At 44.4% G+C, this 57,671-nt stretch carries 36 protein-coding genes and 2 pseudogenes; 10 read left to right on the top strand and 28 right to left on the bottom strand.

The window, feature by feature from the left end; translation table 11 throughout:
• The first annotated feature begins 255 nt into the window (after window positions 1-255).
• Both ACN9MT_RS15885 and ACN9MT_RS15880 read left to right on the top strand, forming a co-directional pair.
• The gene (locus tag ACN9MT_RS15885) at window positions 256-693 is read left to right on the top strand and encodes a Fic family protein (protein ID WP_426273755.1); all 438 of its coding nucleotides are present in this window, start codon (window positions 256-258) and stop codon (window positions 691-693) included.
• A gap of 9 nt (window positions 694-702) precedes the next feature.
• On the top strand, window positions 703-855 hold the full coding sequence (locus tag ACN9MT_RS15880) for a hypothetical protein (protein WP_426273753.1): 153 nt from the start codon (window positions 703-705) through the stop codon (window positions 853-855).
• Between the two features lie 1,130 nt (window positions 856-1,985).
• Here the strand turns inward: ACN9MT_RS15880 and ACN9MT_RS15875 are convergent.
• Window positions 1,986-2,423, bottom strand: coding sequence for a DUF4304 domain-containing protein (locus tag ACN9MT_RS15875; protein WP_426273751.1), 438 nt, complete (start codon window positions 2,421-2,423; stop codon window positions 1,986-1,988).
• A gap of 32 nt (window positions 2,424-2,455) precedes the next feature.
• On the bottom strand, window positions 2,456-9,547 hold the full coding sequence (locus tag ACN9MT_RS15870; protein ID WP_426273749.1) for a DNRLRE domain-containing protein: 7,092 nt from the start codon (window positions 9,545-9,547) through the stop codon (window positions 2,456-2,458).
• 782 nt (window positions 9,548-10,329) lie between these two features.
• Here ACN9MT_RS15870 and ACN9MT_RS15865 point away from each other — a divergent pair.
• Window positions 10,330-10,548 (top strand): annotated as a pseudogene (locus ACN9MT_RS15865) (ROK family protein); the annotation flags it as partial.
• Between the two features lie 488 nt (window positions 10,549-11,036).
• Here ACN9MT_RS15865 and ACN9MT_RS15860 read toward each other — a convergent pair.
• The 4 genes from ACN9MT_RS15860 to ACN9MT_RS15845 are packed head-to-tail and all read right to left on the bottom strand — an operon-like array spanning window position 11,037 to window position 12,270.
• Window positions 11,037-11,234 (bottom strand): hypothetical protein, encoded by a 198-nt coding sequence (locus ACN9MT_RS15860; RefSeq protein ID WP_426273747.1) that lies wholly within the window; start codon window positions 11,232-11,234, stop codon window positions 11,037-11,039.
• A gap of 17 nt (window positions 11,235-11,251) precedes the next feature.
• Window positions 11,252-11,458, bottom strand: coding sequence for a GTPase (locus ACN9MT_RS15855; RefSeq protein ID WP_426273821.1), 207 nt, complete (start codon window positions 11,456-11,458; stop codon window positions 11,252-11,254).
• A complete protein-coding gene (locus ACN9MT_RS15850) occupies window positions 11,446-12,036 on the bottom strand; it encodes a hypothetical protein (RefSeq protein WP_426273745.1) in 591 nt (196 codons plus the stop codon). The genes ACN9MT_RS15855 and ACN9MT_RS15850 overlap by 13 nt, the downstream gene beginning before the upstream one ends.
• A gap of 42 nt (window positions 12,037-12,078) precedes the next feature.
• A complete protein-coding gene (locus ACN9MT_RS15845) occupies window positions 12,079-12,270 on the bottom strand; it encodes a hypothetical protein (protein ID WP_426273743.1) in 192 nt (63 codons plus the stop codon).
• Window positions 12,271-12,682: 412 nt separating this feature from the next.
• Here ACN9MT_RS15845 and ACN9MT_RS15840 point away from each other — a divergent pair, with 412 nt between their 5' ends.
• Window positions 12,683-13,045 carry a hypothetical protein gene (locus tag ACN9MT_RS15840; protein ID WP_426273742.1) on the top strand — a complete coding sequence of 121 codons (363 nt, stop codon included), beginning with the start codon at window positions 12,683-12,685 and terminating at the stop codon, window positions 13,043-13,045.
• A 231-nt stretch (window positions 13,046-13,276) separates the two neighbouring features.
• Here ACN9MT_RS15840 and ACN9MT_RS15835 read toward each other — a convergent pair whose 3' ends face one another.
• Window positions 13,277-15,838 (bottom strand): hypothetical protein, encoded by a 2,562-nt coding sequence (locus ACN9MT_RS15835; protein WP_426273740.1) that lies wholly within the window; start codon window positions 15,836-15,838, stop codon window positions 13,277-13,279.
• An 885-nt stretch (window positions 15,839-16,723) separates the two neighbouring features.
• On the opposite strand from ACN9MT_RS15835, the gene ACN9MT_RS15830 reads away from it, so the two are divergent.
• Complete coding sequence (locus ACN9MT_RS15830; protein WP_426273738.1) at window positions 16,724-17,323, top strand: PBECR4 domain-containing protein; 600 nt, start codon at window positions 16,724-16,726, stop codon at window positions 17,321-17,323.
• Window positions 17,324-17,589: 266 nt separating this feature from the next.
• Here ACN9MT_RS15830 and ACN9MT_RS15825 read toward each other — a convergent pair whose 3' ends face one another.
• The 11 genes and pseudogenes from ACN9MT_RS15825 to ACN9MT_RS15775 form a co-directional block, all read right to left on the bottom strand.
• Window positions 17,590-19,731 (bottom strand): hypothetical protein, encoded by a 2,142-nt coding sequence (locus ACN9MT_RS15825; RefSeq protein WP_426273736.1) that lies wholly within the window; start codon window positions 19,729-19,731, stop codon window positions 17,590-17,592.
• A gap of 94 nt (window positions 19,732-19,825) precedes the next feature.
• Window positions 19,826-21,514 (bottom strand): Ig-like domain-containing protein, encoded by a 1,689-nt coding sequence (locus ACN9MT_RS15820; RefSeq protein ID WP_426273734.1) that lies wholly within the window; start codon window positions 21,512-21,514, stop codon window positions 19,826-19,828.
• Window positions 21,515-22,148: 634 nt separating this feature from the next.
• Window positions 22,149-22,430 (bottom strand): annotated as a pseudogene (locus ACN9MT_RS15815) (mannose-6-phosphate isomerase); the annotation flags it as partial.
• Entirely contained in the window at window positions 22,370-22,894 is a 525-nt protein-coding gene (locus ACN9MT_RS15810; protein ID WP_426273818.1) for a glycerate kinase, read from the bottom strand. The pseudogene ACN9MT_RS15815 and the gene ACN9MT_RS15810, both read right to left, overlap by 61 nt.
• A 127-nt stretch (window positions 22,895-23,021) precedes the next feature.
• The gene (locus tag ACN9MT_RS15805) at window positions 23,022-25,544 is read right to left on the bottom strand and encodes a hypothetical protein (RefSeq protein WP_426273732.1); all 2,523 of its coding nucleotides are present in this window, start codon (window positions 25,542-25,544) and stop codon (window positions 23,022-23,024) included.
• Between the two features lie 13 nt (window positions 25,545-25,557).
• Window positions 25,558-25,962 (bottom strand): hypothetical protein, encoded by a 405-nt coding sequence (locus ACN9MT_RS15800; RefSeq protein ID WP_426273730.1) that lies wholly within the window; start codon window positions 25,960-25,962, stop codon window positions 25,558-25,560.
• A 206-nt stretch (window positions 25,963-26,168) separates the two neighbouring features.
• A complete protein-coding gene (locus ACN9MT_RS15795; protein WP_426273728.1) occupies window positions 26,169-27,668 on the bottom strand; it encodes an AAA family ATPase in 1,500 nt (499 codons plus the stop codon).
• Between the two features lie 4 nt (window positions 27,669-27,672).
• Entirely contained in the window at window positions 27,673-28,719 is a 1,047-nt protein-coding gene (locus tag ACN9MT_RS15790; RefSeq protein ID WP_426273726.1) for a hypothetical protein, read from the bottom strand.
• A gap of 25 nt (window positions 28,720-28,744) precedes the next feature.
• A complete protein-coding gene (locus ACN9MT_RS15785; RefSeq protein WP_426273724.1) occupies window positions 28,745-29,770 on the bottom strand; it encodes a hypothetical protein in 1,026 nt (341 codons plus the stop codon).
• A 17-nt stretch (window positions 29,771-29,787) separates the two neighbouring features.
• The gene (locus ACN9MT_RS15780; protein ID WP_426273722.1) at window positions 29,788-31,083 is read right to left on the bottom strand and encodes an McrC family protein; all 1,296 of its coding nucleotides are present in this window, start codon (window positions 31,081-31,083) and stop codon (window positions 29,788-29,790) included.
• A gap of 13 nt (window positions 31,084-31,096) precedes the next feature.
• Window positions 31,097-33,232: an AAA family ATPase gene (locus ACN9MT_RS15775; protein WP_426273720.1), complete on the bottom strand. Its 2,136-nt coding sequence runs from the start codon at window positions 33,230-33,232 to the stop codon at window positions 31,097-31,099.
• Window positions 33,233-33,752: 520 nt separating this feature from the next.
• Here ACN9MT_RS15775 and ACN9MT_RS15770 point away from each other — a divergent pair.
• Together ACN9MT_RS15770 and ACN9MT_RS15765 are read left to right on the top strand one after the other, a co-directional pair.
• Window positions 33,753-34,337 (top strand): hypothetical protein, encoded by a 585-nt coding sequence (locus tag ACN9MT_RS15770; protein WP_426273718.1) that lies wholly within the window; start codon window positions 33,753-33,755, stop codon window positions 34,335-34,337.
• A gap of 433 nt (window positions 34,338-34,770) precedes the next feature.
• On the top strand, window positions 34,771-38,175 hold the full coding sequence (locus ACN9MT_RS15765) for an Ig-like domain-containing protein (protein WP_426273716.1): 3,405 nt from the start codon (window positions 34,771-34,773) through the stop codon (window positions 38,173-38,175).
• Between the two features lie 509 nt (window positions 38,176-38,684).
• Here ACN9MT_RS15765 and ACN9MT_RS15760 read toward each other — a convergent pair.
• The 6 genes from ACN9MT_RS15760 to ACN9MT_RS15735 all read right to left on the bottom strand — a co-directional run bounded on the left by ACN9MT_RS15760 (window position 38,685) and on the right by ACN9MT_RS15735 (window position 46,717).
• A complete protein-coding gene (locus tag ACN9MT_RS15760; RefSeq protein ID WP_426273714.1) occupies window positions 38,685-39,008 on the bottom strand; it encodes a hypothetical protein in 324 nt (107 codons plus the stop codon).
• A gap of 59 nt (window positions 39,009-39,067) precedes the next feature.
• Entirely contained in the window at window positions 39,068-41,566 is a 2,499-nt protein-coding gene (locus ACN9MT_RS15755; RefSeq protein ID WP_426273712.1) for a hypothetical protein, read from the bottom strand.
• A 121-nt stretch (window positions 41,567-41,687) separates the two neighbouring features.
• Window positions 41,688-44,504: a UvrD-helicase domain-containing protein gene (locus ACN9MT_RS15750; protein ID WP_426273710.1), complete on the bottom strand. Its 2,817-nt coding sequence runs from the start codon at window positions 44,502-44,504 to the stop codon at window positions 41,688-41,690.
• 573 nt (window positions 44,505-45,077) lie between these two features.
• A complete protein-coding gene (locus ACN9MT_RS15745; RefSeq protein ID WP_426273709.1) occupies window positions 45,078-45,596 on the bottom strand; it encodes a DUF6998 domain-containing protein in 519 nt (172 codons plus the stop codon).
• A gap of 54 nt (window positions 45,597-45,650) precedes the next feature.
• On the bottom strand, window positions 45,651-46,004 hold the full coding sequence (locus ACN9MT_RS15740; protein ID WP_426273707.1) for a hypothetical protein: 354 nt from the start codon (window positions 46,002-46,004) through the stop codon (window positions 45,651-45,653).
• A 62-nt stretch (window positions 46,005-46,066) separates the two neighbouring features.
• Window positions 46,067-46,717, bottom strand: a complete 651-nt coding sequence (locus ACN9MT_RS15735; protein ID WP_426273705.1) for a hypothetical protein — start codon at window positions 46,715-46,717, stop codon at window positions 46,067-46,069.
• Between the two features lie 272 nt (window positions 46,718-46,989).
• On the opposite strand from ACN9MT_RS15735, the gene ACN9MT_RS15730 reads away from it, so the two are divergent.
• A complete protein-coding gene (locus ACN9MT_RS15730) occupies window positions 46,990-47,610 on the top strand; it encodes a hypothetical protein (RefSeq protein ID WP_426273703.1) in 621 nt (206 codons plus the stop codon).
• Window positions 47,611-47,676: 66 nt separating this feature from the next.
• On the opposite strand, the gene ACN9MT_RS15725 is transcribed toward ACN9MT_RS15730, so the two are convergent.
• From ACN9MT_RS15725 to dcm, 3 genes are all read right to left on the bottom strand, one after another.
• Window positions 47,677-50,166, bottom strand: a complete 2,490-nt coding sequence (locus ACN9MT_RS15725; protein WP_426273701.1) for a sigma factor-like helix-turn-helix DNA-binding protein — start codon at window positions 50,164-50,166, stop codon at window positions 47,677-47,679.
• A 51-nt stretch (window positions 50,167-50,217) separates the two neighbouring features.
• On the bottom strand, window positions 50,218-50,691 hold the full coding sequence (locus ACN9MT_RS15720) for a very short patch repair endonuclease (protein ID WP_426273699.1): 474 nt from the start codon (window positions 50,689-50,691) through the stop codon (window positions 50,218-50,220).
• 129 nt (window positions 50,692-50,820) lie between these two features.
• Window positions 50,821-52,089: a DNA (cytosine-5-)-methyltransferase gene (gene dcm, locus ACN9MT_RS15715; protein ID WP_426273697.1), complete on the bottom strand. Its 1,269-nt coding sequence runs from the start codon at window positions 52,087-52,089 to the stop codon at window positions 50,821-50,823.
• Between the two features lie 190 nt (window positions 52,090-52,279).
• Here dcm and ACN9MT_RS15710 point away from each other — a divergent pair, with 190 nt between their 5' ends.
• Window positions 52,280-53,053: a hypothetical protein gene (locus ACN9MT_RS15710; RefSeq protein ID WP_426273695.1), complete on the top strand. Its 774-nt coding sequence runs from the start codon at window positions 52,280-52,282 to the stop codon at window positions 53,051-53,053.
• Window positions 53,050-54,162, top strand: a complete 1,113-nt coding sequence (locus tag ACN9MT_RS15705; protein WP_426273693.1) for an HNH endonuclease — start codon at window positions 53,050-53,052, stop codon at window positions 54,160-54,162. The genes ACN9MT_RS15710 and ACN9MT_RS15705 overlap by 4 nt, the downstream gene beginning before the upstream one ends.
• Before the next feature lie 122 nt (window positions 54,163-54,284).
• Here the strand turns inward: ACN9MT_RS15705 and ACN9MT_RS15700 are convergent, their stop codons facing one another.
• Window positions 54,285-57,647 (bottom strand): hypothetical protein, encoded by a 3,363-nt coding sequence (locus ACN9MT_RS15700; RefSeq protein ID WP_426273691.1) that lies wholly within the window; start codon window positions 57,645-57,647, stop codon window positions 54,285-54,287.
• Window positions 57,648-57,671 lie beyond the last annotated feature (24 nt).

Raw genomic sequence — 57,671 nt, 5'->3', positions numbered from 1 at the left:
TCTGAAACGCGTTTCAAAGCAATAGATAAAAAAAGGATTGACCTAGGACGCGTTTCATATCTTATTCTTCGATAGTACTCTTTAAAATAATTTAGAAAGTATAAAAAAGAAACGATTTAATAGGAGGAGCCCTTATGTCAAAGTCAGCCGCCCCTGCCCCCTGCTGATTGTTTAGAGGCAGAGATTGCCGGTTACCGCGACGTCCACCTGATTCATGCTTCAGCCGAGGACATCCCAGTCAATGCGAATGTTCTGTTGCAACTACACAGGGAACTCTATAAGTTCGCCCCCGTCGAAGGTGGGCGGTGGAAGAACGTCGACAGCGAGATTAGTGAAACGTTCCCGGATGGCACGCGCCGGACTCGCTTCACCCCCGTCCTTACGTTCGAAAAACCGGCAGCGATGCAGGCGTTATGCGACAGCCTACGAGAGGGACGGCAACAAGAGGACATCGATCCGCTCATCCTGACGAGCTTGTTCGTCCTCGATTTCCTATCCATTCAGCCGTTCAATAACGGGAATGGTCGCATGGCACGATTATTGACCTTCTTGTTGCTCTATCAGTACGGCTTCGAGGTCGGACGCTATACCAGTCTCGAGAAGATTGTCGAATCACGGAAGGAAGATTACTATGAGTCACTCCGTCTCTCCTCCATGCGTTGGCACCAGAACCAACAAGATTCGTTCCCTTGAATCAACTACTTGCTGAGCACGATTCTTGCTGCCTATAAAGAACTCGAGGATCGCGTCGGATTGGACACGACCGGTAGTCAGAACAAGAACAATCGGATCCGTCGTTTCATTGAAGGACGTCACACCGTTCAAGAAAGGAGACGTAAGGAAGGATTGCCTTGACATCAGTGAGGCGACGATCAATCGCGTATTGCGAGACTAACGTGACGAGGGAATCATTTCCCCATCCAGTATTGGTCGGAGTGCGACATGGACGAAACAATAACACTACATGGTATCAAGAACATCCGCGAAGAATAAAGTACTTACCATACTAGAAGATTCCAATACCGATTTACTTACATATATAAGAAAGTCTCGAACATCGCACTTGTTGGCTAATCAATCATAAACGATGTTCAAGATTGCTTAGATTTGTTGATAACAAATCAGAGAACAAAAAAAGGTTGTATACGTTTCGACGTCGAAACGTATACAACCTTTTTTTGTTGAGGTAAAAATCGGCTTGCTGTTCATATATAAGGTATTCAGGCACTAAATATGAGTAAACAATTAGATCTTTAAAAAAAAATATGATGTATACAAATTCCAATTAATCGATTGAATGGATAGAAAGTCATAGAACTAGAATCATTACGCAAAACGCTCGACTGAACTTCTTCAGAAGATCAACTCGTGTACGGCTCGTCATCATCTATGATGTTCAATGCCTTCTTGCACTTCTTCCGACGAGACGTCTAGCTTCACGACTTTCTCTAGCCTCTGCAAATCCTGACTCTATTTCAAAAGTTCAATCGTAATCCTGAAATCTTGGTCATCGTCTCTTAAAATGGTAATGACTTCAGCTGTACCCTTGCCTTTAAGTCATCAGGATACTTTCTAAACTCTATATACCTGTTATTTGGTCTGAGTCTCGGTAGTTCACGATTGGTATCATTGGTCATTTCGAGCTTCACTTCATTACTCCATCCTAGCAGACTCCCTGTCCACTTTAAAACATGTTTTTTGTAACAGAATTCACGTTCTCCTCCATCACCATACCTCTGGAACATGTTCCATATTCCTCTCTGCTAATCAATTTTACATCGTATCGATGGAAGAGATAACTACTTTCGATTTCTGTCACGTTGAATCACAAGTCCAGCACATTCCTGTATCTCATACCTTCATTTATAAACTACTATGAGAAATGAATAACATATATAAAAAAACAGCCGATGACTCGTCTTTTAACGGTGTTATCGGCTGTTTTTTTATATAGGAATGACTTATGAGCCAAGCCTTGAATATAGTTAAATCTTTTTTAGTTTCTTTTCTATTTTATTTTTAATCCAATTCTTTTCATCTAGTTTCAAATAACTTAATATTTCTTTTGAAAGTATATCAAATTCTGCTTCATTTTGAAAATCTTCGAAGAAAAAGATAATTCCTCCTACAAATTCAGGCTTATCTTCCCCGATGTTGTATCTTTTATCAGGATCCATATAATCCACTTTTACTTTGTTCGGTGGTATTTTTTCTCCCCAATGTGTAGTGTACCCATCCAAGGAACAAATTGACGTTTCCACTCTTACTCCATCGCCCGATTTCAATAAATATATAAACAAAAGTTCAATGTGATCATCTTGAGGACGTCTGAAGTGTGGAAAGGAGCCTTTAAATCCACTTTTTCTAAGTTCAGGAACTACAACCTTTTTTAAAGATTCCCTCATCATACTTACTTTAGTCATCTTTTGCACCTCTCTCCACCTTAAAATAAATTTTAAAGGTCATGTCTATGAACCTTGATGCCATATTTCTTAAGATATTTTAATAAATTCTTCGTAGGACCGCCTTTTCCAGTAACATCACTTAGCATAAAGTGCCATTCTGCTCTTTTCAGCGTACCATTTTTCACTAGTTCAGCATCTTTTCTTACTTGTTTTTTCACAAAAGATTTTTTACTTACTCTTCCCACTTTAGATTCATGACCAATCTTAGTCACATCATCATACACATCAACTATCCGTTTACCTTTACTTGTTTCAAAGGCTCTAGAGGACCCTCTCCCGACAACGGAATTTCGAACGAACAGCTCTCCTGCAGGACCGTTTTTAAATCTTGGGATATATCTAAAGCCCAGGCCACCACCACCAACTGGAGCATCCGGTAAATCATTCTTATTCCCGGACGGATCGATGTACATGGTCGGTTGATTAGAGACATACGAATACCGATTGACTGAAGAGATACTGAAATCTTCAGGACTATCATAACTATCTGGTGACAAAAATACGGCTTGAGAAGGATTATAGTATCTATTGTGAAGATAATACATTTTGCTTTCGCGATCAAAATAATAAGAAGAGTATAGGAAAGGTTGTTCTTTAAGATTAGCATCCTTAACTTCCTCTTTAGTTAGAACTCCCCAGGCATTGTATTGGTACTGTGCCACAACATTCCCGAGGTCATCAATCAGTGCGGTAATATTACCTTTATAATCCCGCTGATAATTGTACCAACGTGCATTTATTTTTATAGCCAATAAAACATCGTCAGCATTATAAAGATATCGTCGCAGTTCTTTACCATTTTCATCTGTTTCAGCTAATAATCGATTCGAGTCCCCATCATAGAGATAACGAATAATGTTGGATTGATATTTTTTTTGAATTCTTCGTGATTGTTCATCGTACTGATATTCAGCAATGGCCACTCCATTTTTACTCAATTTAAGAAGTGTATTGAAAGGACTCCAGCTATAGTTAAACAATCCATCTTTGATTCGATTTCCATTTTCATCATAAATCATTGATTCAGAATCTCGAGTTACTAGCTGATTGTCTTTATTGAAAGTCGACTTGATTCCATTATTTTTTGTAAGGTTACCAGACTTATCGTATTCGTAGATACTTTTTATACCGTTTGTATCTTCTTCAACTAATTGGTCATTTTTATCGTATTTGTACTTAGTTAATAAGTCTTTAGAATGCTTTTCTAATAACAATCCATGATCATTATAAGTGTAACTTTCTTTAATTGCGATTTTGTTTGCAGTGCGATAGGCAATTGATTTAACAAGACCATTATCATTGAATTCTTTAATCATTTCGCCAGTCTCACGCGTAGGAAACGTCATTTGAGAAATTTTACCGTTTTCACTATGTCTGAACTTCCAACTAAGGTTGTCAGTTTTGACCTCATGATTACGTTTCGCTTTATCGTAGTAAAAATTAACCTTCTCTCCATTAATCATATATGAATTGATTATTGAAGTTTGAACATTCTCATTCGTCATATAATTCCAAGTTTGGATGTTTCCGAAATAATCTTTCAATAACGAGATATTTCCCGAGATTAAATCATTCTTCTGTTCTGAGGGAGCATATTCATAATTTTTTTTACTATTAGTTAATGAAGAAGTAATTTCTGAGACATTATCCTCGTTTATATACTTATAACTAAAACTATTATTGTTAATGGTTTTAGCATCTAAGCCTTCAACTTTTTCAATCATACCAGCTTTATTGTAAGTGTTTTTTATCATGTTTCCATTTGGAAACTTTTGATTTATCAGTTCTTGATTAGAATTGTAGTCATAATACACATAGTTATCAGAGAAAATAGCTTTCTTTTCTAAATCACCATATTTGTTATAAAAATATTTAGGATAAAAATCTTCACTAGTTGTTCCTGAATTCGCAGCTCGAATTTGTTTCGAGCTTATGTTACCGGCTTCATCGTACTCTACTATGACTCTAGTAGAATCAGGGAATTGTCTTTCCTTTATTCTTCCGAATTCATCGTATACGTTATTTAAAACTGAACCTGATTGATTTTGCTTAATCACATTGCCGAATTGATCATATTCATATGAAGTTAGAGTACCATCAAGCGCCTTCGTCTCTACAACGTGATTATCAGAATCATATTTATAAGCTTGAACGACTCTTCCGGAAGAAATTCGTACAGAATCTATCAGTACTTTATTTGAAGAAGAGTTTGATAATTTTACCGAAATCGCTTCGATTTTTTTAGGTTCATCGATTTGTATGATTTTTCTTTGCCAAAAATCGACATTTGAATTTATAGTGTCAAACTGTTTCGAATAAACTTTTTCAGTTCCATCCGAAAATTTAACTTTAGCAGCTATATTGACATTTTTGTCCCCATTCTTAGAAGCTGCAGTTATAAATATCGGTTCTTCTTTCGATTGATTGATTGTGACATCTTGAGAAAGCTCTCCATCTTTCGAAAGCTCTACACTGTCATTACTAGAAAAACCGTCATTGACTAAAGACGTATCTTTTGTCGTCCAAAAATCAAGAGTTTGAAAATCTCCATTCTCTACATAATTAAACTTACTTACAGAGACAGATGTACCTTTGAGGCTTGATGTTAATTGAACTTCATCAAATAAGACTTCACCTTTTCCCTTAGCCTCTAATTTCAAAATTAATTTAACAGCATTTTCGGGCGCAGTGAATTCTTCAATACCTTTATACCATTCATCATCTGTTCCGACTTCATAAATTTTATATTCTACATCTGGTATTATTTTCGAGTCCTTATCCATAAATGTAATTTTTGCATTGGCCGATGATTCTGAATCTGTTTTTACATTTATACTTAGATTGTAAGCATTCGCTCCAATGACAGGAATATTCTGCGTAACAGAGTTCCTTGATAGCTTCAAAGATTTACCGTTCAATCCCTCTGAAGACAGTTCTCCACCGCTCCAAAACTTTAAGCTATTAAATGAGCCGTTTTTCACAAAATTAGAACCATTTACAAGACGTACGCTTTCCTCGACGACATTCCCATTTTGATCATACTCCACAGCATTTAATGTAGAATCGTTATTTAAAATTGTACCTACTTCAAGATTTTTTTCGTTGTACCCATATAAGGTAAGCAAATCGAATTCATCCAATGATCTTAACAGGTTCATTGTTTTTTGATCATATTGATTCGATAAGGATTCTGATAAACCTTCTTTAGAGATAATATTATCACTAGATTCTTTACCTACTATGGATGGGCGCTCCTCGAAAGAGAATATCTCAGTTTCACCATCCGGATACGTTATGCTAGTAATTCTGTTATCTTTCCATTTATATCTGGTTGATAGTACACCACTTGATGTTTCTTCCCTCTCTTCTTCAAGTAGTCCAACATTTGAATAATATTTCAAACTTGTTTCACTATCGTCTTTTTTCTCAGATGAGATTGTATCTAAAGAAGTGATGATTTTCTTTAATTGATTGTTTTCTTCTTCCTTATTAATCAAAAATCTAGCACTATCAGTCGACTTAGAATTTTTTATTAAGTATTCTGTTTGGAAATCAGAGTCTTCTAAATCTCTTGAAATAAAACTAGTCTCATCTATTTGGTTATCTTTTAAAGTTGATTGTTCATTCGGGGCATATGTTCTTTTTAAAAGCTTGAGCTCCTTGTTATAAACTTCACTACTGTCATCTGCTGATTTATCAACATAGCTATATTCTTCGTTTTCTTCTATCGAAGATTTATTATTCTTTATAGTTTTAACTAATGATTCATCTTCATATTCATAATTGAATATTAAAGCTTCTGAGAGAGTACTTTCATTTACACCGTAAGAAACTTTATCAATCAAAGAATCCTCATCTCGATAATGAATATCAATACTGTACTTACTCATTGATTTCGATGATATTTTTACTGGCTTTTTATTCCCATCTTCACCTTTATAACTGACAAAAAGAATCTTCCCTTCAGCACTTTCAAGATCCTCAGGATACCCATCCTTATCAAACCAAATAATATCATCGTTTGGTTTTTTCACTCCATAAATGGTTGCATTATTCTTCTTTTTTGAGATGAGTGATAAATCAATTCCGGTTGGCGGAACAAAGTCACCATTATTATTTTTTATGAAAAGATGATTCGTCCCAGATTCATCATGAAAATTTATGATGTTAGGGTTTGATGAAGACGTTTTATCAAAGTCTATTTTTTCGTCCAAAAAGCTACTCCAGCCTTTACCGAACAAACCAACTTTGTTAGATAAAGAATTATAAAATCTTTTCAAGAGTATGCCATACCCACTAAAATTAATATCCATATCTTCATCGGTTACTATCTGGTTATTATTTCTGACGTTGACATAAAAATCATTAAATCGTTCTATTGGATAATAATCTTGAATACCTAATTCGTTAGTGTCATCATCTAACAAATATGTTGGCCTTATCGATCCTTCTTTTATAATACTCTTTCCGAAATATCTATCTGGGTTCAATATGTCGTCTGAGGATATCGCAGAATTGATGGCTCTGTATGGTATTACACTAAGGTAGTAAGCACTATCATTCGTTTGAGTCGAAACAGCTTTTTCATATGTTAATCCTGGATTTAACGGAAGCTCCATCCCGTCTCCGTTACTTCTTAAATTATACCCTTGATTTTCTTTTGGCCATATCTTCTGATCTCGGCTAGTCCATGTACTTTCATCTTTTGATCTATGGGCAATTAACTGGTTATCTTTTCCGTTGAATAAATAGACAAGATAACCTGCAGCTTCAGGTTGTTTTTCCCATTCAGAAAATAAAAATCCGCTATCTTGATTTCGTTCATCTTCATATCCACTCACCTTAGTGTTTACATTCTTTACCGGAAAGTAGATTTTCGTATATGGAGAAGCGGCACTTTCTCCCTTGCTTGATTTTGCGACTACCTTTGCATAGTAATTCGTTGAGTTCACGTAACTAGTACCCGTCTTACGATATAGGCTACGTGGGTCCGTCAAGAAGTCACGCCCGTCTCCTGATTTTCGGAATGCATCCGTTTGACCTAACGTGATGGTTGCAGCCTGTGCTTCAGTCGGGAAGATGCGTTTTCCCTTGCTCGACCAACTCGTCACATCGCCAGCAGGGAAGCGTTCATAGCTATTTCCGTTAAAGAGTAAGATATCGTATGACGTTGCTCCCTCAACGCTTTCCCATTCTAAGTTGAAATATCCTTTACTATCCGCTTCGTTTGCGAAGGCAGAGTAGGTCGGGGGTGCAGGCTTATCAGGGATGATGCCTTCGAGTGTTGGTTTCACGACCGTCGAAGGTGTACTTGTTCCTAATGGATAATCTGCTACGATCCGGAACTGATATGCTTTTGAAGTGGATGTACTTCCAATACTTGCTGTGTACATAGGCGACGGATCCATAGGTAATTCCATCCCGTCTCCATCACGAAAGGCTACACCACCTGTCAGCGAGTCCTTATCTTTGTACTGAGCAGGCGTCGGCCAGAAGCGTTTTCCTTTCGTGCTATAACTTAGGTCCGTCCCTTTATAAATCGTCCGCCATCCCTTACCGTTATAGAGTTGTAAGCGATAGTTGGAAGCGTTCTTAGCTGCAGGCCAAGAGATTTCGAAATAACCTGTCGTAGCTCCGGCTCCACTCGGGAATGCGTTCGTTTTTAACGCTCCCATTTGCGGATAGCTGTAAGTGACGTTCAGATTCGTTCTGTTCTTTGTATTCTCACTGGCGGTCAATTGCTTCCAATAGGTTTGACCGTTACCATTCGTGTGGAATTTAAATCCGTAATCCGTTCTTGAACCATCTGCGATGGTTTTGATCGCAGATAACACATTGAACGTCGCCCATTGATCGCGGGCAACGGTTGTCGAAGTGATGTTCGTCGATGAGGGCTTCGTATCCCACGTCACACCCGTCTCCGACCAGTTCGCATTGACACGGTCCACCCATAGACCAGTCTTTGTTCCCGCATAGTAATTCCATTTGACGTATGTCTTAAGGGACGCAGCTGAAATTTCAGCTCCTTTCAGGTCTGATAGAGCAGGCATTTTAACAAATGCATAGTTAGTCCCTGTTGCCGAATCATACTTCCCGACCCGTAAAACATACTCGCCTAATGACGAGTTCCAGTACTTATTGTAATTACTTGTCGGGCTCGCACTGGATACGAATGTATCGAGCGATGCATCTTTCGCCACCGATGGATCAATGTAGATTGGGTAGACACGATCTTCACTCGAAAGCCATTTGGCGTCAGGGGTCAACTTCAGTTGATAGCCCGTTTTTGTTGATTCCAGCTCATAGTCAATATCGTAACTTTCACTAGATAGTCCTGATTTTGAGTCCTGTTTCCCATCACTCATCATCGGGACGGGCATAGAATATAGGATATCCCCTTTTTTATCCTTAAAATCGATGTGCCCTTTTTTATCAAGTGTTGCCTCTAACGGGGTCTTAATCTCGTAAACGAAGGATTCCAACCCTGGAACAGCTTGCTTGAGAATGATGTCTTCTTTGACTTCTTTATTCAGCACGACATGCCGTAAATCTACATTCGGTAAGATGTTCGGATGAAGGATTTCGTTTCCGTTTACTGTCGCTAATGCAGGTTGAACCGGTTGGATACCTTCTGCTGTTTCGACTCCTTTGAAAACATAAGAGACCTTATCATTTTTAGTCTCCCCCACTTCAAGCAGCGTTGAGTTGCTATCGATGGTCGAGTCGAACTCTACTTTCAAGTCAGTAGCAGTCGCCGTTAAATCATTGTCTGCATTACGCTTTAAAGTAGGGTCGACCTTCTCCCATTTCTTTTGTCCGTTCTTCACCTGAATCTCATCATCGAACATCGTGAGATTATATGTACCTGGTTTTGTCCCGGGTTGGACCACCGTATCTTCCGTACTTAATTCGGATGCTGGTAACAAAGCGTCCGATAACGTATTCGGTGCTGTCGTTCCCACCTCTTTTTGTGTAGACTTCTTATTTTCTGCTCCAACACCAGAGTTCTTTGTTGGCAAAATCGAAAATACCAGTGTCAAGGCAAGTGCCGCGTTTAAACTTTTTTTAAAATTCTTATGCAATCTGATCTTCCTTTCGTATAATTATTTTCCTAAAAAAACAAAATATTTCTTTTACATTTATATTACAAAGAAGGACATAAAGAAAGCGTTTCTCCACATTTATTTACTCATTTTCCAAAAAAAATAACCTCCTTTTTCTTACAAAAAAGTGGTTATTTTATCATTCTATGCTAGTGATATATTCATCTAATATCTTGATTTTATTTTGTTATGCACACATTTTTTCTTATTTGATTATGAATAGACCTCTGATTGATAATTTCTCACTTACGGATCATACTCGTATCATAATCCAGTTAGAAATCATCTAGTCATATACAAATCCGAACTACGAGTGATTCTAAATTTTTACATCGAATTTCTATTAAGTGAATTTTTTTACAGCTGTTAGGTAGTAACATTTAATAAATTTATCTTTACAGAAAACCTTATTTCATACGACATTTTAATAAACCACGGTTAGTTCATCAATAATTGTATTTCGAAATCTGCATTCTTCTTCTCTCATGTTGAATCTATTCTTTCTCCGTTTTTTTAAGTTCATCTATTCGTCGATGTGTCCGAAAAACGCCGTTGTTGTGAATCGAGATTCTCAAGGAAGCCAACAACGTCTTTATCCTCATTCACATAATCGAACAGGTAGATATTCATAATAATGTCGCCGTCCGCGTGCTGGATATTTCTTACATCATCTAGGAGGCTTTCGACGAGCGAATAAATCATCACAATCTCTCCATAGGAATTCTTCTACGCATACCTGGACATCTGATAAGCTTCCAACATCTCTCGAAAACGATGTGGACGCAGCGGCGCACGGAGAAGTGTTGTTCGGAGCCGGACGGACAACCTTTTCTGTCTACTATATGACGGTCAGCATGGGAATTGGTGGTGATTTTATCCATAAGAAGAAGCTTATTCATATGGCCAGTGGACGACAACACTATCATCGATTCATCCAGGCCGTCTATCCGGTGCCAGACGTGGATTTCTCGAAGGATTAGCGAACGGGATGACACTTCTTCAATTACGCGCCTCAGAGAAGTAAGCCTAATCCATCGAAGCGCTATAAACCGTACTTTCATTATGAATTCAGTTCATCAACTACTTGGTGACAGGGCTCGCGAACATCCCCCACACGATTTACTCCGAGGTCATCATCATAGGAAGTGACGTCACGGAATCTGCCGATGTTTTCTAGGAGGAGTTGATATGTCGAATCCACGAACTTGTTTATTCTGATCTTCGTTCGATGATAGACACCTTGAAGGGGCATGCGGGGGTCATCGGTGCTGCTTATCTCGATTGGTTGTAAACACGGGAACTTAGAATGTCGAAATCACCAGGTAATCAATCGTAAGCGATGTTCATATCGAATGGACTAATCGATAGTGAACCAGAGCACAAAAAAGATTGTACTCATCTCAACATTGAGATGAGTACAATCTTTTTCTATCGAATTCGACAGATTTAATTTAGAGATTCGTTAGAATCAATTATGAAATATATTTTCCCGATGCCATCTCATATAGTTTTTTTGAAACATATTCATTTTTAGATGCATGGTTTCGTTTACATTCATAAATATTTTTGACTCTTCACTTAGCGTGGACGTAATCAAAATCGTTGAATCGTCCTCAAAACTGATTAAACCCTTATCAAACAGAGCATCGTGATTCGGACAAAACAATAGGCCATTATTAACGTCTAAACGCTCTTCGCGATGTCCTCATCACTCTTTCCATGTGGTGCCCCTATGCCATGTGTATCGATGATTCTTAGACCCTCCCACGTGTAGACACGGTTGTTCCTTGTAGTCCTTTGTTTACCCACGCCGATGGCATCCTTCCCTTTCCCAGAAAGAACGGCATGAAGAGTGCTTTTTCCCGCCTTCGTCTTTCCTAAGAAGGAGATGGTGAAATAGTCGCGGCGTTCTCGATGTTCTCCAGGAAAAGCTCCGTATCACTCTCCCTCTCCTGAATAATTTCATGGATTTGGGACTGAAGGTTCTTCGATGCATCAATCAACGACCTCGTTGTGTCTGAGTCCTTCTTACTAACCTTCTTCAGATTCGAGTTGAGTTGATCGATGGCAGTACGCAGGTTATGTAGCTCTCCGATGTGCGCGTGAAGGATTGGTCTAGCGAATGCCATGTCACCAATCCCGATATTCCTACTGTGCGAGATGGCCGAGGCATATTCCTCGTTCTTCATCATCGCGTCGGATTGCTTCGTCAATCGTTCTTTTACGTCATATTTATCGATTAAACTTTTTAGTGGGAGGACATATCCCTGTTGTATCAATTCATGGTGTTTTCGTTCCAAGATCAGACTTGAAATCGCAGTCTCGTCGAACCCTCGCTCGACCTCAGATTTAATTTGATTGAATTTTCGTTCCGTGATGCCGAAAACTCTCCGAGAAATCTTGAAGAAATCGACTTCGGTCGCAGACAAAAAACCTTTATGAAGGGCTAGTGCTAGTCCGACCGACATAGCAATTTCCTTGTCTTCTGAGCTACTTTTCTCTTTAAGTCGTCAAAGTGTTTGTTCTAGCGGTTGTGCATCATCATTGTTTTCGATTACATCATTGATTCGTTGAAATTCTTCTGCAGTTATGTCACCCTCATCTTTTAGATAATCCATCAAGATTTGATTTGTCTTGATGTCAATCTTGTTATCAGTGACAATTAAATGTGCTAAAAATAATCCGATATCTATGCTAATCAAACATAATCCTCCTCAATTTCAATTAGTCTTCCAGTCAAAGGAATCGTTCTGGTGATTCACTTCTCATGTCGTCGGGACGGCGATTTGATGCTGATAATCATTAGGACGATGCCATTGATTCCTTATTCTATCTCTTCGATATCCTTTCCTCCTCATTTCTAACCTTTATTATACAGGTTAAATAAGTATAAAAATGAATTTTTTACCATTTTTTAGGTATAACTTATCCAGCATCTCTTGTTTGACCTTCCATCTAACCCCTTAAAATTTTTAACCACAATAAAAAAATGACACACCAATGAGTCGTTCCATCTATAAAATTGACTCAATACCTATATTTTCTAACATGGCAGTGTCGATTGATCGATATGAAGTTGAAAATTACAGATTAAAAATGAAGGGATGCGAAATCATGAAGGATGTTAAGCAAATCTTGGAATGGACTTATTGGAAGGCAGTCGTACGATATGGACATGTGGGAATGAGAAACGAGGTGAGCGTCGCTAGATATCCAGTGATGCCAGCTGATGCTACGACAATTGATGTAATGTCCCTCATCGAGGAAATGCCTGGGACGAAGAACAGGGCAATGGTGTCTATCCGAAAAATTGAACATCTAGAATATCTGACAGGAATCCGCTCAGAAAAAGAAGATTTTTCCTACAAAGTCTGTTCGATGGACAGAAGGCACTTTGATGGATTAATCAAAGAAGAGCCATGTATACATTTCGACGTCGAAGTGTATACATGGCTCTTCTCGTTATTCCATACTTAAAATCTTTGAAAGAAAGTAGCGTTCTGGATGATTACAATATGAGATATCCAATCCATCTCATACGAAGACATGAAAATCTAGAGAACATCTTAATGATTATTTTGCGTGTGACGAAAGATGCCAGCCCTTATGATTAATTTACTTTTAATCAACTGAAGACTTGGAAGTGAGAAGTTTATGAGGACAGACAATTTTCAAGATTCTATAATGAATCTTAGTCTTTTGATGGATTCATCGTGACTCGAATATGCTGTCCAAGAACATTTCCTTGTTCTTATAGAGCATCTCCGTCTCTGGAGAGAAGTAACCGCCTCTTCCTCGAATATTCTTAATAACGGTAGTCCGATCTAAGTTCAGTCGGAACTTTTTCAAAATGTCCTCGCGCATCATGTCGATATCAATCCCACCTCTGTCTGGTAGCAGGTCAAGAAGCAATCTTCCAATCGTCCGCTTGTCACGACCGATGTAGAATATGTCTCCACGAGCTGTCCGGATGAAACCTACACGTTTCTGCGTACGGATTAACTCCTCGAAGAAAATGTCTTCCATCCCGAGCTCGAGGATAGGCGAATCGATGTCTGCCCGGATTGACGAGAAGGTGAAATAGTCCTCTCCTGAACGAATGACGATTTCGAGCATTTGCTTGATGAGCGTCTTGATCAACCCCTTGTTCACGCCTACCTTTTTCAATCGCGCAATCGAGATGTAGGTGGATGCATCGAAGCGGAAAAGATTTTGTTTGTCCTCCATCCGCTTGACGATTCGTCTGAATGACGATGACTTGTATACGTGGGAATCCGGGACTGTGAAGAGCTCCTCCTGAGACAGAATGGACTCGAAGTAGGACTCTGCATTGCCGTGGACCGCACGTAGGATGAGGCCTCCCTGATTGATGAAGCCGACCTTTTCGAGGGCACCTCCGTTCAGATAACGGGAGCTGAACTGCTCGATGTGGGGGAATGTCTCCTCCAACTCCTCATAGGTATAGATTTCCTTCGTGAGACGTCTCGAGAACCAGGCCGCTTCTTTTTTCGTGAGGAGGGACATGCTTTCTCCCAGCGTACCGTCAGGAGAAAGGTAATCCGGAAGTTCCCGGCGGATGGACTGCCTCACCGACGCAGGCGATAGTCCGAATCGCTCCTCGATGAGCGACTGAAAGTCGCCCATCCCGATCGGGGCATGCTGTCGGATTAACTTCTTCAACCATTCGGCCTTCTCCATCGATCCGATGACAATCTCCGACTGCTTCACGACGGCGATGTTTGCCGCCTCGACATATCGACGGATGATGTATTGCAGCTCATCGGAATCATGACAATCAAGCTCCTCCATCAGCGAGGGTTCGAGCCTGAAGAGATGATTCGTCCCGTAGAACCCAGGCTCGATACGCAGCATGCCACGTAATCTTTGTAGACGTCGTTGCGTCAATCTTGAACGATCATAGTAACGGAAACGTTTTCCCGAAGACGGGATGATGGACTCCGACTGAGAGGCGATCGATGTAAGCTTCCTAGGTTCGGATTTCAGTCGCATAGCCACTCCTATCTTGTAGGTCTCTTCGACGTAATCGTCATAGACAATCTTCCATTCTTCCATCGTTCGCGCTGCTTCACCAGCATGCAGCCACAGGACGTGCTCGAAGACGTTCGCTCTCGTCACCTGCATGACCTCACCGTCACGTGTGGCGATGAGTGATAAATATTTCAAGAATGCTTGACGCTGTCGCTCGTTCAGTCTCCCGTATAGACCCTTGATGTCCTCCGTACCCGGTTGCACCCGGACGGAGAGGAAACGATGGATGGAGGCGGGTTCATCGAACACCTTCATGAAGACGTACTCGGGAATGTCGAAGCGCTCGAAACGTTGAAGATATCGTCTCGCCTCCTTCACGTGGGTGACAGGGATCCTGTTAAAAGATTGTCTCAGCCGTATTTGTATCTCCCTCGCCTCGATGCCATGTTTCTTCGAGATTTCTTGCAAGGTGAGTCCTTCCTCCAGTCTGTCACGGAGAAGCTCCGTTTCTGGTCCCATCGACGATAGTATCGTGCGTAGTGTACGTATCCGCTTCTTGTACTGACCGTCATCCGTCCGGACGATCAAATCCTCGTGACACATCTCCTCGAGTAGTTCCAAGAGCTCGGCAGCCCCTTCACCCGTCTCCTTCATCACTCCCTCCAGAGAGAACGTATCCTCGAGACGATCGTAGACCACCTCACGGAACGTACGCTCGAGTCCCTTTCTCGTGATTTTGCGTCTGACTTCCGTGATAGGCAGGGAATCCTCTTCCTCCACCTCGACGGTCGTCGCTACCATCGAGATCGCGTCCATCTTTTCTCCACCCTCGAGTTCACGATATGCATCCATGATGCGATGATAGGCATCGGGTCTTCTATCACCATCAAGAACCTTTTCGAACATCGGCAAGGTCATCCCCTCGAGGTCTGAATACTTCACCTTTGCATTCTTCAATAGATTGAGGTCGGAGAGAGTCATCCCCGTTTCGGGTAGTAGCAAGTGGTACAGCGTCTTCATCCTGCAATGATTCAGGATCTCTTCATCACTCATCACAGATTGAAGAATCAGCACTGCCCGTCGGACGGATGCTGGTACGCCAGGAAGGGATTTCCCTTCCTTGGTGAGCAGTTCTTGTATGGATATTCCTTTCATGAGAAGAGTGATTGCACTCGAGTGACTAATCTCTATGTCATATTGCTCCAAGGTGTCGAGAATACCTAAGATACTCTCTCCACTATCACTCCTCTTCAAAATCATGTTTCTTTCATCTTCATTCATGCGTCAAATCTCCCCCAATTCATTCATGCGCACGCTATAGAACGTATATATTGCAATCCTTTGAAGTATCCCCTTAACTTGTATGTATATTTCCACTCCCTATATTTTACTGTTTTTCCCACGATATTTGTAGTCAAACTCTATAGTTTGTAGAATGGAACATTTACTTTTGAGTGATTGCCATTACAGGCGTTTTAATATACAGATGAGGGATTTCATGCATAGATTTCAGTTCTGAAAATCCTCATCCGAGAAGTCTGTAGTTAACATTGATTATTGATTACGATAAGATTTCAAGAAAAATAATCAAGAGGAAAATAGACTGCTCTTTGGAATATATATTTAGTTGATTATAAAAAGAGTAGGGACTACATTGTTGATTTCAGATTGAAACATGGGATAAAATAGGAAAGTGATGTATTAAAAATAGTACATCATTTTACGGTCTTTGATAGAATTCTTTAATATCGATCCTAGGGTTAGTTCCTATTTTTTGTGGAGTAGATCTGAGAAAAAATTAACATCAAACAAAATATGATCTTCAAAAAATTGAATACGATTTAAAAAAACAAAACAATAGAACTGGAGACAATCTTCAGTCAATTCATCTTTTGCTAATGGCAAAGTAGCGACTCGAATTTTTAAGCAAAAAACTATGTGGACAACCTAGGTTTAATCAATCGGATTAAAGCGAATATCAAAGACTAAGCTAGCGGGTTAGTAATGGTGACCTGCTCCGGCGCAGCGGCTTCAAGTTGAAGGAAAATAATACTGCGACTGCTATCGCCCTAAGGCGTAGACGGGCCACCATTACATTTAAACTATTAGTTCTGGCTGAGTGCCCTCAAGGTACCAGCCAGATTTTTTTATGAAAGGGTGCTTTCTTTGTATACGATAGATTCATTCAAAACCCCGACTCATTTTTTTAAAAGTGAAAGTCTTGATTTACATCGTTTCGCTCTTTTCTTTGAAGAAAAAATTGCTAATAGAAGATATACTTATGTGAACTCAAAAGGAAAAGTCAAAAAAATTAATATAGAGCTGAGAGGAGAAAACCTACCTCATCTAATCGGATTACAATACTGGAGTAATTTACCTTCAAAACAAGCTAGCAAGCAATATAAAATGCTGCTAGACGGAACTATCGACTTTGAGTTTTTAAAAGCTTCCGACATAACAGCATTCAAAAAACATAAAGACAGATTTAAAATGCTTCCCTTTTTCTATCGTTCATTTTATAACTACGAATGCGAAATAAAACTCGTCGAAAGAAATAGTAATGTGGGCTTCGAGAGACGTAAAGTCGACATGATTTTTAGACAGAATGATTCTCCAGATGTATATTTATTAGAACTAAGATGTAAAGGAGTAGATAAATTCACTTTCGTCCCTAGTAGTATAACTGTACATAAATTCAACTCCGCGACATTGAAGGCTAAATATTTACCATTATATATTCAGGAAATGAGGGTAGATTTTCTCTAAGTCGATTTGAATTAGGCTGTACTAAAATGAAACAATCGAATACATTTTCATCATCAAAGGTTTTATTGATTTTTATTTAGAAACAGATTTGAAGGGAACTGAAAAAACAATATAAAAAAAGAAGCTGGATCTATAATGAATGAATAGAATCCGCTTCTTTTTTCGATTGATAAACAGTCTGACGAAGTTCATCTTGAGTCCTTTTAAATAAATTATCAAGGAAAGACCTTTTAGTTCATCGCCAGAGACGTCATGATAAAAGTTTCTCAGTACACTTTAATCGTCAAAGACCTCGTTTGATAATCTTTCTTCTTCACATCGATTCTCAGTGTCGTCTCCTTCTTCAGTTTTGGCAATTTGATTGAGAAGTTTTCCTTCTTATCGATGAGCGTCTTACCCAACAACTTCTTCCCGACGAATACACTGACTTCGGCCCCTGCGCTGCCCTTACCTTTCAATCCTGTACTTTTCGTCGTCACACCGGAGACGCTGAAGTAGGGGAATACTTTCAAGACTTTCGAGATGGTGACCGGTGTTTTTTGATTCAGTCGGTCGGTAGCTACGACTTGAATTTCCTTCTCCGCTACAGGAGAGGCGACCTTGAACTTGAACTGGCCCTTCGAAGAGCTCTGTCCGGTATAGGTCTTACCGTTCATCTTCACTTGGACGGTCATGCCAGGGAGCGTACTACCTTCGATATGGTCGGAAAAGTCGGTGACTTCCTTCACTATCGGAGCTTTCAACTTCTTCGTCTGCTTGATTTTGATACTTTGCGCATAATATACGCCACCCCCGCCTGCATTTGTGTAGATGAAGACCGTATCGCCGACCTTGACGAGTTCCTTTTTGTCACTCAGAGATAGGATCACTTGCTTTTCGTATGCATAGGCCGATGATGACCAACGAGTCTTCTCGTCCCATATTGACGTATGATAGAAAAGATTCGACTCCCCATAAAGAACTTGTTTATCTAGATCGTACCTGACATTCTCCAAGCCCTTCGTCGCCTTCTCCTGACTCACGACCTGTTCGAATGAATACTTGGTAGTCCCATCGGCGTTCAGTGCGCTATATTTGATCGTAAAAGGTAGCTTAGGAAAATTAGTCCATTCCCTTCCATTATAAAAATAGACTTGTTTCCCAGAAATGACGAGAGATGTTTTTTTGCCATTCAGTTCGATGACATGGTTCCCGAAGTTGGGTATCGATGGAGCAGCAAGGACATAGATGGAATTACGGCTCTTCGTAGCCATGAAGCGATCAATTTTGTCCAATGCGGAGATTTCGACAATGCTCTCCTTGTTCGATTCATCGTAGAACTTCAGCTTAGGCGGGTTCTTCGTGACTTCTTTCGGAAGATTTATCTTATACCTGCCATCAATCCCGACCCTTGACGTCCCGATTGACTTGTCTTGTGACCAGATGATCCGGGAACCCGGTTCGCTCAGTCCCGAGACGTACATATCACCTTCAAGTGACGGGTCCATCCGGACGACCGGTCCAGTGACATAATTGAGACTCAATACTTTCCATTCCGAATCACAGTCGTTAGTGTTGGTGCCCTTTAGTCTGATATATCTGATACCATCCTCCTTGAACGTGTGACCCTCTGTGTTACGGATATAGTACGGACTCGTGTTCATTCCTTCGACACCGCTGTATTCGATTACGGAGTCCTTGACCACTTTTTTGTCTTTGTCGAGGTATTCCACTTGAACCTTACGAACGGAATCGTCTATCTCGACCTGTATCTCCCTTGCCTCGTCGTCCACGTCCTGCTGTCCTGATCGAACGATCACGGGAGGACTTGCATCTATCTTATGATGACTTACCGATACCTGCTGATGCTTCTGCCATTCACCGACGGTCTTGTCGATGGAGAAGTTACCATTCCCTCTCCTGCTGAACTCTCCACGGAAGTCACCCGTCTCATCGGTTGTCAGCGACCGTCTCGAGTTCCAACCTTCGCCGTCGTAAGAGTACTCTATAGACGCATTCGGTTCGGTGTTGACGGAGATGGTCGTATCTCCACCTTCCATCGCCTTGATCCGGGTCACGATGGGTGACATTTCTTGGGTCCATTCCTTCAATACTCGTCCGTCCCTCGACAGAAGCTGGAATTGGAATCTTGTCTGTTTAGTGATATCGAATCGATACGGGTATGTCGGATTGCTCAGGGTCGTCTTTGTCCGTTCACCATCAGCACGTTCATACTCCACGATTAGATAGGATCCGGTAGGCGCATCGGATAGATATGATTTAATGTCTAATCTGATTTCGGTATCACTTTTCATGAACGACGGGCTGCATGCGCCTTCGGAAGCGTAAATCGTCTGGGAAGCGGCTAACCCGAATCCAAGCGAGAGTGCCGCCGTCAGAAACATCTTATACACCTTACTGCTTTTCACGTCATCATATCCTTTAAGTTAATTTATGTTCTCGTTGTTTGGTCAGATAATCCTTGGCTTACATGCCCGTACTTCGTCAAGGTGGTTAGTCCAATCAAAGGACTCTGATCGTCTTGTCCTTACTCTTGTTACCAGACTTGTCTTGAGCTCGGATGATCAGTAATGAACCACCTTTTTGTTTTTTTATTTTCACCTTGAAGATACCTTTTGCATCGACCTTTCCTTCGCCGATTTTTTGTGACCCGTGGAAGACGGTTATCTTGGCGTCGGATTCTGCCTTCCCATTGACGAATCCGTCAGTGCGCTTCAGCTTGCTCACACTCGTTATCATCGGAGGAGTACGATCAATCACGGTCACTTGTCGCTTAGCGCTTTGATTCCCTGAGCGGTCGACGGCGTGGACGGTCAGCTTGGTACCCGCCTTCAAGCCAATGATTTTGATGCTGTAAGCTCCTTTATTAGCAATCACGCTCCCGATGACGTTGTTTCCAACCTTGATGAAAACCTTCGCATCGACTTCGGCACGACCGCTGATTGTCGTCGATTGGTCGGATACAGGATTCATAGTCGGTACAGGTGGCGGTGTTTCATCTAGGACAAGGATTCTGTGAGGTTTCCCGACATTTCCAGACTTATCGGTAGAATGAACGAGCAGCTCAGTGCCCGACTTCTGTTTCGCTATAGCTATTCCGTATCTTCCATCCTTACCTGCTGATTTTTTTCCAATCACTTTCTTACCGACCTTGACCATGACCAACGCTCCAGGTTCAGTCACTCCGCTGACCATGGTGGAATGGTCCGAGACATCATTCACGGTCGGAGGGGATGGAGGGGTCGTATCCTTTACGATGATTTCCTTTACCTGACTGACGTTATCGGAACGATCGACAGCCATGATTTTTAGTATCGTTCCACCTTGTTGCGGGGGGATGACCACTTCGTATCCAGACTCCGATTCCACAGAAGAATAGCCGATTTCTTTATCGTCTACTTTTACATAAACAACCGACCCTGAGGAACCCCTTCCTTTAATGAGCCTGGTCCGATCCGTCACCTCGTAAAACACGCTCGGAGTCGAGGGAGGACTAGCGTCTTTGACAGTTATTGTCGTCTCCTTACTTCTATTGTTCGATTTATCCGTTGCAGTGACCGTCAACGTCGTGTCCGCATCATTTCCGTATATGGGTACTTTGAAACGTCCATCTTTCCCAACTTCCGATTCCCCCCTGATGCTCGTTTGATATTTGACAGTGATTTTAGTCCCAGGTTCTGCCTTACCGGTCACGTAAGAATACATATCCGTCACGTCATCGACCTGAGGAGCGTCGGGCGGAGTGACATCCTTCACCGTCATCCTTGTCTCCCCACTCACATTACCCTCGGCATCCATCGCCATCACGATGGCCGTCAATCCGGCTTGCTGCCTATCGACGATGAACTCGAATTCCCCAGTCCCACTCGCCGTGATCGGTCCGAAGCTTTTCGTCCCTATCTTGAGGATGACCGTCGCGTGAGGTGCTACCTTCCCGCTCACGAGAGTCGTCTGATCCGTTATGTCGTTCACCACCGGGGGAGACGATGGTGGCGTGTCCTTTTCGCCGACTCCTGATTCGTCGCTCGTATCTCTCACCTGTGTCGTTTTAGGTGTAAGATCTCTAGAATAAACACCCAGAGTGCCAACTTCTTCATTATGTGTGAAGGCGTTCGCTGGTACGGGCACGCCCGTTTGCGTCGCGCCAATCAATAGACTCGTACTGATGAATAATCGCTTGAACCTTTCCATGAATACCTCCAAGATAAATTTTCTATACGTACCGCCATTACAATAGGAAAACATCTCATGAGATGACGGTGTATTTTGGCGCAGTATCGCTAAAAACATTATCCTTCTTCGTAGACGTAATTGCACCTTAAAAATGTATTTTTTTACTTCAAATTACTTTATCTTCTATATTTTTCTTTTATCAAGAAAGAATCATATATGAAAAACTTCATTGCTTTATTCATTCGAACAATACGTTCTTATGAATACAAAAAATAACTAAAACGTATACATTTCGGCGTCGAAATGTATACGTTTTAGTTATTTTTAACAATCATTCATCCTGATTCGTCTTCGCTTTGTTGTTCAATCAAGGATGTAGGATTGAACAGGGACATCACTCATGATCCATTCCATCTCCCCCTCGATCTGATACGAGGTTCCAGCTGGAATCATGAGATGGTCTCCCTTACTCACCTCGTATCGTCCGATTTCCCCCTTCCCGGACAGTATCGTGATGGCTCGGAAACGATTTATCGCTTTTAACTCGAAGCCTAGCGATGCTCGGACATGATATACGTCGGACTCCGGGACCGCCGCCAGTCTTCTGATACACCCGCCATCCACTTAACGTATGTCTACGGGGCTCGTGAGTAACGGTCGCGACAGCGATCGCCTTTTCGAGGTGAAGTTCACGTTGTTTTCCTGTCGCGTCCTCTCGTTCGAAGTCATACAACCGATAGGTCGTGTCAGAGGACTATTGCGTCCACTTGGCCCACATCTCTTCCTTCGCGCGAGCAGTATGATCAATGAGCTCTGACCCTTCATCTGCCTCTAATCCGTACCATCACTCCGTCTTGCCGTATGCTACCCCCTTTAGTTCCCGAGCCTGCAAATCGTCAGGATGGACCTGGACGGAGAGGTCATCGGCCGCATCAGTTCGTCCACAGGGATGGCGACGCTCCCTCCGAACACCTTGTGCGTTTCCGATACTAGTGATGCCCATCGGTAGTTTCCTTTCAAAGTCTGTAAGTCAATCTTTCCTTCGCCGAAGAAAATCAACGAGAAGGATACATCTTTCTTCCGCACGCCGTTCGCATCTAGTACGAGATTTGCTCCGGACACGAAAGTCCTGTCGAGGAATGTCGCGAAGGCTCCACCTAATCCGCCCGCAGCACCACTACCTGGTACGCATTGAAGATTGAGTGCTTTATCTGCAAGGATGACTGTCGCCATGCGACGCAACCCATCATCAAGGAAGCGGACCTCCTCGATGCGCCCCCCTTTCTGTGGACCGTATGCATGGGCTGCCCCCTCCTCACCGAAGAACAGGTTCTCCACATCACAGATGATGGTGAACGAACAGCCATCGAGCGAATTATGCTTCCTTGTAGATTCGATGGATTGAATCCGTACATCGCCGTCTTCGGAGACCTAGGGAATCAAGGATCGTATGCTCGTATAGTTCTAGATTGAAGACATGTCGCAGGGCCACAATCGTCCCATCATAACACTTATGATTGAAACATCATTTATTATTTAGTATATCTTTGAGCATCTTCTCTATGACGTAAAATTTTTGTTCTCTAGCAACAGAAAGCTCATTCTCGATTATCTCTTCTACTCCTGTTACAGTATCGTTCATCTCTCTCAGAAAGTCCCTGTTCTGAGTTTTCCAAATCGCATCTTGAATATCGTCTTGAGATACGCCTCCGAATTCTGAAATGCCCAAGGCATTAAAATAAAAATCTATCGTTCCTATACAACCGATTTCATAAAAATGATAGAGTAACGGTCTTCCTTGAAATTGCTGTTCGAATGTCCCTTTGAATTTCTTCTCGATAATCCTCATGGTTTTATACCGATTATTGATACCAAGTGACACTATAGGGTTAATGTCATTTTCTTCATTAATTTTTAAAACTAGTGGATCAAACGTAGGACTTAGTGTCATCGCAACTAAATTCAGCTCATCGGATGATGTACACGCCATGTCATATTCTTTTCTTTTAAAAGCAATAGGAATAGATGAGAGTAAACGGCTATAGGTAGTAGCGAGGTTTCCATTACCTGTTGCAAAAATATAATAATATGGACTAACAAAACCGTCTTTTAGAAGTAAGGATGATAACTGTCGATCATAAGTTTTGATGTTCTGCAAACACCAATCTAAAAATGAAGTTATCATTTGTGGAGATCCATACATCAAAACGTAATAAAAAAGGTATTTGGAATCATCGATTTCATGGAAGATACCTACTCCAAAATCGAGCAATGAGAACAACAGCTTAGTGTCACCAGCATAGACGATTTTTTTTAAGACCTTATTATCGATATCTAGATAAGGACCACCCCAAAAATTCGAAGCTTTAAAATGATTATAAAGTGAGTAGAATATTTTATCGCCTGGATGAACAAAAATCGATTCATCAATCTTCAACATTCCCATATCAGTCTTTCGACTAGACAAAATACTATTAACTTCAAACAAGGTATTCTCGCTGATGATTGGATTGATTGGACTACGCACTAAATTTAGTTTCTCGAGAATCCTCATTTTTGGTGAATTATACTTTTTGTCAAACTCTTTCTTCAAATGGTTCATTTTTATTTTGTCAGCACTTGATTCTATAGAGGACCAATCCTCTATCATGAATTCATTTTTCCCACACCAATAATGGATTTCGATGAACCTATCGTTAAGTACGTTCTTCTGAAGCACCATTATTTTAGTGTCTAACAAGTACCCCTTATGTAATGCATTCACCTTTATGAATTCTGAGTACATATCATTCCATTTGGACTTTTCTTCATTCATCAATTCACTGATGATTGTATTTACATGTAACATTTCTTTATGATCTAAATGAAAAGAAAAAGCATCCCAGCATCCGTTTTGATAGAAAGATTTATTTAAGTCATTTAATACATCTGACATTTCACCATATTCTTTTAGAAAGCACGTTTGTAATTCTAAATACTTTAAGAGTACTTTTTGTTTAATCTCAATCGCTTGCATTTCGTCTAAGTCATCGAAAACGGGCACATGATTCATCACTGAAATAAAATTCCTAAAAAGATTTATATCATGACTTAAATCATGATTCCCAGGTACAGTTAAAAAACTAGTTAATTTTTTAAAAAATTCCATGGATTTCTTCTCTGTCAGGCCAAGAGATACTCCAAAGTCATTTTTCACTTCTGTTATTTGATAACCAATTTGCCGTAATTCTTTTTGGACGGAAAGCAAAAGTCCCGTAATCGTCGAAAGGTACAGATGATGGACCCTTGGTCGGTAGTTCTCACTGTGCATTGTAAACAAGTCAGAATTTTGAAGTATGTACCATGAATGATACAGATTAAGAAGTTCTTTCTCAAAGAGTGCGGTTTCTTTACTAATCATATATTCATATGCACCACTAACCGCTAGAGATGCTGGTATTCCCCCTAAAAATGTAGCGGTTAGTCTCATGACCATCCGCGCAGACTTTAGGTCCTTTATTTGCTTAGCATGATTGTTGTATTCGATTATCGCTCTTCTTAAAACGTTTTGATGAAAAGAAAAATCTTCTACTAGATTCAAAAAACTCTTCTTAAGGAATAGTCTAAAATATTTTTTTACGTCATTGGACAGGCTGTATCGTCTTTTAATATAAAGTCCAGGAATTTTTCCATCCAGTTCCTCAAGCAATTTATCGTAGGTCTTAAATAATTCGTCTATTTCTTTTTCAATACCTTCAAATACTCCTCTTACCGATTCTGAAACATCGAATGCTTCGAAAAATGATCTAAAGGAAATATCATCCCCTTCTTCATATATGTCCCCCATAAAATACCGTTCGGTCGTGTCAGTGATTTTTTCCAAATATATATCTGTTGGTTTATATGAAAACGATTCTACGGAGATGGCGTGAAGAAGTCTTTTGCCCGACTCGCCAAATTCTTCATCGAACTCCTCCATCAATGTTATGTTCTCTTCGATTATTTCTGCATTCGTTTTGTTCAATATTACTGTCAAGTCTTGATTCATATCTTTGTGTAATCCAGCCATGTTCTCCCTACCTTCAAAGAATATCAATAATATCTGCTAATGGATTCATTACGACTTCACTATCAATCAAGGAGTCTGATAATGAGGAAAGATCGTATGAACTAAAATCTAAATCGTAAGATACATCACCTAAGTCATTTAAAAATACAGTATTACTAATCGAACCGCTAGAATCATAGAATTGAAATTGATTATCAGATACACTATTAATTTGTTTAGTCTCTTTAAAGTTTACATCATATATATTCAGCGAACCGTTTTGATCAAATTGCATATAGTTCAATATCTGAGCGTCTTTACCAATAACAGCAAATTGTCCACCCATTGGTATGATTGACTCAACGTTGTCCATTCCGGCAATACGTCGCAACTTTTCATCACCTTCGCTCTTGAAAAGAGAGTCTCTTAAAGTAGTCATGGTTTCACTCCAATCAATAGTCGCACTTTTATAAAAATGTTAGGAAAACACCTACATTTTTCATTCGAAAATTCTCATGGTTGATATGCTTACTACTATTTTATGGTCAAAAGAAAAGGACGTTGTTTGTAAATCCAAAACAACATCCCGTCCTTCGTAGCACCTTTTCCTTAAAATAAGTAGTAATTCTAATCCCCTATATATTTTTACGTTATGTCTTGAATGCTGGCCGGCTTGATATCGAACTTCTCCAAGCTCATCTTGATTTGATTGACTTTGTCCTTCAACGAATCCGATATTCCTTTCGTCTCCTTGACCACGTCGAGTAAGTCTTCCGTCCGGAGTTCGTCACGTCCTTCCAGGTATAGATTTTCTATCGCATCCTTAACGACGGACTCGAGATCCGCTCCATTGAAACCCTCGGTCGCCTTGACGACTTTAATCGTATCCAGTTCTAAATTGTTTTTCCGACGCTTAGTCAAATGGATGTCAAGAATCCGTCTTCGCTCCTCCTTGTTCGGAAGATTGACAGAGAAGAGTTCGTCGAAACGTCCTTTCCGCAACAATTCAGGAGGAAGGGACGAAATGTCGTTCGCCGTCGCGACGACGAATACCGTCGATTCCTTCTCCTGCATCCATGTCAGGAACGTCCCGAACAAGCGTGTCGTGACACTGTTGCCACCTCCAGAATCCCCTATACCGGAGAACGCCTTTTCAATCTCGTCCACCCAAAGGATGCAAGGACTGACCGCCTCGGCAGTCTTAAGCGCACGCCTCATGTTATCCTCGCTCTCGCCGACATATTTCCCGAAAAGCTTACCGATGTCGAGACGTAATAGCGGTACGTCGAATAGCTTAGCGGTCGCCTTTGCCGCAAGGCTCTTCCCGCATCCCGGCATCCCTACCATCATCAGACCCTTCGGAACGTCGACGCCTGCCTTCATCGCATGATCAAGATGATTAAAGATGCGGGCCTTCCTCCTAAGCCAGGACTTCAGGTTCTCGAGTCCACCGATATCATCGATGTCCTCCTGAAAATTGATGATTTCGAGCATGCCGGATTTCTTAACGAACTGCTCCTTCTCCCGAAGAATCAACGACTTGTCCTCCGCCGTTATCTCGCCGTTCGACTGATAAGCGAGGTTCAGGATTTGATAAATCTCGAACTCACTCAAGCCCTTGAAGGATAGGGTCATCTCGTCGATGATTGATTGTTCGATACTGATGTCCTGCACTCTCGAAAAATCCTTGATGAGCTCCTCGATGTCCGAGGCGTCGGGTGCACCGACCTCCAATATGGTAATCAGTGACTCGAGTTCCGCCGGTACCACGAGGCTCGTGCTAAGGATGAATACCGTGCAGTAGAAGTCCTCTTTGTAGAGATTCTTCATCGCGATGCTCTTCAGCAATGCTTGTACTTCTGGTTCGCCAAGTTCTCTATGTACATCCTTCAAAACCAGAAATCTCGGCTCATTACCAACATCGTCGGCATACCGTAAGAACTCACTGAGTGAACATTTGGTCTTCGGAAGTTTCGTCCGGAAGTCCACATATCCATAACCATGATTGAACTCGACAATGTCGAATCCTTCTCGTGCGACGTTCTCGACGACTCTCTCGATGCTCGTGAAATCGTTATGAGGGATGTAGATGATGGGTCTTAGGGCGTCCACATACGCCCCTATCTCTAAAATCATGTTCTTCATCGCCTCATACCTCCAAGTAGTGGATGGCCTGTGTAGCAGAGGCACTCTTGAAAGTAAGTCCACTCAAAACAAGATAGTTCCCGTTGACCTCACGATGACCGAAGTCTTTCTTGAGGTCTGATTGTTCCCCCACCCTAGACTTACCGAGGGTGATGTTCAGGACGAGATATTTCTTGTCTGTGCTACCTAGATACTTCCACATCCCCTCCGTGTCCCCCTCATAGAATTGCAGATAAGGTTCGAGCTTATGAATCATCGCATGGTAATCGCACGACTTCCGCAATAATGATCGGATGCGCTCATTCGCCAACATCATTTCTCGGATTTCGACGTTCATCAGGCAAGACATGATGACGATAGGATTCTCATCTATGAATTCATCGAAGAAGTTCGAGATGTCGAGCTTCAAAAGCTCGAGATGATGTGCCCCGATTTCATCGATGGTCGCCTTGATGGCTCCGTATGAATGGTCATTCGTACTAAGCTTTCCTTGCTCAGGAAGGAGCCTTGATGACTGTTCGTTTCCGAACTCTCCTCGTGATTTCTTAGCATCGCTGATTTTCGATAAGACGCTCACGATTTCACGTACACCCTCCAAATATTCGAAAGTCTTTTCTTCGTCGTCGAATCTAAAACCTTTCGTATCCTGATCTTTTATGAGTCCGAAGTTGTGTAGCGCTTCCTTCAAGTAAAGATAATTCTTGTGATAGTCCTCGATCATTTCAGCATGAGACTTGTTCTCAGAAATAGCGACCGCGACCTCCTCGCGATAGGTCCGACCGTATAGATGTGCGTAAATTTCTGTTTGCATTTTACCTGGATCGTATCCGAATGCCGCGAGAATCCTCTCGATGGCGATCTTGGGATCGACCGTCGTTATGAGCTCGAGCTCTTCAGCGATGGAGACCTCGTTCTGAAGTCTCAACCATTTCTGGAGGATTCGCTTATTGAACAAGTCATAGATATCATCGATGTTGAAGTTATCCTTCATTTCGTCTAGCGAACGGACAATCTTTCCGTCGAGTAGCAGATTAAATTTTATAGGTTTCATACGTCGTAACTCCTTGTAAAGATGGTCATCGCCAGAAAATGTTCGACAATACCCCTTTGACTTTTTCTTTTACTTTATTTTTCGCTTTTTCTGCATAATGTTTAAGTCCACTCTTCACGATTGGTACGATTTTTTTCATGCCAGTGACGATGACATCACCGACCTTTTTTCCGGCCATCTTTCCGATGGTGTTTCCTACGATGCCGCCAAGTGCACTTCCGGCAGGTCCGAATACTCCGCCAATCACTCGCCCTACTTGGGTACCGACCTTTCCGCCTATGTTCGTGCATGTCACGTGGACGAGTGATTCGAGACGAGCGACCCCGCGGTCCACTAGGAAATCGACCGCTTCTTCACTCGTAAGCGATTTGTCTGCTACCTTATACGCGACCTTGACCGAGGTGTAAGCTGCATCGACGACGAACGAGGTCTGTACATGATCAAGTTTCTTGAGGATTGAGTCTTCATCAGCTTTTTGGATGAACTTCAGAGCACTCACCGTCAATAATTGCTTCATCTCCCGGTCTTCTTCGGAGTTCAAGTCGGATTTAAGTGCATTCGTCAGCCGCGGGTATCCTTCGTGTGATGATTCTTCTGACGTACTGACTTCATCCATCGTAGTGTCGATGGTCAGCACTTCTGAGAACGCTTCGATTTCTATATCCTGTTGGATATTACTTGTCATGATGTCGAAGTCGAACGAGTTTTTCACATCGAGTACTTCGTGTTCATCTTCTCCTCCATCCGGTCCTTCTAGTCCGTCGATGATCCCTTCGGTCAGACCAGGGAATGTCTTCTCCCCTGTCTTAAGCCGTCCTTTGAGCCAAGACTGACTTGAACGCCCTTCCAGCTTCCCTTCCGCTATCTCACGATGATTGGCGTCCGTACGTTCCAGGAACAACTTGATTTGCTCATACTTTTCGGCAGCACCTTCTCCATAGATGTCACGCATCTCATCGAGAAGTACGTCCTTCAGGGTAGTCGTCCCCTCCGTGCTCTGATCAAACTTTTTGGTGATGTCCTGCGATATCGTCAACAAAATATTGAACATCTCTTCCCCTCCGTTTCTTAAGGTTCATTTTTCGTCGGTATAATCGGTGTATTCCAAACGCTTGGTTGTTGTGAATCGAGAGACTCGAGGAAGTCAACGAGCTCTTCCTCCCCGTCCACGCAATCGAATAGATGGATATGCACGGTGATGTCACCATCGGTATATCGGATGTTCCTCTTTCCATTAGCAATGCCCTCGACGAGTGGATAGACCATCACGACCTGCTCACAAGAATATTTCTTCGCATAGGCGAACATCTGATACATGTCGCTCGAGGAGATTCCGAAGTTGGCATTTCCATGATCAAGGACCTTCCATTTCGTATCGATGATGCGCGTTCTCTTTCTTCCGTCCCTCTTCTGTTGATACTTTATCACCATGTCAGGGATGAGTCTGAACGAGCCACTATCGAATAGATGTTCGACGGGTCCTTTCAGGGATATCTCCCACTTCTCATTAAAATGATGTTTAATCGTTTTTGCGATGTAACTCTCGAACAGTTGATTCATCGAGAATAGTAGGGATTGTGCATTCAAACTACCGGTGGTATTTGATACGTTGGAGTCGTTCAAGAGCAGTCTCGCCCACCCTAACGGAATCTGATAATGTCCATTTTTCCGGCTATCGAAGATGCTAGAGAAGTCTTTCGCCACCTCGTGGCTCTCGGTCGTTCCCTCGAAGTACTCCAATAACCTTCTCGCCTCTTTACGATTCTTCGCATCTGTCGTAACCCCGATGACTTTCATTATGGCCTTCTTCAAAATTCGATTCTCGGCGCAGTCGATTCCGTACTCGTCGTACGTGACGAAGAACCTTTCTTTATGCACGTGATTGATCGTGAGTTGCCGCGCGAAGTTCATCTTCCCCTTGTAGAAACGCACGTTCTCCTCGAGTTGACGATAGTCTGATTTCAATCCTCTCCTGATCAGGAGGGACACCTCTTTCAGAAAGAGCTTGATATAGATTTCGAACATAGACATGTTCGAGCTTCCGAGATTCGTCGCATCGAACGACTTACTCGGGAAATCGCGCATCGTCTTCAACATCTTGAGCATGGCAGCCCTTGCGTCGACCTTCGCCCCATGGATTTTCGGAAGGATTTGGAGCTGTCGACCACTCGGCATCTGCAGGACGCCGACGTAATTCCTTGCACGTATGACCTTGCCTATACCCTTGCGTGATGACAGGGACAAAAAATCTAGTCCGTCCCTTCCTTCCGAAGATAGTTCGAGCATGAGCTCCTCGAGCTCCTCGAACGTCTCCTTGTCGACTTTCTGTCCCGGCCCTCTGCGTACGATGGCTTCATACTCCATCACCTCGATGACATCAGACTTCCGCATGATGACCTGCATAAATCGCTTCATAGACCTCTCGACGGCCGAGCGCCTCAGAGTTGATCTGATATGTCTTCTCATGGTCCATACTATAGATGGACGAACCGAACAGCTTGGATGAATCGGGACGTTCCGTCAAGATGTGTGGTCCGTTCTTCCTTTGATTGTCTCCGAGCACGGCCCGGATTTTCTCCTGGTCATCAAAGAAATATTCCTGTAGGAGCGGGATGATCGACTTGAGGAAGATTTCCTTGAGCGCATCCACATCGTCCACGGACGACAGTCCAGTGAGATAAGCATGACCAATCATATGGTCCCGGTCATACAACGCCTCGATTCTACGGTTCATGACGTCGAGCAAGCGCTCTAGGTCGACCCCTCCGACGGAGACACCCTGGAGTATCGAAGGATCAGGAGACATCTCAATGAATCGGAATCTTCTACGCAACGCCGTGTCCATCAACGCGATGGAACGATCCGCCGTGTTCATCGTCCCGATGATATAGATGTTGTTCGGTACGCCGAACTCCTTCTTCGAATAAGGAAGCTTGACGAGCGTCTCCTCGACCTCACCCAGGCGTTTCGAGGGCTCGATCAATGTGATGAGCTCACCAAGAATCTTCGAGATGTTCCCGCGGTTGATTTCATCGACGATGAACACATATGGTCTCTCGCCCCTGTCGTCCACTTCCCGGATTCCGGATTTCTCTTCGAGCATGCGCTCGATCTGGGATACGGATAGACGATTTAAGGGATAGACGGTCTTCTGTGTCAATTTCTTGCGCAGGTTCATTTCGTAGATGTCGAGCGATATGTTCTTTGCTAGCCAGTTCACCTTACGGCCACGCTTATATCGCTCTTCATTCTCTAACCACTCAACATCCCCATCGATGATGCCGATGCCATCGATGCGATGCTCGTCCTTCAACGAGAGGACGATATCGCCGACTTCCATCGTCTCATAGAAATAATTCAGGATGCTGCGCTCGGCTGGATTCATGGAAGATGAATCCTTGAACGGATCCTCACCGAATCCATCCCAACCAATTCGCATCATCCCATCTTCGAAGCACGATTTCTTGAGGAGGTTTTCGCCTGACCCACCCAAGGAGACCTTCCAGATACGTGCATCGGCGTCAATCGAGACATCATGTCCTCCGAAGCGATGGTCGGCAGCAGCAAGGTCACAGAACTCCTTGAAGATGCCCGACTCGATGTTGAACCCGATTTCGTTCGAACCTGCCATCACCACAGGCTTGATACCTTCGATGAACTCCTCGTAGCCATAGGACTGGTGGAAGGTCGTGAAGGCGATGCGATTCTCGTCCCGATATGTCGCATATCTTCTTTTCACTTCTGCATAGCCCTCCGTCTTGATTTCATCCATCGTCTTTCCTTCGATGATTGCGACGGCATATAGGACCGTATGATATGTCTTTCCGGTACCCGGCGGCCCCTGTAGGATCATGTTCTTCGGATGCACTGCTTTTCCCCCTTCAAAATCTTTCACTTCAGCTGTCACTCGCTCCTCGAGAAGAGTCGGTGCTACTCCGAGTATCGCCTCGTAACTCGGCATGATTTTTTCAATCGCATCACGTAATACGTCCGAAAGTTCTCGATCAGTCGTCCTTTCGGTGGCGTTCGAGACATGCGTATAGACGAGTTCCACCTTCTTACTCTTCGCTTCGCTCATTCGATCTCTCAATAGTTCAGGATTTTCAATTCCCGAGTCCGAGACATAACTGAACTCGTCCCCTATCAGGAATGGGGCGTCCAATAGATGAGCATGTCTTGCCAAGTCGTCCTTCGAAGGACGACGTCCTCGCTTCCTCGTCGCGTATCGACACTGGAGCACCACGCGTGTGATTATGTTTTCCCCTTCTCTACGGAAATCGACTTGGATGCCGTGGGGTAGCTCTTCGTATCCTATTTTCTTGAGGACGCCCCAGAGCTTCATCCCACTCCATCTCACTGGTCTGTTCATGTCATCTAAAATCGTTTCCCCATCGATAATCAGGCCCTCATAGAATTGTTTTTCCGCCTCTTGTAAAATGAGTGCCTCCTCACCACTGATTTCATCCTCTCTCATGAGATGTTCCAAGAGGATCGTCTCGATTGTGTCGTTCATCCAATGCTCCTTCCTATTCATTCCACTTCGTATGTGAATTGACCCAAAATCCACATCGAATACAATGGAACGAATGTTGATTTCAATCCTTATAATTGAAAATATCCACTCAAATTATGCTTACAAAAGGATTATATAGATTTATTTTCCATATAGCTATCAAAAAAAAGTACGTGGTTTATATTTGATTGATTAGAAAAGAGATTTTCAAGTCGACATCTCTCAGTAGAGACGATTACGATTAGCTCGTTTTCCGAATGATCATAGAACACCAATTCACTTATGAAAAATCGTAAGACTATGGACTTTTGAAAGTTGTTCATTCAACTGGCAATCATTGTTCAATGTTTTGGATTATTTTTCATCCATGTACATTCTTTCATTAAGGAACTGACTGACCTAAATATTAAAAAGAAAAAGTAAAGCTTTCAGGATGCCATGTATAATTCAACTTACGCGATATGTATGAAATACAAGAAAGGAAGATGATCACTTGCCATTCACCGAGAACGCGAATTTAATGAGAAATCTTTATGAATCGATGGATGATACCGCCCCTCACTCGAATTCCCATGACTTAACTGAAATCGTTCCAGGTCTAGTTTTGGAATACCCGGGCAACCTACAAGGACAGGTAAGAGGTGACTATCGTCTCAGCTTGGATGGATATCATCCTTCACATGCCGAGATGGTCCAAGCCATCCATGATTATTGTCAACAAGATGAACGATACGCTGATTGCATGCATCGAGCATTACGAGGTCTGAGTACGGAAGGTCTCGATAACATCAACCTCCTCGATTTCCCTTTCCTCATCAATCACCGTTTACTCGACGGATCACAATTCAACACCTTACTTTACTGGCTCATCCTTCAGGAGGACATCAACTATCCACGAAATCGCTACATGGGTGTCCGCATGCCTTTGATCCGCTATGTAGAGGCAGTCATTTCCGCACGCCATCCTGGACTACTCCCACTAAATGTAGTCGTCGCAAACGCTACTAGGAGATATGGTCGTCCCACGCCGCGATTCACGCATCCAGAATTGCCACAGGCATATGATGAGACGTTAACATCCATTCAGAACATGCCCCTACTATGAAAAGATGGACGACGACATGATTTCATGACGTCGTCCATTTTCTAGGTATCGAGTATTCTCGGCTACGATTATGAACCCTAAATCATTCAGAAAAATTACCTAGTTACTTAGATATAAATTTTACTATCTGGTTGAACATACGAAAAAACTTTTGAGATTTTTAGAAGTATGACTTAGAACTTCTTCTAAAAACGTAAGATTTTACTCTTACAATTGCGGACTCATGACGAATCATCATTTATGGAGAATGTATAATCAATAAAAGACATTATTAATAAATTTACCTATTTAAACATAAAAATATCCAATGTTTTTTCATTTGCTGTATTATTTTTACTGTATAACTTGATGGCATTTATGTAGCAACGTGATTCTCAAGTTATCAGCAAGTATTTTTCACCATATTAAAGTCGTCAGGAAAGGAATCATTTCTTTGAAAAAAACGAGAGACATTTCATTTATCCTATTAGTTCTATTATTTATCATTTCGATTCGGTCAGAGGTCGTTTCTGCTGAGACGACTGTCTCATCACTCAAATCGAACGATATCGAAGTCACAGGTTTCGCTGAGAAAAATCAAGAATTGAGCTTACTTCATAAAGGGATTTGGTTGAAGACACAAGCGAGGAACGACGGATCGTTCACCTTCCGTTTACCATCTAGAGCTGGTGACGAGGCGTTATTTCTTGAGAACGAAGAAGAAGATGGTATTTATCGACAGCGTAAAGCTATCGTTCCTCAAGGAATCGCTCAAGAAAGTCCGCGGTTCATCGGAGAAATTGATTCAAGCTGGGTCTTCACGTCTAATCTTCCTGGAACAAAAATCATGGCGCTAGTCGATGGTAAGTATTATTCATCCACCGACGAGTTGAAAATACCTATATACGAAGTGGATTCTGCCACGCCAATCATCACCGTGCACTCTGATTATTATGGGAGCAGGAGCAAAACCATTGATGTCAATCCGATGCAAGATGTTCCCGTCACGTTCGAGATAGAGGAAAGTAAGATTTCTGAAAATCGTCTGACTGGTAGTACTCTGCCTCATACTCGAGTCGATATCCAGTATTCTGACGGAATCTCTCTTCCTCATGTTCAGACTATCGTCTCGGACTATGCTGGCCATTTCGATGTACAATCCGACTATCCTTTTTATTCGCGAGGTGGCACTTCTAAGATCAAATTTTCCTTGCCGCTCCTCAACACACGCCGTAAACTTCCGAACTCCCTACTTAAGACGTACGATTTCGCATTGCCTTCAATCACTGAATCACATCCAGTTTATCTATCCAATCAATTCATCGTTGAAGGGACGCGTATCGAAGGACGAACATTCAATAACGCAGACATCAAAATTCAATGGGATGGAAAGACGAGAACATGTAAGGCGAATTCCGAAAACGGTCTTTTCTCATGTGAAGGAATCGATTCGGGCAAACAAGGAAATTTACAAATAAGTCTCGGTGGTAAGGTGATTCACGGCACGGATTTCAAGGTCCATCAGAGAGAAGAGGACTACTTAGCTCCTGCAATCGACTGGACTCCGTTGACAAGTAATTCTGACTGGATAGAAGGTCGAATCGTCGTACGATTCGCGAAATTACGCATCACTTACTCCAACAAGGATGGGATTTTCACCATGATGACAGATTCTGACGAGGACGGTCATTTTAAAATCCCCTTCTCTCGCAAGGCGAATGGTTCGATTTCTGTTGAAGCCGCAGCAAAAGACGGAAACGATGTCTATATGTCTTATGGCGTACTCAAACTAAAGGATGAACGGAAGCTTCCAAGACCAAGCTTCGTATTCTCTGAGGAGAAGCCTTCAAGATTCTTCCTCAGATATGAACGTGTCAAGGATTCTCAACTCCAAGCACAAGTTACAGTCACCCATGAGAACGGTACCTTTGATTACTATGAGAAGATGCTCCATGAGTATGATGACTATTCGTATGAACTAAACGACGTAATCAACGCAGGTGACCGACTTTCTATAAGGGTAATCGGCGACGCTGGTTCTTCTTCCGAAATGATTAAAACCATAATCCCGTCAATCAAACTTGATGAATTGCGTGACGACGTCACTAGAATCGACGGAAGTGCACAGGATGCTGATCGTATCGAAATGAGAGTGGTTCATACAACTGATGACTCGAACCGGAAATTTGTTGAGGCTGACATGGAGGAAGATGGCACTTTCTCACTAGATTTTTCACAACTTTTAATTGAGGGGTTTAGTTATCCTGATTTATTGAAAGTATATGTGAATGGAGGTACCGTAGAAAAAGCAATAAAATACGAGGACAGAACTCCTCCAAAGTTAAAAATATTTTCAGTAGCTTTCAGCTCTAAAAATATAAGCTATTATGCATATCCACATGTTCTTAGTAAATTTGATATCAACAAAATACTCTATACAATCCATTATCTTGATGGCAGAATCGAAAAACAAGAATTCGGTATTAAAATAAATCCATACTATTATCCTCATCCATATTATGGATCTAATCAACTGAATGTCGACTTTTCGAAGGTTGCTCTAATCGAGGCTTCGGCGACAGATCAAACCGGCAATCTATCAGAAACGATAAATATAATCCCGATAGATGATAGACTACCTTCTTCCGCTTGGGTAAATCCTATCCTGGCAGGAGATACACAGATTACTGGTACTGCACTTCCACATATGAAAGTATCGATTGATATCGGTAGCTCTCACTATGAAGGGACTTCTAATGACAAGGGCGAGTTTAACATTCCCTGTCATGTGCTACAAGCTAATGAAAGAGCCGAAATCAATGTGGTTAACATCGAAACTGGGGTGAAAAATCCTTCATCAGTAACCCGAGTCGTGAGCGGTATCATTGATTTCAGTCTCTCGCAAGATAGAAGAAGTATTAAAATCATTAGCAATGCCAGCACAGATAGAAGCTTCATAATTCAATATCATCAAGGAAACATTTCAAAGCGATTGACCCTTACGGATAAAAACTATATCCTAGCGCTCAATCAACAACTCGAAAATCATGGAATCATAAGGCTATCCTTAGTGAAAGATGAAAAATCACAGGGCGAATTCATGAAGACCTTTTCGGATACGACCGCTCCATCAACGCCGAGAAAACTGAATTTCACTAACAAAAGTGGATTATATGTACTCGAGGGCGTGTCTGAGCCTTATGCGACAATCACATTGTCCAATGGAAACAAGAAGATAATGTCACAAAAGCTGAATAGTTCATCCTCATTCAAGATGCAGCTTCCTAGTGATGTCGTAGAAGACTCAAAATGGCGATTGACGATATCAGACTTGGTCGGCAATTCCTTTGAGACATCCATCGTACCGAAAGATGTTCAACCCCCAAGCCTAAAGATTTTGAAAGAATTCAGTACTTTATCGAAAGAAGTTACAGGATTGACTAATGAAGCTGCGACGATATATGTTTCTGTCAAAGGGAAGACGTATAAAAAGTTAACGAATCCTAATATTACGTTCCACCTACCTATCGCACCTCTGCAAAAAGGAGCATCGATTTCAGTCTATGCTGTCGACAAGTCTGGAAACAAATCTAAACCTGTGCTATTCAAAGTATTGGGAATACAAAAGCTGACCTCTATGACTGTGACTAGCCAATCGAATTTAATCAGAGGAACAGGAACGATCGGAGCAGCTATAACGATAAAAAAAGGGAATGTCATAATAGGAAGAAGTACCGTTGATAAAAAAGGGAACTACTCTGTGAAAATTGCTAAACAAAAAAAAGGAATCACATTATCAATAGGTTCCAAGAAAAATGGATATGTGGAGAAAGTCATAAAAGTAACCATAAGGAAATAAAGTTAAGAAGCGAGTAGTTCGGTATTGATATGCTCCCAAAAAGTAGATAGTTGAAATAACAAAAACTATCTATTTTTTGAAGGGAGCTTTTTCTACGTCTAAATCTAAGTTTTCGCCAGATGAAAAACTACGGATTATTAAGATGTGTGAAGACGGAATCAACGTACTGATGGACCGTCGCCTGATGCAGATCGCCGGAATTTACTGTGTCATACGCCGGAAACGTCCTTTGTATATTCGTAATCTTCCTCAACAGACCGCAGAGACCATTCTGAACCGTGATTTCAACGCGGCAGGACCGAATCAAAAACGGGTGACGGATATCACGAAATTGAAGTACGGTGCCTCTCAGAAAACGTATTTGAGCGCTATTCTGGACCTATTCTACATTACACAGATATTTCAATTTGATGATCAACGACGCTGATGTGTACTAAAAATAAAGCCACTTCAGTGTTCATATAGATTGATTTTCTTACCTCAAAATAGTACTTTTAACGCTTAAATTTTCACTTTCCATTAATTTTGTAACTTGGCATTCGCCATGAAATGTTCAAGTTGTTAGGTTCTATTTCATCAACTACAATTGAATATCCTTTTATAGCAAAATAATTGAAAATCTTATTTAAATCCTCCTCGCTAAACTTTTGTAAATATTCATCTAGTTTTAAAATAAGCGCTTGTCCTCCTAAAAAAAGATGAATCACGTTTATTTTCCCATGAATACTTTCGATTTCTTCTAATAAATGAGATGTAGCCAGAGTTTCCTCCACTACTCCTACCTCTTTTTTTAAGTTTAATTCACTAGCTGTAAAAAATGATGAACGTTCCATTTTCAGATCTCCTTCATAGTCAAGTTAGATAAAAAATAATTGTAGAATCATTCAACTATTTATCTAGAAAGTGCAGAATCTCGACAAATCGTTTGATAGGGACAATATTTACAGTGATTTCCTGGACTCGATTCGATGTTCATGTTTTCGAAATTTTCTGCATTTCCATTTCTTTTCCCGAATATAGCCAGTCCTTGTAGAGCGTCCGTATACTCGATTCCTTCCAGATATAGATAGGCTGGTTGGTATTTATTGTCTCCCCAATGTGCATCATGATGAAGTCTGAGCATGTTTTTCTCGACTATCGTCAAATGAGGAAAGGCTTTCGATATCAAATTAAATCGTCCATCCCTCGCTTTTGATTTACCCGCGATATCGTGATGTAGAAGGTTCTCGAAAGTGAAGCTACCGTGGAACTTCGACTCGAAGATCGGTCTGTCGTTTAAAAAGAAGCTGTAGAGTGCCCGTTTCTTGCATATCAAAGCAGTATCACGTTGCAAGTAGTGATAGATACGTTCAGGATATTCGAGTTCTTTGTCTATATACTCATCTCTCTGGTCTCGAGAGTCATTCTCTTTTTCCTCGTGTTCCGGAGGTCGGCTTACTTTAAGTCCCATCAATTCCAGATAGTATGAAGGCGACAATCCTTGCTCCTGTTCTAATTCTTGTACGAAGGAGAACTTGATGTGTACTGCTTGACACATCAGAATGTAGAAGAGATAACAAGCAATCTCAAACTCCAGGTCTTTCTTCATCTTCAACTGTCGGAGGTTGACATTTTCATCAAACAGCTTGTCGGTGCTCACCTTCTTCAACGGCCACAGATTGAGTGATTGTACATATGGAAACGACTTCTGATCCATCAGACAAAAATGAATGTTTCGATTCATGTCGAACTGCAAACCGTCGCTATTTAACATCGGACTGACGAGAGGGCTTCCGGAGGTCCTATGTCCATCGCGCATCTCTGCAGCATATTCATCCTCATGTGAACTCCCCCCGAGGAAAAAGTTCAATCCCCTGATTAAATCTTCTCGTTGAACAATCTCCAAGGGACTATCCTCAAGGTCGCTCAAGGCCTCACGGACGGACTCGACGATTTGCTTGTCCGCCTCCTTCTTGATGTGTGGTAAGACCTCGGATTGGACATGCTCATCGAGTATTTTGACATATGATTTAATGTCCACCTTCTCCTCTTTGAATAGCTTTTGGTACAAGGTCTTTATAGCCTTCATCCCTTCGATGATGCCATCGATCTCCTCATCCTGTACGGAAAGGTGCCCCACGACCTCAAATGGGTTATTGTACATCAGGTGGTCAGTCAGGTTACTCCCCTTGTATGAATCTTTATTGAATTCCGATTTGCTGAATTCTCTTTTCAAAGAAACCCTTAATTCTTTGATTTGTTGAAGCGCCTCAAACCATCCTTCGAAAGTTTTTTTCTCCTCTAACACTGGCGACAGCATTTTGAGGCTCTTCATGTATCTGTTGGTGGACTCACCCTTCACCATGAGGAAGCCGGAATTAAAGATTCTTTGCAGAAGATCTGTGGTCATCGCATCATCATTTCTGTACCTCCCTTCGACGACATCGTATCTCCCGACGTTAAGACGGTGGACATCGAGAAGAAAACGACCAAACGGATACTGGGACAGCTGCAAATCCTGTGGATTGTCCGGATCTTCCATATACCCTTTCAATTTTCCTGCTCTTGGTGATACCAGCACGTGATCTTCCTTAATAGCTTGTTTTCGGAACTGATAGAGGTTGGTATATCGATGAATGGACCCTTCTATCTCTTCTCCGAACGTACCGTTCAATACATCCAAAAACCTCTTCGCGTGGACATTTATTGGATAGCTGTGGTGCAGCGCCTTTATACATGTCACGTTCTCCATGTCTAAGAACTTCTCGACGGGCTCGAACCCGCGAGCATATCCTTCTGCATGATTCACGACATGTACGACCTCGATATCCTTACTCAACCGATCGAATATCATTTTCTGTATCGGCATCAAGAAATAGAATCCATGAAGTACGAGCATACCTTTTCTTCTAAAGAAACGTTCGACGAAGTCCTCGGATTCTTTCTCATCTGATTCTGACCATTGAGCAATCTCTTCCTTTTTCTGCTTATGGATGAGCTTTACTAACGCTTTCTCAAACACATCGATTGCTCGTTCGGAGAAAGCGAGATACCAATCATCAAATTCTTTGAACATCTTCATCCGTTCCATCCCACGGATGGCATGGTATAACGTAACCTCCTCGTCCGTCCCTCCCATGAGTTCGTTCAAATTTTCCGAAGTGATTCCGCTCTCGCGTAGGAAACGCATCGTCGATAGCACGGTCTCCTGATTCTTATCGATGGCTCCATGAATCGCATGATGCTTCACTTTCTGACTATCCGAATACTGACGGAGCACTTCCGAGAGTGTTGTGTATTGAAGAAGCTCTGTAGATGCAGAGAACCAACCATTTCCTATCACCTGCGATAACTCTGAGAAAGAATAGACCTCTCTCCCTATCCAGTTACAAAAGTCATCGTTGTTGTTCATGATGCCTTGCTTCAAGGAATTCGTAGCCGTGATGTGGATGGCATCCCGATATGGAGTAAACGTCGAATCCGGATGCATCAATTGTTCCGTCGTCTCATAGGTGATTATCTTATAAGGCATGTCATGACCTCCTTGCCATCTTCAATAAATCTTTCCATGTGTTCGGTTCGTTGCCCGTTTGTCTTTTATCATCCATTTCATAAATGAACAGTCGTTCTTCCGCTCTCGTCATTGCGACGTAAAGAAGTCTTGTCTCTTCACGGAGTTGTTCCTCATTCTCGCCTGTTCTCAAACTTTCGTACTGCGATGTCTTAAAATCGATGACCTTCTTGTTCTTTACATGCTTCACCCGTCTCCATGCAAACTCGATTTTTCCAGTGGATGATACATGTACGATCGTATCATTCACATCCCCATCACCTCTCCTTACAATCGCGTTGGTCGTATAAGGAATCAAGACGGTATCGAATTGGAGCCCTTTCGCCCTGTGTACGGTAAGGACGCGTACAGGGTTGCCATCAAAACTGGCATCATCCAACTCTGCCTCGTCTGCCTCCCTGTTCGTCGCGACTTGCATCTCCAACCATTCATGTAGAGTCAAGATATCAATCGGTTCGTCAGCGAACGTCTCGTGGATGGACATCATGATTTTATGGAGGTTCAGTTCATATTGAGTGATGTCTACTTCTGATACCTCTTTCTCTCGAAGATGTGCTTTATAGTTCGACTTCTCGATGAACGAATCGATGACAGGGAGCAGTGGGCTGAACTTCAATCGTTCTCGTGACTCTCTCCATGACTCATGTAAGGAAAGGCTCGTGTTGGTCGCGGACAAACGCTTCTCGTTGACGAGCTCGAACATCTGGGGATGAGAATTGTCAGTTTTCGCATATGCCGTCTCCGACAGAGCATGAAGGGCATCTCGCCGCTCTGGGTACACCCATGAATTGATAAGGATCAGTAGGTCACGGGCGGCAGCGGATTCGAACAGAGTCCCGTTCATTCGCACTTCAAAGTTTTTGATACGTCCGTCTCCTCTAATCATATCTCCGATTTTTTTGGCTTCTCCATTCCTCCTTACGAGTATCGCCAGTACTTTATTCCCCTTGCTCTCGTCTCCTCGGCTGACCTCATCTAATCTCATCTTGATCTCATCCATGTCGATTTGGTCGTTCTTAAGGAACAGGCATTCTCCTGATTGGTCGGTCTTCTTTCTCGAAATCATGCGACCCTCTCCTTCAGGGAGTAGTTTCAAAGGACTTCTCCTCCAGGCCGAGAAATGGTCTTCCATTCGTACTACGAGTCGCTCGCTCGATCTGAAGTTCTCATCGAGCCGATAAGTGACGGGCTGATCAAGCCCATGATGGTTCATCATTTTATCTAACACATTGAATGCAGATGAATCTGCTCCCCTGAAACGATAAATCCCTTGCTTCACGTCACCTACTGCTATAAGTCGGATATTCGTTGCTGCGATGATGCTTACGATGGACTGAATTTGCGAGATGTCCGTGTCCTGGAACTCATCGACGAACAGATAGCGATACCTATCTGATAGTTCTTCGATAGGCGCGCCGTTCTCTCGGATTAACTTCATGAATCTGGTAAGGTCCGAAATCCCGATCGTGTCATTCTCGATTTTAAAACGAAATAGTTCTTCGTCTGACTTCTTCAGTATTTCGATAACCGATTTCGTGAAATCGGATTCCGATTCGCACATCTTCATTTTGGAGAGATCATCAGAGATGACACCCTTTTGTTCGAACTTGTCCCACACGCTCTCCAAGAATTCCCGAGCCTCGAAATACCACATTCCATCGAACGGATTTTCCACCGCTTTTTCGTGAAGAACTTCCTCGAACATCCGTTCAATCATTCGTCGTCGCTCCATCGTCATCTTGGAGACGCGAAAGCCCGATCCAAAACCAAGGTACTGGCCGAATCGAGTCAGAATGCTCTTTCCGAATGAGGGGATGGTCAATATATCCATCCGTCGTAGGTCATTGATGTGCTTCATGTATATTGGATCACCCGTCAATTTGAATCTTTGGATGAGTCGTTTCGCGAGAGACTCTTCCATGTTATTGGCCGCCTCGTTCGTGAATGTAATCATAGCAATCTGATCGAGCCCGTCCACCAATCCCATGTCGAGAAGGTACATGATGCGTGCGATGAGTGTCGTCGTCTTACCACTTCCCGCACTGGCGTTGATCGCGATATGTTGTTCAGGATCTGCATGTTCTACGACATATTGGTTGTAGTTGAATCGACTCGACAGATGACCATGCCTCTTCAGGTACTCTTCCTTCCCACGTAGACTTAGGGCATCTCCATCTATAACACGAAAGGGGGTGATTCCTGGTACATCGACTGGTATATGATGAACCTCGACACCATCTCTCCGAAGCGACTCGAACTCAGCGGAATCCATCTTCCCACCGAAGATCACGGAATGTGACGCGAGAACCTTTCTTGGCTTGCCTGCCTCTTCTATGGCCGTAATGGCCTCTTGTCTTCTCGGAAGCATGACGAAACGATCAACGTCCGACTCTGGCTTCAACTTTTCTTCAACGATGTCCACCTCTCGACTGAACAGGCCTAAAACCTCCTGCACGTCTTCCTTTTCATATAGGGACATCGGATTATCAGAAGCATCAAGATGATTTTCACGTAACTTTAACGGCATGGCGTAGAGTCGATAGGATAGTCGATGCTTGATGCGTTCGAGCGATATCGACTTCGTCTTCACATAAGCTTCGTCTCCAGAGAACAGTTGGAGACCTATCGGGACGCCATTCTTCACTACGAGCACGTCACTCTTCGCAAAGATGTCGTGCGAAAAGCTCATCTCCACCTTATCGAACAACTTTGACTCTAAAAGTTGAAAATAGAAATGGATGTCCGTCAACAATGCCTTGTAGGCGTATTTCGCTTGCATCTTCGCAGAATCCCTGTCTCCTCTAGGAAAAAAGGATGTGACGAAGTCTTCACTAAACTCCTCAGCAGACGGGATTCTTTTCTCTTTAAGAATCATGAGATATAACTCACTCGTGTAGAGCGGTGCTCCACGATTGACAGTCCGTCGTAATCTATAGGAATGAGAGGGTTTTTCGTAGGAACTTCTTAATGCGTAGTAAACATTATCAGAGCTACCGATTACATCCAGCACTTCTTTCATATCAATCATATCGATACCTCCTATTAAAGTAGTTGTGACCGCTAATGCAAACATCATCGTCCAATCTTCGTTTCACTCGAGGACGTTCACCGAGACTGCCTTCTAAATGAATTGAATCGACTTCATCTCTAAATACAATTTTATCCTATTATTTTCAATAAAACGATTCTAATTTGAATTTCATGGAATGAAATGAATGGTGTGGATGGATGTCCATACGGACTACTTATCGTTCCGTCAGTATGTCTTATCCATTCATTCCTAAAGAGACGAAAAGGCGACTCTGTCACAGACGGAGCCGCTCCTCAAATATCAATCATGCGCTTCATTCTTTTAGTTCACTCCGTGATGACCTACCAAATTATCAACTCTGACACATCGAGATAAGACGTTCTTGTTGACAGACATCTTCCAAGCCCCCATCCGGGAGTGCCAACTCTTCAGCTCCAGGAAGGTGCTCCAATCCATTTCGTATACTCCGGCCAACGTATAATCCTTGTTCAGCCTCACGAGTATCAAATGGTCGAAGAGCTGTTCCTCCTCCTTCTCCTCCCCAGGTGCATTGAGTCCATAGAACACACCGGTCGACGTACTCGTGACCGTCTTCACGCTATATCTCCGACCATCCTGGCTCGTCGCATCGAAGTGCTTCATGCTGATGCGAGAGATTTCGAGGTCCGGGAACGAAGAATTGTCACGATACGTCTCTACTGCATAATATTCTCCGACCTCACCGACGATGTTCCGCGTGCGGACGATTCCCCTCGTCTTCATCTCTTCATACCATGCACCGTACAATCTCACTAAATCGCCATCTTCCATCCTTTTCAGACAATCAATCATGTCCTCCATGAAGTCCCGTCCTTTCCATTTCGAATACCTACCTCATCTATATGCTCGATAACGTCAACCCATTCCATGCTCCATCTTGAAGTAGGTCTTTCCTCTAGCATGTGGATATTTCCCGAAGTACCATTCCTCTGGACGGTCCATCATGACCTTATATAGTATCTGCCCGTAAAACTTCGCAGCCTCAACGTTGTTCTTGCGGCAGGCGATCCAGATTGGTTCATACAATGTCCCTCTCCAATCGCTACCCGGAATCCAACTCGAGGTGTGGACGTCACCACGGTCGATGACACGGTTCAATTCTTCGATGATGATTTGATAATCCTTCTGGTCGATGCTCTCCATCCGCTTCTTGAACTTTGTTTCGTAGGCCACGTGCGTTATCAATTCTCCATCGATTGTCTTCAGCATGTTCGCTCCTCCGCTTCCTAATTCATTAGTGTCGTGTCGAGTCTTGTCACCGATTGCTTCATTCAGTCCTTCGAGAGCCGCAGCACCTCGACCGCGGCCTTCATGCGTAAATCGAGGTCATCGGAATTCAACGCTTCGATCAGAACGTTTTTCGCCGCACTTACTACATCCTCGTCGAACAGCCCTTTGGACTTGTAAGTCTCGATGCTTCCCTCGATGACGGTGAAAGGGTTGTTCCCCTCCTCCTCGACCAACTCCAGTAGCCCTGTATCCTCCAACGTGCCGGAGAACTTCGTCATCGTTCCACGATTCTTGACGAAGTCTACGATTTTCTGCTGCATGCTAGCCTTCGCGACCGTCGCTTTCCATTCGACGGGACGACGGTGACACATCCCAATCTTCTGGTCGTCATACTCTTCAAGATACTGATAAGGTCCGGCGATCCCGACATGAACGATGGAGCCATCCGGGACGAGGATGATGTCGCCCGGCTCTACGACGTTGACGAACATGTTGACCACCCCCGTATAGGCCCCGAGTCTCTGTCCTTCGTACCGGTATTCCCGTTCGAGTTCTCGTCGTATGTCCTTCTTGTCAGCATTCTCGAGATTCCCGATTCCCGGCCATCCGATACAAACGAATCCTTCGTCGAGGAATTGCTTACCTCGATCAAATCCATGCGGCTTATCTTTCAGCTGAAACACTTGTCTCATCGATACCACTCCTTTTCCTCCAGATCTGATTCCCACTTCATGAACCTAATATACCGGAACGAAAACGAAATTGCAATACCCTAAAACCCTAAGGTTTTAATTAGGGTTTTAGGGTTCCAGGAAGGCTCAATTTCCAATTTTTCGACAGTTCGGGTCCTGAATGATTTATAGTATTGAGGTAGATCATCAGAAAGGGACCGGATTAATCGTCCGGCCCTACTTCATATACATCATAACGTGGCGTATCATCCGTCACGGAGGAGTCGATTCAAATGGAAGTCAAATATTCACAAAAGGAACTCATCGAGCTGGTCCTTCACCTTCAACAGGATAGGAAAAGGACCATCAACGCCGCGATGTATGACAAGTTGGCTCGTCGCGATTCATATCCGCCACTTAAGGATGTCATCGACGTCTTCGGTTCGTGGACGCAACTCCTTGCCCATGCAGGAATCATCTCTCTCGATGAGCTTGATTCACATGCCATATGGCGCCTCAATCATCTTCGGATGCCGAGGGAGAAATGGACGATACAGGAGAGTCTCACCATCTGCCGTCATCTCCATGGGAAGTATCTCTCGACTTCCGACTATAACCGGATACGTAAGGAACATCCCGAGATGCCGAGCCGATCGACCATCGTGAACAAGCATGGCAGTTGGGCGGAAGCCTTGAGGCACCATGGCCTGACCCCACATAGCCGTTTCACGGATGACGAATGCCTTGATTTCTTGAGGACTGCCCTCTCTGCGCGCGAAGGTGCGCTGAACTCCGTCGAATACGACCGCTGGGCGATTGAGAATGGCGCACCGCGGCTTCTCGCATTGACGAAGCGATTCGGCTCATGGCCTTCCGCTTTGCGAACAGCTAACGGTATCGAAGAACAGGAATAACGGACCATGAGTACACGTGACCAAAGCAGAAAAGGAGTGGACATATTCGTCCACTCCTTTCCCTTCTCAATAAATACTATCTAGGAAGCTTCTCTTGTCGAGGTAGATACGTTCCATTTCGTGCATATAATACATGCCTAAGGAGTTCATCTTCTCGATGACCCTCCATTTCTCGAATCGGATTCCATGTTCCTGTTCGATGGATGCCAAGAGTTCATCGATATGAATGCCGTCCGTGACCGAATGACCGATGAAATTTGCCTGATTCCGTCTTTCGTCAGCCTGATAGAGCACATCTCCGGAAGGGGTTGGGATGAAGCGAGCCTTGACATCACTTCGACAAATCCGCTCATAGAACACATCCTCGAACCCTAAATCAAGAATGGGGTGCTCGATTTCCTCATGTATGTTTTTCATCGTATAGTACCGTCCGTCAGAGAAATGGTTGCCGACCTCCTCACGGAATTCTGCAACCATCTCCTTCGCAATACCAGCTCGCTCTAAAACAGAGATGTTCATGTAGACATCCTCCTCAATCCGGAACAAATCAAGGCTTTCTTGGAGGTCAAGGAGCGTCTTCCAGAAGGACGGGGTGTTCTGTAATGGAGAACGATCCCATCGGAAATAATCTTCGGATAGCAACAATCGTCGGAAATAACCCTCACCACTATCAATCCCCTTCCTTAGGACGAATCCTCGTCTCAAGTCATATCCCACTAAGGAGAGATTTCGCTTATTCAGATAACGATGTTGGAAATCCGTAATTTTTATCGCATACCTCTCAATCAGCTCCTGGGCAGTGTAAACGTCCCGAACGAGCACCGAACGGATGAATTCCTCCTCCATCTCGGATAACTCAGGTATATCATTGGCTAGCTCATTCTTTGCGGTGATGTAGTCTGACAGCTCCATCTGTATCAGGCTTCTCGTAGAAGAGATTGACAGTCCATAAACTTCTTCAACACGCAGCAGGAACGTCTCGAGCGGTATGGGACCCATCTCGTCGATGAGGCTTATCAGCCATTCCAACTTATCCGTGACCATCACGCTGAACTCTGGCATCCGACGCATCTGAATCGTTTCAATCTTAAGGTTGTCCTTCAAGATGTTATGTAGTTCATGATAAGTTCTGATGTCCAGCATTCGGAAATAGTCAGAATGAGCATCATAGACGAGACGAGCATTGTAGATGCCCGGATCAAGGACAAAGAACGTCTCGATGGCTTCCCTTTCCTCTAGAATGGGCTTGATGTCGAGATACCGAACATGGTGTCCAGCGGACTGAATACATCCTTCGATTCTGTCAGAGAGACCTTCGAAAGCACGTTCGGATATACGGAATGCTTCTAAGTCTCCTTCTCTATCTCGTAATATTTCCTCGATGAACGAGAGATACCGGCGATGATGAATCGATACGTGTTCCATTTCACGCCCCTCGAGAGCATAGTATTTCTCTACTAGTCCTGACTTCGTCAGCGGTGCCGCCTGCCCTTCAAGATTCTCATATAGCCCTTCTCTCAAAAGCATCCGTTTTCGTTCATCCAGACGAAGCAGAGGGTAAACTAGTCTTTTTTCAACTGTACCCTTTTCACGCTTTTCAAATAAGTAATGGAATATCTGGCGCGATTCGAGTAATACGCTCTCGAAAAACTCGGCATCCAGGTCGTAGTTCTCGTAGAGGTATCTCACCCTCCTTGCTTCTATGACGTGAGTGAGTGGTATGCCCGTGAGCGCCTTCTGCACGATTTGGCGCACCCTTTCTCGCGTTATGCCGTGCGTCCGCCCGACTTCCTGTAATGTCATCCCGCTCAATCTCTGCCCGAGGATCGTCCTATGTACTTCAGAGACCGCTTCCAGCGCGTCCCGAAGGTTTCTCGTCCGCTTTACGACACGCTCATCCTCTAACTCAAGCAATCCTTTCCGTATGAGGCCTTCAAGCCCCGCCCTTGTCTCATCCTCTTCAATACCGGCACTCGCCGCCCATCCATGAAGGGTGGAGTAGTCTGCCATCTCGTCATAGAGAATCGTCAGGTTTTCCTCGATTTGTTTGAGCTGGCGCGAACCGATTTTATGCGGACGAGTTGCTTTCTTGGAACTCGTCACCTTCCATGCACCATAATCTGTTTGGAAAGACCGGGTCAGTTTCGCGAACGTTGAGTGGCGTTCGCCTCCACCCGTCAATCGTTTGAATGTTTCATAGTCGATTTCTTCCAACTGCTCGTAGCTCAATCCCGTTGGACGCAAGAGATTCTTTACGGTTTTTTCACTGATTCCACCGTCAGTCAAAGCGAGTCGATAAAGGGACTTCAGTTCTTTCAACCTATCGATATCGTCCGAAACTATACTGTCTAGCAGTTTGAGGATAGAACTTCTCGTATTAGCACGCACTGTACTCAACTGTTCCTCGTCACCTGCCAAGAAGTCCTCAATCGTATATCCTTCATCCATTACCTTCACCATCGATTGTAGGCTCAACTTGAACCCTTTCTCATCCGCGAGGTCCAACAGGCCCAGCATACGCATGTCGACATCCCTTCCATCTTCTTCGTGTGACATCTCTCAAAGCTCCCCTTCCGTTGTCTTTGTTCCTCCATTATATACCAATCGTCAATCGCACGGGTCTTCCACGTCCACTTCTTCTTCGAGGTACGTCTCGAGTCTTGCCTCCTGAACACCCGCCCCCGAACCGAGGAGTGCATGATACGTCTTATCGATTTCGTCGATCACCCGGTCGAAATCGTCGTTCACCTCATGTTCCCAGTAACGCAGTACGGTCCATCCTTGACAGAGATAGTGCTCCGTCTGCTCCTTGTCCCGCTCTCGATTCCGCTTGATCTTGTTGCGCCAGAACTCGACGTTGCTCTTCGGCTCCTTATAATGTGCCGGACAGCCGTGCCAGAAGCACGAATCCAGGAACACGACGAGACGCTGTGCCGGGAAGGCGATGTCTGGCGTTCCGAGCAGTCGTCGATAGTTCTTACGGTATCTGAGACCACGATGCCATAGTGCGTGCCGCACCTTGACCTCCATCTTCGTGTCCGTCCCCTTGACCTTGCTGAGGTTCTTGTTCTTGGTTGCCATCATTTTTGCCTCCTCTAGTCATCCTCATACTCCGCTTTTCCCGTTCTGGGGTCCTCCGGAAACCCAAAAAGGCACCTCCATAGCGTATGGAGATGCCTCGGTATGTCCGTCCGGGTCACGCACGGCGCTTTAGTTGTTATTGATGTAGAAGGATTCCTGCGCAGGCACCGGTACCGGGTGTCGGTCCTCGATCTGCTCGATGCGCCGACCCATCCGTTCGATGAGGCCGACGACCAATGCGTTCCCCATGCAGAAATAGCGCATCCGGTCACTCATCGTGCTCGTCCAGTTGTCCGGGAATCCGTTCAGGCGCTCGCACTCGAGCGGTGTCAGGAATCGCCGGCGGCCATCGACCTCGACCACGTGCGAGCTACGGTTCGTCGTCCCCTCGCTCGTCAGCATCGTACGACCCGGCTTGTCGAGATCATCGATCTCCGACATGCCACCCTCGGCGTAGATGTACTTGTGGCCGTCCGCCGACGTCCGCTCGATTTTCTTCGCGCCACGCAAGAAGTTGAACTTCTCGATCGCGGAGTCCTTGAGATAGAACTTCTCAGGCACCGTCTCCTCCGGCTGCAGGATGTCCCGCAGAGGGGTCGGCTTCTCGAAGACCGGCTCCGTATGGATGGAGTGGAAGCGACCATCATGCATGTAGCCCGAGTTGTGGAAGTTCGCAGAGAACGTATCGGAGATCTCGACGATGTCGTCCGGGAGCATCCCTTCGAGTCGGCGGTTCTTGATGACCTCCGGCTTGACCGGGAAGACCGGTGCGAAGAAGCCCTTCTCGAACAGGATGTCGTCCGCCGTATAGGACTCGAGTTCCTTGGAGAACCCAGAGTCGTCACGCGTCGCGAAGATGAACACGCGTCTACGACGTTGCGCCATTCCATATTCCGCGGCGTTGAGGACACGCCATTCGACCTTATATCCGAGGTCACGGAACGTCGCCAGCATGACCGCGAAGTCACGACCACGTTGCTTCGCCGGTGACTTCAGAAGACGATCGACGTTCTCGAGAAGGACATAGCGTGGGGCCGTCGCCTCGATGATGCGCTTGATTTCCCAGAAGAGGACCCCCTTCTTGCCTTGTATCCCCTTCTCGCCCGACAGGCTGCGTGCGACCGAGTAGTCCTGACACGGGAACCCACCGACCACAATCTGTGCGTCCAAGTTACGGAACGCCTCGTCCGTCACGGTCGTGATGTCCTCGTTGGAGTGAATCCCTTCATCGAAGTTCGACGCATAGCACTCGAAGGCATCCTGCGCCTTGCGTGAGGGCTCCCACTGGTTCCCCCATACGACCTTGAAGAGGTCCTCGTTCGCCTTCTCGAGCCCGACGCGGAAGCCGCCGACCCCTGCGAATAGCTCGATTGTGTTGAGCCTTTTTCTTGTTTCCATAAATACGAACATCCTTTCGCTCTGTTTCAGTTTCTCAATTATATCAGATATCTTTAGGTTTGAACAGATCGAAATTTCCTCGATGCCAACTTCGTCCCCGCTGCCTCCCTCCCGGCTCGGCAGTCGCTTGGCAGCATGCTATAATCTAGGCATGAGCGTCAAAAATATCTATACATACGGAGAGATGTCCATGGAACCGCAGAACAATGATACGAACGAGATGAAGAACAAATCCTTCCGCCTGTCGGAGGAGGTGACGCGTCGGATCGGCGAGCTGGTCCGGGAGCGTCAGGTGACGACGAACCAACTGTTCGAGGAGTTCGTCACGTTGAGCGAGAACCGCTCGCACGATCCCTTGCTGACGGAGGAGGACGAACAGCTCTCCCTGTTGCTACGCCAAATCGGCAACCTGTTCGAGGAACGCTCCCTACGACTGAAGCGTCAGGCGATGGATCTCGCGGGCGTCAAGACACGGCACGAGGAGACCATCTCCCGGCTCGAGGACGAGGTAATCAAGGAACGAGCTCGAATCGAGGAGGAGGGACGTCTCGCCGGCGAACGGCTCGCTGAACGGGAACGGGAACTCGTCGCTTCCGCACAAGAGGCGGAGGCGGGACGGAAGAAGGCGGAGGATGCCCTCGCACGTCTCGAGAAGGAGCATGCCGACACGGTGAAGGCGTTGCGTAAGGAACTCTTCTCGCTCGAGGAGCGGCTCCGTCGCGGCGATGAGGAGAAGGAACGACTACAGCATCAGCTCCATAGCCTGACCGCCGTCGCGGACGACTACAAGGACCGTTCCCGTAACGCCGAACGCCTGGAGGAGGAGAATCGCGAGCTGATGATGAAGGTCCGGCTGCTCGAAAACGAGAAGGAGCGACAGGATGCCGCGATCGCCGAACGCATCGAGCTTGCCGTCCTGCGCGACCGCGAACGACGCGCCGATGATTCAGGGGACGGTCGATGAATCGTATCGTCCCGCAGGACCTCATACCAGGTAAGGTCTTTCCGGCAGGAACGGATTCATCCTCCCACTTCGCGAACGAGCCCTTGAGCCGTCTGTTCCGTTTCGGGGACGGACTCCGCGGACTCGGCAACCAAGGGGGCATCCGTCGTTCGATGGTCGAAGGACGGGATGGCGCCCCACGGGAAGAGGCGTTCACGGTCATCCTCGACACCGGTAAACAATCCGAATGGAGGAACGAATACGATCCCAACAGCGGCATCCTCGTCTATTATGGCGATAACCAGACCCCTGGCAAGGACTTCCGTGACACGAAGCAACGTGGGAACGAGACCTTCCTGAAGTATTTCGACCGTGCGTATTCCGTTGAGGAGAGCCATCATGCTCCGTTCTTCTACTTCGAGCGCGTCGGTAACAACGATGTACGCTATGTCGGGATCGCCCTGCCTTATGTGGAGGGAATGACGCGTGACGAGGCGCTCCGTCGTCAGCAATTCCATCATCAGGGTGCAGGTGCGTCATATGAGAACCTCGTCGCACGTTTCACTGTCCTCCCGCTCGTCGTCTCGGGCGAGTGGATCGTCGACTTGAAGACGGGAATCATCGACGGTCCGAACGAGCCTGAATCCTGGCGCGCGTTCCGCGACGATCGTTCCCTCATATCGTCGGACGATGAGGCCATGGACGACCCGGCAGGTGAAGATTTCTCTCGACCGCCTCGTCTCCATGAAGGTGCGAGGATGACGATGTATCGCCTCTCCCAGTCGCGTTTCCGGGAGTCGCTCCTCAGACGCAGCCCTCGTTGTGAGCTATGCGGACTCGCGGTACGAGAGCTCCTCGTCGCGAGCCACATCCTTCCCTGGGCGCATTCGGATGACCGACAGAAGGATGATCCCGACAACGGACTCATCCTCTGTGACATGCATGACGGCCTGTTCGATAAGGGGTTCATCTCGTTCGATGAGGAGGGGAGAATCCTCTTGACCTCACGGCTCGACGCGAACAGTCTCCGCCTCGTCGGCATCCGGGAGGACATGACCATCCGGATGTGGCCTGGACGCGAGGTCTACATGCGACATCATCGCGCACGCTTCGAGGACCCACTCGGGTGATGTATGACGATCATCCCGCCACCATGAACGGATGCTGAGCGACATGCCATCATCTTCGACATCAATACGAAAAAACAAGAGAAGGACACTGCCCCATAACGGTGGCGATGTCCTTCTCTTGCTCATTTACCTACGATCAACGTCTTCTCGAGCGACTTGAAGTTGTTGCGTTCGACCTTCACGACGAGTTTCGTCTTCGCCGTCTGTCTCGGGATGGATAGCTTGAACTTCCCATCCTTCGCTACTAGGACCTTCTTCGAGATGCTCTTGCCATTCTTGAAGACTTGCACGTAGGAATCCCGTTCCGTCTTCCCCTCGACGAAGCGTGAGGAAGATGTCACGTTCTTGACCTCTAGATACTTTATCGTGCCTTTCACGGTACGCCGTTCATAGGGAGAATCGATGCCATCCTTCCCCTTCGCCTTGACGACTATCCGAGAGCCTACCGGCCAGCCCTTGCCACTTAGGCGGTAGTTACCGCGACTATCCGCTTTCACGAGATACTTCGTGGTATTGATTTTGATTTCCACGGTGAGCCCGGGCTCCGTTTTCCCGGTGATCGTCTTCGAGTTATCGAAGACCGGATTCACGATCGGCTTTCTCGGTACGTGTTTCAAGACCACTTTCTTCTCTGAACGGTTCCCTACTATATCCGTCACGCGTAGGAGCAGTTGCTCTCGTGTACCGAACGCTCTGTTCACGACGTACTCGAACTTACCGTCTGATGCCGTCCTCACATAGAAGATTCGCTTCGACTTCTGATAGATTTCGACGGTCGCACCAGGTTCGCTCGTACCGTAGAGTCTCGTACCGACGTTCCAGTCATCTCGCCAATCGATTCCGACGTTCGTGCTCGGTGCGATGGTGTCCGATTGCTTCGCCTGGTACACCACTTTTGAGAGAGCATTCCTACGTGAGAGGTGTATCTTGAGCTCCGAATGATTCTTGAGAGGCTTGTCGAGATTGAACACGACCTTCTCGGCGAATCCTTGGGAGATTTTTTTACCTTCGTATTCGAGTGTGAGATATGGATCAACCCTCGAACCTTTGATGTTCGTTTTTAGGACGACCGACCTCCTATCCTTCATCAACTCCACCGAGTTGATTCCTAATACGGAAGATGCATCCTTTAGCGTGACCAGGTTATCGCCCTTGTCGAGTATCTCCATATCAACCTTTTCGGATGCCTTCAAGACATGAGTCTTGATGGAGAACCGTCCTGTTCCGTCAGCCTTCGCCGTGTATTCCCGACCTGAGATGCTCACCGTCACATTCGCATGCGGTTCGGTCTTCCCTTCGATCGAATCTTCTCCTGCGTAAGGTGTGACTAACATATCGAGACTAGGTCTTACGGTATCGATGGGAATGATTTTCTTACGACTCTCGTTCCCGTTCGGGTCCGTGCTGACGAACTCGAAATATGCTACCCTACCGAAACTGGAATGGTGACTGTATACCACGTTATCCCAATATCGTCTCATGGCATCGACCGTCTCGGTCCCGCCGTCGTCGTAGACGATCGTGATTCTCATCGTATCACCCGGCATGAGACTTGCTCTGATTTGGTCATCTCGATCCTGGATTGGCTCCACGTTGATTGCTGGAGGTGTCGTATCCCGATAGGTCAGTTCCACGGTCCGACGCACTTTATTCTTCTCATCATCAATCACTAGCTTATATGGACGATGCGCTGGACTGACGTCCGGAAGCTTCACGGTGAAGTTACCTATCGCGTCACTATAAGCGGTCTCGACGTGTCCATCGTAATATATGGCAGAGACCTTGAGGTTCGGAGCCGTTCGTCCAACGATGCTATTGCTATCATCGTCCAAATCATCGATTCGCGGAGCATTAAGCTCCACATATTCTCCGGACACGGCATCGGATTTCACGTCATTATCATCCACTACTCGTAGAGTGAAACGGTCCCCGTCCAACCAATCTCCGACTCCAATCACATACTCGCCGGATTGATTACGATCGCGAAGCAGTGACTTACTGACATCGAAGGTTCCGTCGGCATGGACCTTTGATATCTCTACCCATTTGTCGATTAACTTGTCGTTACGGACCGAGATTTTCATCGTACCGTTTTCGAAGTAGTATGATGGCTTTTCGTTCGGGCGTAGATCGATGACCTCCGTCTTCCTGCTCCTACTAACTCCTCCATCATAACGAGCCGTCACGGTGACCGTACCGTCGAACTCGTTCGGCATCAAGACAGAATAGTGACCGTTCTCGTCGGAGGTGGTGTTCATCTGATAACTTCCCATCGCTCCAGTGAAGTCGATTCGGATGTCCATGAACCTCGGAGCAGTGCCCGTCACTCTCGTGGAATCTGAGGTCACCTTATCCAGGAATAAATCATGACTATCAAAGTTCTTTTCGTATAATCGATGTGTTTCTTCACCGAAGTATGTCTCATCCTTTTTTTGCACCACGAACGTTATACTTGGCTCGTTCATGTTCCGGGGGATGGAGATTGAAAATCTACCTCGATTGTCGACTTCACCTAATCTTTGCAAGCTCCCTTTGTTCTTAACGTATATGGTATGTCCCGGCGTCCCGCTCCCATTGATATATTCACCCTCCCGGATGATTTCGCTGTTGATGATGAGCGGATTATCGGAACGGATTATCGGTCCGGTGACCGTCTGGGTGCTCTTGAATATTTCGGGCATCACATCTTCACCGACGCCATCCATTTTTATCCAATAAGTAGCCACGCCATTATCGAAGTACGTCCAGCGGCTTAATGCTTTAGAGAAATAACCCTCTTCGTCGCTACGGAACCATGTACCATCATCCCAAACACCATCCTCCATCTGGTTACCTACGAAAAACTGCATCGAGGGTAACGTCTTACCCGTCATGATGACCTGATCATCTTCCACCTTACTCGAAATCGTGAACGGAATTTTCTCTGGATTCGCTATGTCAAGGTTGACCACTTCGCTTTTCCGTTCGGCGTTACGTACATAGGCTCTTACACTACTGCTGTCCAGATTTTTTATCCTGAGCAGTGAGCCGTCACTGTAAACAACATCGCCGACGAGCACTACGACCTCGAAGCCTTGCGGACTATAGAAGAGGGATTCGCCGCTCTTGTTCTTCCCTAAATACTTGGGAGGTTGGATTGATTCCGTCATTTGTTCTGCGGAGTAGCGGGCGATTCTTCCATAGGTGCCGTCCATCTGTTTTTCACGTATCCCGATGGTCTCTCGACCGATTTTCTGGTCGAATTTCATCTTGAACTTCCCGTCGGCATCCGACTCCGTCGCATACCACTTGTTGGCGAACAGAATCATCACTTCGGTGTTCGCCTCCGCAGTCCCTTCGATGTCCGAATCGATAGAAGTGAATGGCGTCAGCCCCACTTCCGCATGGACCGGGTTTTGGAGAATGAGGAACATCAGAGGAAGCACGAACATGAATGCATTGAATCGTAAAAGGTCTTTCACCCTTTTCAAGCTCACTTGAATCATCACCTCTTTGGTTTGATTGGGCAC

The organism is Exiguobacterium sp. R-17, from assembly GCF_049913315.1.
Taxonomy (GTDB): domain Bacteria; phylum Bacillota; class Bacilli; order Exiguobacteriales; family Exiguobacteriaceae; genus Exiguobacterium_A.
This window is presented reverse-complemented; position numbering and strand designations above follow the sequence as displayed.

Coding starts and splice junctions, on each gene's coding strand:
- ACN9MT_RS15875 (WP_426273751.1), bottom strand. CDS start 2,423: ATGACTAAAGTAAGTATGATGAGGGAATCTTTAAAAAAGGTTGTAGTT.
- ACN9MT_RS15850 (WP_426273745.1), bottom strand. CDS start 12,036: ATGTCGGTCGGACTAGCACTAGCCCTTCATAAAGGTTTTTTGTCTGCG.
- ACN9MT_RS15840 (WP_426273742.1), top strand. CDS start 12,683: ATGAAGGATGTTAAGCAAATCTTGGAATGGACTTATTGGAAGGCAGTC.
- ACN9MT_RS15835 (WP_426273740.1), bottom strand. CDS start 15,838: ATGAATGAAGATGAAAGAAACATGATTTTGAAGAGGAGTGATAGTGGA.
- ACN9MT_RS15820 (WP_426273734.1), bottom strand. CDS start 21,514: ATGGAAAGGTTCAAGCGATTATTCATCAGTACGAGTCTATTGATTGGC.
- ACN9MT_RS15805 (WP_426273732.1), bottom strand. CDS start 25,544: ATGGCTGGATTACACAAAGATATGAATCAAGACTTGACAGTAATATTG.
- ACN9MT_RS15800 (WP_426273730.1), bottom strand. CDS start 25,962: ATGACTACTTTAAGAGACTCTCTTTTCAAGAGCGAAGGTGATGAAAAG.
- ACN9MT_RS15795 (WP_426273728.1), bottom strand. CDS start 27,668: ATGAAGAACATGATTTTAGAGATAGGGGCGTATGTGGACGCCCTAAGA.
- ACN9MT_RS15790 (WP_426273726.1), bottom strand. CDS start 28,719: ATGAAACCTATAAAATTTAATCTGCTACTCGACGGAAAGATTGTCCGT.
- ACN9MT_RS15785 (WP_426273724.1), bottom strand. CDS start 29,770: ATGTTCAATATTTTGTTGACGATATCGCAGGACATCACCAAAAAGTTT.
- ACN9MT_RS15780 (WP_426273722.1), bottom strand. CDS start 31,083: ATGGAGTATGAAGCCATCGTACGCAGAGGGCCGGGACAGAAAGTCGAC.
- ACN9MT_RS15775 (WP_426273720.1), bottom strand. CDS start 33,232: ATGAACGACACAATCGAGACGATCCTCTTGGAACATCTCATGAGAGAG.
- ACN9MT_RS15770 (WP_426273718.1), top strand. CDS start 33,753: ATGAGAAATCTTTATGAATCGATGGATGATACCGCCCCTCACTCGAAT.
- ACN9MT_RS15760 (WP_426273714.1), bottom strand. CDS start 39,008: ATGGAACGTTCATCATTTTTTACAGCTAGTGAATTAAACTTAAAAAAA.
- ACN9MT_RS15755 (WP_426273712.1), bottom strand. CDS start 41,566: ATGAACAACAACGATGACTTTTGTAACTGGATAGGGAGAGAGGTCTAT.
- ACN9MT_RS15750 (WP_426273710.1), bottom strand. CDS start 44,504: ATGCAAGCGAAATACGCCTACAAGGCATTGTTGACGGACATCCATTTC.
- ACN9MT_RS15745 (WP_426273709.1), bottom strand. CDS start 45,596: ATGGAGGACATGATTGATTGTCTGAAAAGGATGGAAGATGGCGATTTA.
- ACN9MT_RS15740 (WP_426273707.1), bottom strand. CDS start 46,004: ATGCTGAAGACAATCGATGGAGAATTGATAACGCACGTGGCCTACGAA.
- ACN9MT_RS15735 (WP_426273705.1), bottom strand. CDS start 46,717: ATGAGACAAGTGTTTCAGCTGAAAGATAAGCCGCATGGATTTGATCGA.
- ACN9MT_RS15730 (WP_426273703.1), top strand. CDS start 46,990: ATGGAAGTCAAATATTCACAAAAGGAACTCATCGAGCTGGTCCTTCAC.
- ACN9MT_RS15725 (WP_426273701.1), bottom strand. CDS start 50,166: ATGTCACACGAAGAAGATGGAAGGGATGTCGACATGCGTATGCTGGGC.
- ACN9MT_RS15720 (WP_426273699.1), bottom strand. CDS start 50,691: ATGGCAACCAAGAACAAGAACCTCAGCAAGGTCAAGGGGACGGACACG.
- dcm (WP_426273697.1), bottom strand. CDS start 52,089: ATGGAAACAAGAAAAAGGCTCAACACAATCGAGCTATTCGCAGGGGTC.
- ACN9MT_RS15710 (WP_426273695.1), top strand. CDS start 52,280: ATGGAACCGCAGAACAATGATACGAACGAGATGAAGAACAAATCCTTC.
- ACN9MT_RS15705 (WP_426273693.1), top strand. CDS start 53,050: ATGAATCGTATCGTCCCGCAGGACCTCATACCAGGTAAGGTCTTTCCG.
- ACN9MT_RS15700 (WP_426273691.1), bottom strand. CDS start 57,647: ATGATTCAAGTGAGCTTGAAAAGGGTGAAAGACCTTTTACGATTCAAT.